Here is a 57,479-nt window from a genome sequence, read left to right as displayed (position 1 = left end):
GCTCCGGACGCGTGACGGCGGTCGCCCGCCCCCTCCACCTGGGGCGCAGCAGCCATGTCTGGGACATCCGCCTGAGCGATGAGGAAGGGCGTTTGACCTGCGTGTCGCGGCTGACGGTAGCCGTGGTCCCCTTGACCCGGGAAGCTTCCACGGCATGAAGCGCGCAATACTGCCGGTGGAGCTGAGGCCATGACTGCCCAGGTGCAGGAGTTGCGCCTGGAATTGCCCCATATCGAGCTGAGCGCCCGGGTCTTCGGCCCGGAAGACGGCTATCCGGTGCTGGCGCTGCATGGCTGGCTGGACAATGCCATGACCTTCGCCCAGCTCGCCCCTCGGCTGCAGGGTTTGCGCATCGTCGCCCTGGACCTGCCTGGGCACGGACTGTCGGCCCATCGTCCGGCCGGGGTTGGCTACGCCATCCAGGACTATGGGCTGGACGTGCTCTCTGCCGCTCGGCAACTGGGCTGGGATCGCTTTGGCCTGCTTGGCCACTCCATGGGCGCCATCGTTGGCGTAATCGCCGCCGCGGCCCTACCGGAGCAGATCGAGCGGCTGGCGCTGATCGACGGCCTGCTGCCCTACACCACGCCGGCGGAGGAGGCTCCGGAAAAACTCGGCAAGGCGCTGCTTGCCGAACTGGAACTGCCCAACCGCCGCAAGCCGGTCTATGCCTCGGTGGAGGATGCTGTGGCGGCACGGCTGAAGGGCGCTCTGACGGTCAGTCGCGAAGCCGCGGAGCTACTCGCCGAGCGTGGTCTGATGGCGGTGCCGGGCGGCTACACCTGGCGTTCCGATCCCTCGCTACGCCTGCCCAGCCGGCTGAGATTCACCCCGGAGCAGGCCCGCGCCTGCGTGCGCGCCGTGCGTTGCCCAACCGCCTTGGTGGTCGCCGCGAACGGGCTGCTGGCGCCCCATGCCGAAGCCATGGCGCTGGCCCGGGAACAGCCTTCGTTCAATCTCTACGAGCTGCCGGGTGGTCATCATCTGCATCTCGATGACGAGGAGGGCGCTGCGGCCGTCGCAGATTGTTTCAATGCCTTCTTTGCCGCCAGGGACGGGCTGCCTGAATAATGCGGCATGCCTAGCCGTCGTTGTGATCCATCTCTCATCCTTGCCCGCCGTCTGCTGCTGGTTGGCCTGCTGTCGTCCCTGGGCGGCGTGCAGGCTGCCGTATTGGCCGAACTCGAACCCTTCGACCACGCGCAGCTCGTCCGCGACAGCGGACCGGCCGTGACGGAGCGCCTCTATCCCCTGGGACCGGCCAGCCGCATCGGCGGGCGGCTGCGGCTGGAGGATTCGCTGCAGGTCGAAGGCGAACTGCAGGCCCAGACCTTCGAGCTGGCCAGCGGTCATCCGCCACTGGCTCGCCTCGACGCCGAGCGTCAGCGCCTGCAGCAGCGCGGCGCGACGCTGCTCTACTGGTGCGAGGGGCGCGATTGCGGCGCCAGCAACGTCATCGCCAACAACATCCTTGGCGAAGCCATGCTCTATGGCCCCGACGATCAGCAAGGGCTGTTGGTGCTGCAGTTGGCCGAACCCCAGACGGTGCTGACGCTCTACGGCATCACCCGCGGCAATCGCCGCGGCTACCTGCATGCCGAGCGCCTGCAGTCCGCGCAGCCGTTGCCCGCCTTGCTGCCCAGCGCCAGTACCCTGCTCAAGGAGTTGCAGCGCGACGGTCAACTGCTGCTGCCGGTACTGAGCGCCGCGCCGGAGCAGCCCTGGGTGGCGCGGCTGGCCGCGGCCCTGGCGCTCAATGGCGACGTGGCCGTGATCCTGGGCGGCGCCCAGGCCGCGGCCTGGCAGGGCGCCCTGAGCCAGGCAGGTATTCGCGCTACGCGGCTACAGAGCGATGCGAGCCGGCCGGCCGGTCTCTATCGACAGCCCTAGACGTCGTTGACGTAGCGAGTGCGCCCGGCGCCCAGGCCGAACAGCGTGGCCAATACGGCGATCAGGGTAAAGAGCACGCCCATGGGCGCCCAGCTGTGGGTGGCGTCGTGAAGGATGCCGACCAGTAGTGGACCGAGCGAGGCCAGGCTGTAGCCGGCACCCTGGGCCATCCCCGAGAGCCGTCCGGCAGTCTCCGCATCCCGCGAGCGCAATACCAGCAGGGCGAGGGCCAGGCTGAAGGTGCCGCCCTGGCCCATTCCCAGCACCACGGCCCAGAGCCAGAGGCTGCCCAAGGGCGCGTAGAGGCAGCCGAGCAGGCCGGCGAGGGTCAGGGTCATGACCAGGACGATGGCCGGGCGCTGGTCTCGTCCACGTGTCGCGAGCCAGGGGGCGGTCAGGGCACTGACCAGTTGGGTCAGTATCGAGCCCGACAGCATCACGCCGGCTTGCACGGTGCCGAGACCGCGGTCGACCAGCAGGGTGGGCAGCCAGCCGAACACGATGTAGGCCAGGGATGATTGCAGCCCCATGTAGAGGGTGATCTGCCAGGCCAGGCGATTGCGCCACAGCGAACCTCCCGCGTGGCGTCGGGCCAGCACGCTGGGCGGCTGGCGCAGTTGCGGCAGCCACGCCAGCAGGGCCACCAGGGCCACCGCCGCCCAGGTCGCCAGGGCGGGTTGCCAGCGGCCGTCGAAGGCCTCGGCCAGCGGAGCGGTCGCGCCGGCGGCCAGGGCGGCGCCGATGCACAGCATCATGGTGTAGAGGCCCATGAGCTGGCCGGCCTGGGCGGGGAAGTCGCGCTTGACCAGGGCCGGCAGCAGGACGCCGAGGATGCCGATGCAGGCGCCGGCGATCAGGCTGCCGAGGAACAGGCCGGCAGGCGGCAGCAGGCTGCGCAGGACGATGCCGCCTGCCAGCAGCGCCAGGATGGCGCCGAGGGTGCGTTCGCTACCCCAGCGGCGGGCCAGGCGCGGCGCCAGGGGCGCGAACAGGCCCAGGCAGAGGACGGGCAGGGTGGTGAGCAGTCCGATGGCGCTGCTGGAAAGACCGGTGCTGCTTTCGATCTGGCGCAACAGGGGCGCCAGGCTCGACAGTGCCGGGCGCAGGTTGAGGGCGATGAGCATGAGGCTGGCGAGCAACAGGCCGCGTTGCCACGGCGAACGGCAGGAAAGGCTGGGAGAGGACATGCGGGAGGTTGCGCTGATGGAAACCGCCAATGCTAGTGTGGTGTTTCAGAAATTACCTGCACAATTTTGGCGGCGCTTTTTCGGCGCAGGCGTTGTTGCCACTCCTCGCCATAGCCCTGCTATGACTCGTCGCGGCGCCTAGCCCCCGCCAAAAAAATCACTCGCCAATTCTTGCGCGAACTTCTGAAACACCACACTAGCCCAGTCTGGCCATAACGCACGGCGCCTTCGACCGCCACCCTGCACGGGAAAAAAATAGTCGGAGAGGCGGCTAAAAAATCGCCAGATCGTTCATCGCCGCATCCCCACTCGCTTGTCCGCGGCCGGTCGAAGGTTTTCCACGAGGTTATCCACAGCAACTGTGGATTACCGCCGAAAAACAGGCCTTTTGCTTTGCCCGACGATCTGCTAGGCCCGAGGCTCGCCGCCGCCGAGCGGGCTTTTGTTACTATGACGCCCCTTCGCGCTGCTCGTCGACCGAGCGCCACGCCGCTCCGGAGTACCCATGTCTCATCCCATTCGCCTCACCCAATACAGCCACGGCGCCGGCTGTGGTTGCAAGATCGCCCCCAAGACCCTGGAGACCATCCTGGCGGGGAGCGGTGCCCAACACCTGGACCCGCGCCTCTGGGTCGGCAACGCCTCGCGTGACGATGCCGCGGTGTACGGCCTGGACGAGGAGCGAGGCGTGGTATCCACCACCGATTTCTTCATGCCCATCGTCGACGATCCCTTCGATTTCGGCCGCATCGCCGCCACCAATGCGATCAGCGACATCTACGCCATGGGCGGCGATCCCTTGCTGGCCATCGCCATCCTCGGCTGGCCGGTCAACGTCCTGCCGCCCGAGGTGGCCCGCGAGGTCATCGCCGGCGGTCGCCGGGTCTGCGACGAGGCCGGCATTCCCCTGGCTGGCGGACATTCCATCGATGCCCCCGAGCCGATCTTCGGCCTGGCGGTCACCGGTATCGTCGAAAAGCGTCATCTCAAGCGCAACGACACCGCGACCCTGGGCAACCGCCTCTACCTGACCAAGCCGCTGGGCATCGGCATCCTCACCACCGCCGAGAAGCGCGCCCTGCTGCGGCCGGCCGACCAGCACCTGGCGCGCGACACCATGTGCCAGCTCAACCGTCCCGGCAGCCGCTTCGGGCGCCTGGCGGGGGTCACGGCGATGACCGACGTCACTGGCTTCGGCCTGCTCGGCCACCTGGTGGAAATGGCCGATGGCAGCGGCCTGACCGCAGAGCTCGACTTCGCCGCCATCCCCCAGTTGCCAGGGGTGGATTTCTATCTCGACCAGGGCTGCGTCCCCGGCGGGACGGAGCGCAACTTCGACAGCTACGGCGCCCGCATCGCCCCGCTCGACGAGCGCCGCCGCCAGCTGCTGTGCGATCCCCAGACCAGCGGCGGGCTGCTCGTCGCCGTCACGCCCGAGGGCGAGGCGGAGTTCCGGGCGGTGGCTGCCGAGCAAGGCTTGGCCTTGCAGCCCATCGGCCAGTTGGTGGCTCGCCGCGCCCATGCGGTCGAGGTGGCCTGATGACCCAGCGTGAGGATGCCCGCGACCTGCGGGCGCTGTTCCTGAGCGAGGTGCCGCTGATCGATGTGCGCGCCCCGGTGGAGTTCGCCAAGGGCGCCTTTCCCATGGCCACCAACCTGCCGCTGATGAACGACCTGGAGCGTCAGCGCGTCGGCACCCGCTACAAGCAGCAGGGCCAGCAGGCGGCGCTGGAGCTGGGACATCAGCTGGTGTCTGGCACGGTGAAAGAGCAGCGTATCCAGGCCTGGGCCGCCTTCGCCCAGGCCCATCCGGACGGCTATCTCTATTGCTTCCGCGGTGGCCTGCGCTCGCAGATCAGCCAGCAGTGGCTGCGCAGCGAGGGCGGCATTGCCTATCCGCGGGTGGTGGGTGGCTACAAGGCCATGCGGACCTTCCTGATCGAGACGCTGCAACAGGCGCTCGCCGAGTGTCGCTTCGTGGTGGTGGGCGGCATGACCGGCACTGGCAAGACCGAGGTGGTGGCCCAGCTCGCCAACGCCGTCGATCTCGAAGGCCATGCCAATCACCGTGGCTCCAGCTTCGGCAAGCGCGCCACGCCGCAACCGGGTCAGATCGACTTCGAGAATCGCCTGGCCATCGACCTGCTGCGCCGCCGTCATGCCGGACAGACGTCTTTCGTACTGGAAGACGAATCACGCCTGGTCGGCCGCTGCTCGCTACCGCTGGAATTGCACCAGAGTATGCAGCAGTTCCCGCTGGTCTGGCTGGAAGACAGTCGGGAGAATCGCGTCGAACGCATCCTGCGCGACTACGTCGTCGACCTGGCGGCGGAATTCATTGCCCTGCACGGACCGGAGCAGGGCTTCGCCTTGTTCGCCGAACAGTTGCGCAAGAGTCTCTCCGGCATCGCCAAGCGCCTCGGCGGCGAGCGCTTCCAGCGGTTGTCGGCCATCCTGGAGACGGCGCTGGTCGAACAGGAAGGCTCGGGCGACGTGGTGGCCCATCGCGGCTGGATCGAGGGGCTGCTGGCGGAATACTACGACCCGATGTACGCCTACCAGCGTGAGAGCAAGGCATCCCGCGTGGTGTTCAGTGGCGACCAGGCCGCGGTGGTCGACTATCTACGCCGCGCCGGCTGAACAGCGCCGCATGAAAGCGGTCTACGCAGCGACTATCCGGTGCTTTCGGCTAGTCGCCCCCGCTCGCAAGGAGAAGAAGATGAAGTCGAAACTGGTCCCAGTGGTGTCTGCCGCCCTGGCACTCGCCGTGCTCGCCGGCTGTTCGGGCAAGGTGGTCAATCGTGACAGCTGCGCCAGCCAGACCCGTTCCGCCTGGCAGGAACTGGACCTGGCCAAGGCCGAGGGATTTTCCGGCACGGTCAGCTATTCCAAGGCACTGGCGCTGCTGTCCACCGCCAAGACGCAGCAGCAGGTCGAGGCCTACGATGGCTGCGTGAAGAACGCGGAAAAGGCCCGTTTCTACATTCGGGAGTCCCGCGCCGGGCGCTGAGTGCGAGTAGTGCCCTAGAGCCACCATGAAAAACGACTCGCGCGTAACCGCCCGCGACAGATACGGGTGACTTGGTCTCCCAGGCCCTCAAGAATCGGCTGTTGCAGACGAAAGTCCGTGTAGAGCCGATTCTCTTGGGAGCACTGTATGGGCAGGATGGCGAGATTTCGGTTGGCCAACTGGCTCACCGCGACGAAGTTGGCGGTTGGCTTTGGGCTCGTCTTGCTGCTCACCCTGGTGGTCGCCATTCAGGGTGGGCTGGCGCTCAAGGATGTCGAGCGCCGCTTCGGCTCGCTCAAGGAGATGGCGGCGGTCAACCGGCAGATGATGCAGATGCGGACGCTGGAACAGGGTTTTCGCCTGACCGGTGACAAGGCCCTGTCCGAGCGACTGCAGAAGAACTTGCCGGTGATACTCGACGGCCTCGCCAAGCTCGGGAGCGAAGTGGGCAATGGCGATGCCGTTGGCGTAGCGGCTGCCACCGATACCCTCAAGGCCTATGGCGCGGCCTTCAACGAATTCGAAAGACTCAACACCTCCCGGCGCTTGGCCATGGAGGGAGCGACCTTCCTGGTGGAGGGCGCTGCCAATAGCCTGGATATCCTCCAGTCCGGCCTATTGGATGACGGAACCTATGCCCTGCGTGATTCCGGCGGCAAGCAGGGGGCCGAGCTGCTGGCGCTCTCCCAGCAAGTGAGTGAACTCTATCGACTGATGCTCAAGAGCCTGGACGAGGCCCAGGCCCGGGCGAGCAAGTCCACCGTGGACGACTCACCGCTGCCCTCGGCTGCTGCCGCGCTGGCGCTATTGGCGAAGGTGGAGCCGCAATTGAGCGATCCGGCCTACTCTTCCGTCATTCAGGACGTCTCGACCAACATCAAGGAATTCACCGCTCGCCTTGGCGACTATGCCGCCGTGCTGGCCAAGGAGCAGACCGCTGGAGCGGGCGTGACCAACCTGGCCGAAACCGCCGTGCAGCGCGTCGACGCGCTCTACGCGCAACAGGAGGCCGAGCTGCAGGCCATGATGACCAAGCGCATGCTGGCGATCGCCAGTATCGCCTTGCTGGCGCTGGTCGTTGGCACCCTGGCGGCGTTGTTCATCACCCTGGCCATCGTGCGGCCGCTCCGCAAGGTAATCGCCGCCGCCGAGCGCATCGCCGAAGGCGAGCTGGATGTCGAGCTGAAAGTCGATCGTACGGACGAGATCGGTCAATTGCAGCGTTCCAGTGCCAGCATGGTGGCTGCCCTGCGCAGCATGGTGCTGCAACTGCAGAACGGTATCGGCCGCTTGGGCCAGGCCGCCGAGGCACTGGCCGACCAGGCGCGCGAAGCCCAGTTGGGTATGACGCGCCAGCGCGAGGAAACCGATCAGGTGGCCGCCGCCATGGCGGAACTGGCCGCGACCGCCCATAGCGTTGCCGAGGATGCCGAGGGCGCCGCGGGTGCGGTGGATCAGGCCGAGCGCCAGGTCAGCGATGGCCAGGCCGTGGTGGGCAGAAGTCTGGCCGGCATCGAGACGCTGGGCGTGGACGTACGCGCGGCGGCCGACAGTCTGCAGGGGGTCTCTCGCGACAGCCAGGCGATCAGCGCCGTGCTCGACGTGATCAAGGCCGTGGCCGAGCAGACCAACCTGCTGGCGCTTAACGCGGCCATCGAGGCGGCGCGAGCTGGCGACCAGGGGCGGGGTTTCGCCGTGGTCGCCGACGAGGTGCGTGCCCTGGCGAAGCGGACGCAACAGTCCAGCGTCGAGATTGAGCAGCTCATCTCCGTGCTTCAGCGGGGTAGCAACGAAGCGGTAGGCCGGATGCACCAGAGTGAACAGCTATTGTCTGGCACGGTAGCCAATGCGACCGATACCCGGCAGGCTTTCGACGAGATCGCCACCGCGGTAGCGAGCATCCAGCAGAAGAATCAGCAGATCGCCGCTGCGGCGGTACAGCAGAGCGCCGTGGCGGAAGAGGTCGCGGTCAACGTGACGCGGATCCGCGACGGGGCCGATCAGACCAGCGAGGTGATGGCGGCGACCGCAGCGGCCAGTCGGGAATTGGCCAACCTGGGCGACGAACTCACCACGCTGGTGCGTCGCTTCCACGTCTAGCTCCGCGGCATCACTGGGCGTTGAGGGCTTGCCCCGTGGTGCCGCGGCCTACGGGGCCGAGCAGGTAGAGATAGACCGGCAGAATGGCTTCCGGCAGGGGCACGCGCGCCGGGTCTTCCTCGGGATAGGCCGCCGCACGCATGGCGGTACGGGTGCCGCCCGGGTTGACGCTGTTGACGCGAATGCCGGCATCCGCCAGCTCTTCGGCCCAGACCTGCATCAGGCCTTCGGTGGCGAACTTGGACACCGAGTAGGCGCCCCAGCCGGCGCGTCCCTTGCGCCCGACACTGCTCGACGTGAAGACCACCGAGGCATCGGCTGACGCCCTGAGCAGTGGCAGCAGTGCCTGGGTGAGGGCGAAACCGGCGTGCACATTGACCTGCATGACCTGCGCCAACGCCGCGGCGGGCGTCTGCTCCAGCAGTACCCGCGGTCCCAGCAGGCCGGCGTTGTGCACCAGCCCATCCAGGCGACCGTGGCGCTGCTGCAAAAGCTCCGCCACGGCGGCATAGGCAGCCGCATCGGCCTGTTCGAGATCCAGCGTCAGGGGCTCGGCCTGGCCACCGTTGGCCCGGATCTCCTGGGAGACCCTATCCAGCGCCGCGGCATCGCGTCCCTGGAGGATCACTCGTGCCCCGAGGGTAGCACAGCCCTTGGCCAGGGCGGCGCCGATACCGCGATTGGCTCCGGTGACGAGGATGATGCGGTCTCTGAGCAGGTCGGCTGGGGCTTGGTAATCGAACATCCAGCCTCCTAGCAGCCGCACAGTGCGCGGTCGAGCAGGGCGCGCAATTCCAGCGGGTGGTCGATGATGGCGTCGGCGCCCCAGTGCTCTGGGCGATCGTCCGGATGGATGTAGCCGTAGCGCGCCGCTACCGTCTTGCTGCCCGCCGCGCGGCCGGATTCGATGTCGCGCAGGTCGTCACCGATGAACAGGGCGGTCTGGGGATCGACGTCCAGTTGCCGGCAGGCCAGCAACACCATCTCTGGATCCGGCTTGCTGCGGGTGACGTGATCCGGGCAGACCAGGCAGGCCGAGCGTTCGGCCAGGCCCAGGCGCTGCATGATCGGCTCGGCGAAGCGCACCGGCTTGTTGGTCACCACGCCCCAGCGCAGCCGGGCGGCCTCGAGATCGCGCAGGATCTCGTCCATGCCGTCGAACAGCCGGGTATGGACCGCGCAATGCTCCTGGTAGCGCTCGAGGAATTCCAGGCGCAGAGGTTCCAGCTCCGTGCCGAATGGGTCGACCTCGAAGCCGGCCAAAATCATGGCCTTGGCGCCACCGGAGATGACGCCGCGCAGGCGGGCTTCATCGGCCGGCGGGAGCCCCTGGTCCTGGCGCATGGCTTGGAGGATGGCGATGAAGTCCGGCGCCGTGTCCAGCAGGGTGCCGTCCATGTCGAAGAGGACCGCTTGCAGACGCATGGATCAATCCTCGCGTTGGGTGCGCACCATGTAGTTAACCGTCACGTCGCCTTCGAGTTTGTATCTCTTGGTCAGTGGGTTATAGGTGAGGCCGATGATGTCGCGCACATTGAGACCGGCGGCGCGCGCCCAGGCACCCAGTTCCGAGGGGCGGATGAATTTGCGGAAGTCATGGGTGCCGCGTGGCAGCAGGCGCAGCACGTACTCGGCGCCGACGATGGCGAACAGATATGCCTTGGGATTGCGGTTGATGGTGGAAAAGAACACCTGGCCGCCCGGCTTGACCAGGTCATGGCAGGCCTTGATCACCGAGGAGGGGTCCGGCACGTGTTCGAGCATCTCCAGGCAGGTCACCACATCATAGGTGCCGGCGTGCTTGCGCGCATGGTCCTCGGTGGTTTCCTGGATGTATTCCACCGGCACGCCGGATTCCAGCTGGTGCAGGCGAGCCACGGCGAGAGGGGCTTCGGCCATGTCGATGCCGGTCACCTGGGCACCACGTTGGGCCATGGCCTCGCTGAGGATGCCGCCGCCGCAACCGACGTCCAGCACCTTCTTGCCGGCCAGGCCCGCGTGCTGGTCGATCCAGTTGACGCGCAGCGGGTTGATGTCGTGCAGCGGCTTGAATTCGCTCTCGCGGTCCCACCAGCGGTAGGCGAGGGCCTCGAACTTGGCGATCTCGGCGTTATCGACGTTGGACATGGTGTTCTCCAGGGGCAAAGAGAGCGGGGCGCGTCAGGCGCCCTGCTGGATACGGGTGGCCCACTGCTGGGCATTGGCTATGAGTTCGGCCTCGTCCAGGCGCACGAGTTCGCTTTGGCGCAGCAGCGGCACGCCACCGACCCAGACGTCGCTGACGCGGTCGCGGCCGGTGGCATAGATAAGTTGCGAAACGGGGTCGTAGAGCGGCTGTTGGGCGAGGCCGCTGAGGTCGACGGCGGTCAGGTCGGCGGCCTTGCCAACTTCCAGCGACCCCAGGCAGCGCTCCAGTCCCAGGGCGCGGGCGCCGTTGAGCGTCGCCATGCGCAGGGCGCGATGGGCATCGAGGGCGGTGGCCGAGCCGGCGACGGCCTTGGCCAGCAGGGCGGCGGTGCGGGTCTCGCCGAGCAGGTCGAGATCATTGTTGCTGGCCGCGCCGTCGGTGCCGATGGCGACGTTGACGCCAGCCTGCCAGAGGCGCTCCACCGGGCAGAAACCACTGGCCAGCTTGAGATTGGATTCGGGGCTGTGGATGACGTGGCTGTTGGTCTCGACCAGGTTTTCCAGATCCTCGTCGTCGACCTGGGTCATGTGCACGGCTTGGAAGCGCGGGCCGAGCAGGCCCAGGCGACGCAGGCGCGACAGCGGCCGCTCGCCGGTCTGTTCAAGGGCCTGCTCCACCTCGAAGGCGGTTTCGTGCACGTGCATCTGGATCGGCGCCTGCAACTGTTCGGCGAGTACCAGGATCTCTTCGAGCTTGGCGTCGGCCACGGTGTAGGGCGCATGGGGGCCGAAGGCCACGCTGATGCGCTCGTGCAGCTTCATGTCGTCGAACAGCTCCAGGCCGCGGCGGATCATATCGTCCGCGGTGCGGGCGCCGGGGATGGGGAAGTCGAGGATGGGCAGGCAGACCTGGGCGCGCACGCCGGTGCGATGGATCGCCTCGCAGGCTACCTGGGGATAGAAGTACATGTCCGAGAAGCAGGTGATGCCGCCACGGATCTGCTCGGCGATGGCCAGGGTGGTGCCGTCGCGGACGAAGTCCTCGTCGACCCAGCGACCCTCGGCGGGCCAGATGTGGTCCTGCAGCCAGGTCTGCAGCGGCAGGTCATCGGCCATGCCGCGGAAGAGCGTCATGGCGGCATGGCCGTGGGCGTTGATCAGGCCGGGAATCAGCACCTTGCCCGGCAGCTCGACAGTTTCCTTCGCTGGGTGGCGCAAGGCCTCGCTGCGCGGGGCGAGCAGCGCGATGCAGCCGTCGCGCACGCCCAGGGCGTAGTCGCGCAAGACCACCCCGGCGGGCTCCACCGGCACTATCCAGCTGGGGAGCAACAAGAGGTCCAGGGGCGCGGGGGTGGGCATCTGCGGCGGTTCCGTGAGGGGCGAGCCGGCAGTATAGCGGTCCTTGCGGCGCTACCGCTAAATCCGCGCGCCGATGCCGGTATACTGGCGGGCTATAGATTCAGGTCGAGGAGAGATCATGCGAGAGCGTCTGCTGGCGGCGGAAAAGGTCAAGGCGATCGACTGGCGGGACGGTGCTCTGCACCTGCTCGATCAGCGCCTGTTGCCACTGCGCGAACACTGGGTCGCCTGTCACAGCGCCGCCGAGGTGGCTCAGGCCATTCGCGACATGCTGGTACGGGGCGCGCCGGCCATCGGTATCAGCGCGGCCTATGGCGTGGTCCTGGGGGCCCGGCAACGCGCCGCCGCCGGTGAGGACTGGGAAGAGACCATCACCGCCGATTTCGAGCTACTGGCGGCGTCACGGCCCACCGCGGTCAATCTGTTCTGGGCGCTCAATCGCATGCGCGAGCGCCTGACGCGGGCATCCGGCGACGGCGCCCTGGCGGCGCTGGAAGCCGAGGCGGTGGCCATCCACCTGAGCGACCGCGAGGCCAACCTGACCATGGCCCAGCTGGGCGTCGAGCTGATCCGCAAGCACGACACCAGCAAGCAGACCTTCCTCACCCACTGCAACACCGGCGCCCTGGCCACCGGTGGCTTCGGCACCGCCCTGGGCGTGCTGCGCGCTGCCCACCTCGACGGCCTGGTGGAATGCGTCCACGCCGACGAGACCCGCCCCTGGCTGCAAGGCTCGCGCCTGACCGCCTGGGAGCTGGCCGGGGAGGGCATCCCGGTCAGCCTCAATGCCGATGCTGCCGCGGCGCACCTGATGAAGACGCGCAACGTCGCCTGGGTGATCGTCGGCGCCGATCGCATCACTGCCAATGGCGACGTGGCCAACAAGATCGGTACCTACAACCTGGCGGTCATCGCCATGCACCACGGCGTGCGCTTCATGGTGGTGGCGCCCAGTTCCACTATCGACATGAATCTCGCCTCGGGTGACGACATCCCCATCGAGGAGCGCGCCGGTCACGAGTTGCTGGAGGTTGGTGGTAAGCGTTTCGCCGCCGAGGTAGAGGCGTTCAATCCGGTGTTCGACGTGACGCCCGCCGATCTCATCGACGCCATCGTCACCGAGCGCGGTGTGGTGGAACGACCGGATGCCAAGAAGATGGCCGAGTTGATGAATCGCCGCCGCCTGCATTGAGGTGATCGCAGGGGCGGATACATCCCTGAATGTGTTAGAATTTCGCTCTTTGCACAGGCTTTGTTCGAAAGCCCTCGGCAGGCGGTGATGCAGTGCCGAACACCGGTTGGAGCGCCCTTTGCGCCGCCGGTGGCAGGCGCCGCCAGACGGGCTTTCGCCTCTCCTATATCAGGCTCGGCCGACGTGCGGACGGGCCCTAGCGCTTTTCAGATCAGAAGGAACCAGGCTTCTCATGGGTGAACTGGCCAAAGAAATCCTCCCGGTCAATATCGAAGACGAATTGCGACAGTCGTATCTCGACTACGCGATGAGCGTCATCGTCGGCCGGGCCCTGCCGGATGTGCGCGACGGTCTCAAGCCGGTGCACCGGCGCGTGCTCTACGCCATGAGCGAACTGGGCAACGACTGGAACAAGCCGTACAAGAAATCCGCCCGTGTGGTGGGTGACGTCATCGGTAAATACCACCCCCACGGCGACACTGCCGTCTACGACACCATCGTGCGGATGGCGCAGCCCTTCTCGCTGCGCTACATGCTGGTGGACGGCCAGGGCAACTTCGGTTCGGTCGACGGCGACAACGCCGCGGCCATGCGTTACACCGAAGTGCGCATGTCCAAGCTCGCCCACGAACTGCTGGCCGACCTGGACAAGGAAACCGTCGACTGGGTGCCCAACTACGACGGCACCGAGCAGATCCCGGCGGTGATGCCCACGCGCATCCCCAACCTGCTGGTCAACGGCTCCAGCGGCATCGCGGTCGGCATGGCCACCAACATCCCGCCGCACAATCTGGGCGAGGTGATCGATGGCTGCCTGGCGCTGATCGAGAACAGCGAGCTGACCGTCGACGACCTGATGCAGTACATCCCCGGTCCGGACTTCCCGACCGCGGGCATCATCAACGGGCGCGCCGGCATCATCGAGGCCTATCGCACCGGTCGTGGCCGCATCTATGTGCGGGCCCGCGCCGAAGTCGAGGACATCGACAAGAGCGCCAACCGCCAGCAGATCGTCATCACCGAGCTGCCCTACCAGCTCAACAAGGCGCGGCTGATCGAGAAGATCGCCGAGCTGGTGAAAGAGAAGAAGATCGAAGGCATCACCGAGCTGCGCGACGAGTCCGACAAGGACGGCATGCGCGTGGTCATCGAGTTGCGCCGCGGCGAGACCCCCGAGGTGGTGCTCAACAACCTCTACGCCCAGACCCAGCTGCAGACGGTGTTCGGCATCAACGTGGTGGCCCTGCTCGACGGCCAACCGCGGACCCTGAACCTCAAGGAACTGCTGGAAGCCTTCATTCGCCATCGTCGCGAAGTCGTCACCCGGCGGACCGTCTACGAATTGCGCAAGGCGCGCGAGCGTGGCCACATCCTCGAAGGCCAGGCGGTCGCCCTGTCCAACATCGACCCGGTCATCGAACTGATCAAGACCTCGCCGACCCCGGCCGAGGCCAAGGAACGTCTGATCGCTACGCCCTGGGAATCCAGCGCGGTGCGCGAGATGGTCGAGCGCGCCGGCGCCGACTCCTGCCGCCCGGATGACCTGCCCGAGCAATACGGTCTGCACGAAGGTAAGTATCACCTCTCGCCGGAACAGGCTCAGGCCATCCTCGACCTGCGTCTGCACCGCCTGACCGGCCTCGAGCACGAGAAGCTCATCGCCGAGTACCAGGAGATTCTGCAGCAGATCGGCGAGCTGATTCGCATCCTCACCAACCCCGAGCGGCTGATGGAAGTCATCCGCGAGGAGCTGGAGAAGGTCAAGGCCGAGTTCGGCGACAAGCGCCGCACCGAGATCGTCGCCTCCCAGGTGGACCTGACCATCGCCGACCTCATCACCGAGGAAGACCGCGTCGTCACCATCTCCCATGGCGGCTACGCCAAGTCCCAGCCGCTGCACGCCTACCAGGCTCAGCGCCGTGGCGGTCGCGGCCGCTCGGCCTCGGCGGTCAAGGACGAGGACTACATCGAACACCTGCTGGTCGCCAACAGCCACACCACCCTGCTGCTGTTCTCCAGCCTGGGCAAGGTCTACTGGAAGCGCACCTACGAGATTCCTGAAGCCTCCCGCGCCGCCCGTGGCCGCCCGCTGGTCAACCTCTTGCCGCTGGCCGAAGGCGAGCGCATCACCGCCATGCTGCCGGTCGACCTGGAAGCCGTGCGCCAGCAGGCGCCCGCCGGTGACGAGGACCTGGGCGAGCAGGACGACAACCTGGACATCGAAGACGCCGTGCTGGTGGAAGACGACGTCGAGGCCGAGGTCGAGGGTGAAGAGGGCGAGCTGCTCGAGGCGGGCCAGGACGAGCCCACCGGCGCCTACATCTTCATGGCCACCCGCAACGGTACCGTGAAGAAGACCCCGCTGGTGCAGTTCAGCCGGCCGCGCAGCAACGGCCTGATCGCGCTGAAACTGGAAGAGGGCGACAGCCTGATCGCCGCCGCCATCACCGATGGCGCCCGCGAAGTCATGCTGTTCTCCGACGGTGGCAAGGTCATCCGTTTCAAGGAGCGCCACGTGCGCACCATGGGCCGTACCGCCCGCGGCGTGCGCGGCATGCGCCTGGCCGAAGGCCAGCGCCTGATCTCCATGCTGATCCCCGAGCCGGGCGCCGAGATCCTCACGGCCAGCCTCAACGGCTTCGGCAAGCGTACCGCCATGGCCGAGTACCCGCAGCGCGGTCGCGGTGGCCAGGGCGTGATCGCCATGGTCATCAACGAGCGTAACGGTCCCCTGATCGGCGCCATCCAGGTGCTGGACGGCGAAGAGATCATGCTGATCTCCGACCAGGGTACCCTGGTGCGGACGCCGGTCGAGGGTATCTCCCGGACCGGTCGTAACACCCAGGGCGTGACCTTGATCAAGCTCGGTAAGGGCGAGAAGCTGGTGGGCCTGGAGCGGGTGCAGGAGCCTTCGGTGGACGAAGAGCTGCTGGACCACGAGGCCGAGCTGGATGGCGAGGTGCTGGACAAGGAATTGCCGGTCGACAGCCACGAACCGGACCAGGACGATGTGCTGCCCGGCGCCAGCGACGTGCCGAGCGATGACCTTCCCGACGAGGATGACGAGCGATGAGCAAGCGTGCCTACAACTTCTGCGCCGGTCCGGCGGCCCTGCCCGAAGCGGTGCTGCGCCAGGCCCAGGCCGATCTGCTGGACTGGCAGGGGCGTGGCCTGTCGGTGATGGAGATGAGTCACCGCGGTGAGGACTTCACCGCCATCTCCAGCCAGGCCGAAGCCGACCTGCGCGAGCTGCTGGTCATCCCCAACAACTACAAGGTGCTGTTCCTCCAGGGCGGCGCCAGCCTGCAATTCGCCCAGTTGGCGATGAACCTGATGCCCGAAGGCGGCAAGGCCGACTACATTGATACCGGCATCTGGTCGCGCAAGGCCATCGAGCAGGCGCAGCATTATGGCGCCGTCAACGTCGCCGCCAGCGCCAAGCAGTACGATTACTTCGCCATCCCCGGGCAGAACGAGTGGCAGCTGTCCAAGGACGCCGCCTACGTCCACTACACGCCCAACGAGACCATCGGCGGCCTGGAATTCGACTGGATTCCCGAGGTAGGTGACGTACCCCTGGTGGCGGATGCCTCTTCTGACATCCTCTCGCGCCCGTTGGACGTCTCGCGTTTCGGCCTGATCTACGCCGGCGCCCAGAAGAACATCGGCCCCAGCGGCCTAGTGGTGGTGATCGTCCGCGAAGACCTGCTGGGTCGCGCCCGCGCCGCCTGCCCGACGCTGCTGGACTACAAGGTCGAGGCCGACAACGGCTCCATGTACAACACCCCGGCGACCTTCTCCTGGTACCTCTCGGGCCTGGTGTTCAAGTGGCTCAAGGAGCAGGGCGGCCTGCCCGCCATGGAGCGGCTGAATCGCCAGAAGAAGGACCTGCTGTACGGCTTTATCGACGCCAGCGACTTCTATAGCAACCCCATCGCCAAGAACGACCGCTCCTGGATGAACGTGCCCTTCCGCCTGGCTGACGAGCGCCTGGACAAGGCTTTCCTCAAGGGTGCCGACGAGCGTGGGCTGCTGTACCTGCAAGGGCATCGTTCGGTGGGCGGCATGCGTGCCTCCATCTATAACGCCGTTACCCTGGAGGCCGTTCAGGCCCTGGTGACCTACCTGGCCGAATTCGAGAAGGAGCACGGCTAACCATGTCGGAACACGAGCTCAAGGCCCTGCGCCTGCGCATCGACAGTCTGGACGAACGCATCCAGGAGCTGATCAGCGAACGCGCCCGCTGCGCCCAGGATGTGGCGCGGGTCAAGATGAAGACGCTGGCGGAGGGTGAGAAGCCCGTGTTCTATCGACCCGAGCGCGAGGCTCAGGTGCTCAAGCGGGTGATGGAGCGTAACGCCGGTCCGGTGGGCAACGAGGACATGGCGCGGCTGTTCCGCGAGATTATGTCCTGCTGCCTGGCCCTGGAAGAGCCGCTGCACGTGGCCTACCTAGGCCCGGAAGGCACCTTCTCCCAGGCCGCCGCGCTCAAGCACTTCGGCAAGGCCGTGGTGACGCGCCCCATGGCCGCCATCGACGAGGTGTTCCGTGAGGTCGCTGCCGGCGCCTCCCAGTTCGGCGTGGTGCCGGTGGAGAACTCCACCGAGGGTGCGGTCAACCACACCCTGGACAGCTTTCTCGAACATAACCTGTCCATCTGTGGCGAAGTCGAGCTGCGCATCCACCACCACCTGCTGATCGGCGAGAACACCAAGGCCGACAGCATCACCCGCATCTATTCCCATGCCCAGTCGCTGGCCCAATGCCGCAAGTGGCTGGACTCCTACTATCCGAGCGTCGAGCGGGTGGCGGTGGCCAGCAACGCCGAGGCGGCGCGGCGGGTGAAAGGGGAGTGGAACAGCGCGGCCATCGCCGGCGACATGGCAGCCTCGCTCTACGGCCTGACCCCGGTACAGCAGAAGATCGAGGACCGCCCGGACAACTCCACGCGCTTCCTCATCATCGGCAATCAGGACGTGCCGCCCAGTGGCGACGACAAGACCTCCATCATAGTCTCCATGCAGAACAAGCCCGGTGCCCTGCATGAGCTGCTGCTGCCGTTCCACGCCAACAACATCGACCTCAGCCGGATCGAGACGCGCCCCTCGCGCAGCGGCAAGTGGACCTATGTCTTCTTCATCGACTTCGTTGGCCACCAGGCCGATCCGCTGATCCGCGACGTGCTGGAGCGACTGTCCAGCAGCGCCGTGGCCCTCAAGGTCCTCGGCTCCTACCCCCGCGCCGTGCTCTGACGCGGTCCCGGCTGGTTGCGTGCGTCAGCGTCGACGCACGCAACCCCGCTCATCGAAGGTTACCAGGCGCGAACGCTCCTTGCGGTTGCGCGCCTCGTAGTGATAGCGCGTCAGGGTGTCCAGTTGGGAGATCCGCCGCGGTTGGCCCAGGGCGTTCTCCACGTCCGCGCGGCTCATGCCGGCCTTCACCTGTCCGCGAATGATCGCCTGACGCCTTTCGCTGGCGGTGAGCAGATCGCCGCAACCATCCGTCTTGGCGGCGACCACCGTCGGCTCCTGTGCCTTGGGTTTGCGCGGTGCGGCTTTCGGTTTCGCCATCAGGGTGGGCTTGGCGCCGCCTGGGCGAGGGTTGTCCGCACGCTGCAGCGTGCCATCGCTGTCCGGAGCGCAACCCGTGGCGGAAAAGGTGACCTGGCCGGTGGCATCTTCACAGCGATACACCGTGGCCGCCGGCGCGCTGGTGCAGCCCAGCAGCAGGCCGAGCACGAGCAGCTTCTTCATGGGACGTCCTCCTTGACGTTAGGGGCTCAAGCTTAGCGGAGCAGGGCGCTCTCGACGAGAGCTCGAGCGCTGTCTGCTCACCGGCTTGGAAGCCGTGCAAATAGCTGTTTTGAAAACCTTTTGCCTTCGCACCCACAACCGGTCCGGTGTATCATCCCCGCCGTCAGCCCCGCCGGGGCAGTGGTCATCCCTTATGGACTTACCCAGTCAACACTCAATCGCCTTTTTCGTCCCGTTGTTGAGATAGGGTTCGTCGGTGCGCTCCGCCGGCGGGCCGGAGTGCGCTATGACCGTAGTGAACGAAGCAGAGATCAGAAAGCCCCACGAGACGCTGCAAGAGCGGCTCGCCCAGGTCGTCGAGTTACTGGAGCGCTACGACCTCGCCGTCGAGGCGCGTGAAGACCAGGGCCGCGGCCCCGTCTCCCCCGCCGATATTCCCGAAGAAGGCCTCGAAGAGCTGCGTGCACGGCTGGACGAGCTGCACCCGGCCGACGTCGCCTTCATCCTGGAAGCCCTGCCGCAGGAAGACCGCCTGACCGTCTGGGGGCTGGTCAAGACCGAGCGCGATGGCGAAATCCTGCTGGAAGTCTCGGATGCCGTGCGCGAAACCCTGATCGCCGACATGGACGATCAGGAGATCCTTGCCGTGGCCGGCCAGCTGGATGCCGACGAGCTCGCCGATCTGGCGCCCGATCTGCCGCGCGATGTGGTCCATGAACTCATGGAAGCCCTGGATGCCCAGCAGCGCGAGCGGGTGCGTTCCGCCCTGTCCTACGAAGAGGACCAGGTCGGTGCCCTGATGGACTTCGAGATGGTGACCATCCGCGACGACGTCGCCCTGGAGGTGGTACTGCGCTATCTGCGGCGGCTCAAGGAGCTGCCGGACCACACCGACAAGCTCTTCGTCATCGATACCGACAGCATCCTCAAGGGCGTGCTGCCGATCAAGCGTCTGCTGGTCAACGACCCGGAAAAGCTGGTGGCCGAGGTGATGGCCAAGGAGGCGGTCGCCTTCCATCCCGATGGGGATGCTTACGACGCCGCCCAGGCCTTCGAGCGCTATGACCTGGTCTCGGCGCCCGTGGTGGACAAGAACGGCAAGCTGATCGGTCGTCTCACCATCGACGAGATGGTCGACCTGATCCGCGAGGAAAGCGAGAGCGAAGTCCTCAACATGGCCGGTCTGCGTGAAGACGAAGACGTCTTCGCCTCGGTGTGGAAATCGGTGGGCAACCGCTGGACCTGGTTGGCTACCAATCTAATCACCGCTTTCATCGCCTCGCGGGTGATCGGTCTGTTTGAAGGCTCGATCGAGAAACTGGTGGCCCTGGCCGCGCTCATGCCCATCGTGGCTGGGATCGGTGGCAATTCGGGCAACCAGGCCATCACCATGATCGTCAGGGCCATGGCTCTGGGGCAGATCAACGTGACCAGCACCGCGCGCCTGCTGCGCAAGGAAATGGGCGTGGCACTGTGCAATGGGGTGATCTGGGGGGGAGTGATCGGCCTGGTGGCCTTCTATCTCTACAGCAGCTGGTCGCTGGGGCTGGTGATGATGGGGGCCATGACCCTGAATCTGCTGCTTGCCGCCTTCATGGGTGTGCTCATTCCCATGACCCTGCAGCGCTTCGGTCGCGATCCGGCAATGGGGTCCAGCGTGCTGATCACCGCGGTGACCGACAGCGGTGGCTTCTTCATCTTCCTGGGGCTCGCCACCCTGTTCCTGATGTAGTCAGGGCAGGCTAAGGCAAGAGGCTGCCCGGGGCAGGGCAGCCTGGGCGACCCTAGGAGGCGGCGTCGATATCGTGGGCGATGAGGGAAATCAGCGCGTTTTGCTGTCGGCCGGACAGCTGGCGAAAGCGCTGCAGCAGCTCCCGCTCGTTGGCATTGATTTCCGGGCTGTCCAGGCGTAAGCCTGGGTCGTCGCCCAGGGCGCCCTCCTGCTGCAGGCTCTGCTCGAGACGCGCGATGATCTCGGAGTTCATGCTGCGGTGATGGTTGCGGGCCACATCCGCGATGCGCTCTCGCATGCCCTCGGGCAGGCGCACGACGAATTTGTCAGCGGTACGGCTTGAGTAGGATCTAATGGCCTGGGTCATTGAGGTACTTCATCTGGAGTCAAAAATCAGTGAAGGCGTGAGCCCTCGTTCGTTCCGCTAGCACGCACGGGCACCTGGGACGCTAAAGAACACCTTTCCCTAGGTAACTGTTTTTATTGACGTCAATTTACCGACGTGCTGCCGAAATTGCAAAACTATAAGAGTGAACGGCAGGGTGGCCCACGTTCTGGCGAGCCTTTCCGGCATCAGCGGAGGCATGACAAACCGTCTGGTGATCGCTACCATGTCGCCCTTTCCTGTCCCAGTAGCTCAATTGGATAGAGCATCCCCCTCCTAAGGGGAAGGTTGGTGGTTCGACCCCACTCTGGGACACCAGATTCCTTGCCATTCTTCTTCTTGGCTTCCTGCCATCCCTATCGCTTTGCCGAACCGTTACAGCAGTTCGGCAGCATAGGATAAAAACAGCGACACTGTCTGACTTCCAGGCTCTCCAGATAACGATTTGTGGCTATGGTCACAGCGTAGCGCAGCAGAATAAAACCTGACGAATTTATCTGTACTCTCCGATGGCTAATCGTCTGCATTGCATGAATCTGGAACGCCTCTGGAGGTTCGCGTCATGGCCTTTTATCCCGTCCTACTTTCAGTCGTGTTCGTCGTTCGTAATCAGGCAACTGAGCTGCAGGGCGCCTTGGAGCGTGCTGCGGCTGTCGTCGGTCCTCTGGTAAGTGACTACGAACTTATCATCGTCGATAACGCGTCCGCTGATGACAGCGTAGCTCGATTAAAGCAACTGACCAGTGTTGATGGACTTCCCAATCTCCAGGTATACGCCCTCACCAAGGAAGTGGACTCCGATACCGCTGCCTGGGTAGGCCTGGAGAATGCTCTGGGTGACTTCGCGGTAGTTATAGATCCCGAAACGGATGACATCGGCTTCCTGCCCGACATGCTGAGTCGGGCCGCCGAGGGGACCGACGTGGTCTTCGCCAACAACCAGCAGAAAGTTCGGCAGACACTCTCCTACAGCCTCTGTGCCAAGGGCTTCAACAGCCTCTACAAGAGATTCAATGGGGTCGATCTCGCCAAGGATGCGCCCCAGTACCGCATGCTCAGCAAGAAGGTCATCAACTACATCCTGCGTCATCCGGCGCCAGCGCTGACCTATCGTCACCTGCCTGCCACCGCGGGCTTCTCCCGTAGCAACCTGGAATACAGCGCGCCGCCGCGCAATGTTCGGCCCAAGCGACTGTCCGGCAGTTTCGACCGGGGCGCGCGGTTGCTGGTGTCGTCCACGCGCAAGCCGATGCGGATGGTCAGCTTTCTGTCCATCGTCGGCGCCTTGTCGAACCTGCTCTATTCCGTGTACGTGATCGCCATTGGCTTGTTCAAGGATGACGTGGCACCGGGTTGGGTGACGATTTCGTTACAGCAGTCGGGTATGTTCTTTCTTATATCGCTGGTATTGCTGGTCTTGGGCGAATATGTCCTGCAATTGACCCACAGAGCCAATGAAGGTCCGCTCTATCACGTGGCCCAGGAGTTCACCAGCGCGGTCATGACGCGTCGGGACAAGCTCAATGTGGAAGTAGTGCAGGGCGGTAGCGCGAGACCTATCACCCAGACCGGCGTGGCCTGAGGACGATCATGAAAGACGCGATCGTCATAGGGGGCGGATTTTATGGGGCCATGACGGCCCTGTATCTGATGCGCGTAAGAGGCTTCGCCAAAGTCACCTTGATCGAACGCGAGCAGGGTTTGTTGAAGCGTGCTTCTTATCACAATCAGGCACGGGTCCATAACGGTTACCACTATCCACGAAGTTTCGTCACGGCCTTTCGCAGCCGGGTCAACTTACCGCGCTTTCTGCAGGACTATCCCGATGTCGTGGTGAAGGACTTCACCAAGTTGTACGCCATCGCTCGCAACAACTCCAAGGTGACTGCCAAGCAGTTCGAACGCTTCTGCCAGGGTATCGAGGCGTCGCTGCAGCCGGCGCCGGAAGAGTTCTCTCGGCTCTTCGACGACCGCCTCATAGAAGCCGTGTATCTGACTGAGGAATATGCCTTCAACTCGGCCATCCTCGCTGCCGAAGTGGGGCGTGAACTCGAGGCCGCCGGTGTCGAGCTGCTGTTCGACAGCCGAGTCACCGCCATCCATGGCGCGGCCGATGGTCTGAGGGTCGAGGTGGTGGGGAAGGGCGGGGCCCAGCAGGAGCGGCACGGTCGCTATCTGTTCAACTGCACCTACAGCGGCCTCAACCAGTACGGCGGTGACTTCCCCGGCACCGCCACTCGCCTAAGACACGAGATCACCGAGATGGCGCTGGTGCAGATGCCGCCGGAGTTGCGCAATCTCGGCGTCACCGTGATGGACGGCCCCTTCTTTTCGATGATGCCCTTTCCTGCGCGAGGCCTGCATACCCTGTCCCACGTGCGCTATACGCCGCACCTGAACTGGGAGGATGTCAACGGCACGGATCCCTACGGGCTGCTCGACGACTACGATCGTGCCTCCCGGGTCGACTGGATGGTGCGTGACGTGTCGCGCTACATGGCGGACGTGGCGCGGGTGGAGTACCGCGATTCGCTCTTCGAGGTGAAGACCATCCTGATGAAGAACGAGGGGGACGATGGTCGTCCCATTCTCTTCGAGCAGCATCCGCAATTGCCCGGCTGTTATTCGATGCTGGGCGGCAAGATCGACAACATTTTCGATGCCTTGGAGCGCCTCGATGCGGAACCCTTCCACTGAAGCGGCGCCCAGGGGGGCGTCCAGCGTTGCCGGTTTCATCACCGTTCTGGTCTTTTCCGTCATCAATTTCTTCCTGTTCGGCAAGGGCATCATTCTCGACCCCTTCCATCAGGGCGAGTACTTCGCCACCTTGCCGACCCTGCTGCACAGCCAGCCGGGCGCCCACGCCTTCACCATCCATGGCGGGCTGGACTTCGTGCCGGTGTGGCTGGCACAGAGCTGGTTCGGGCCCCAGCATACCTTCCTGGTAACGCAGCTTCTCTATGGCCTGTGCAATACCGCGGCGGCCTTGCTGCTCTGGGGGACGGCGCTGTTGCTCTGTCCGCTGCCGAACGGCCGCGGCCGGCTGATCCTGCTGGTCGCCGTCGGGGCGTTGGCCACCCAGGTGGTGGGCTACCGCGATCTCTTCCTGCTGCTGTCGCTGTTCCTGTTCTGCCTGCACCGCAAGGTGGAAACCCCCACGGCGCGACTGGTCTGCGAATTGCTGCTGGGCCTGGCGGCCGGCTTCAACCTGTTCTGGTCCTATGATCGCGGTATCGCTGGTGTATTGGCGATCGGCTCCGCAGTGGTGCTGACCCTGCTGTTGCAGCGGCGCCACCTGCTGTCGATCCTGACCTTCGGCGCGACCGTCGCCTGGCTCGGCTTTGGAACCGATTTCTTCGCCTTGACCGACTATGTGAAGAATCTGACCTTCCTGCTCGAAACCTCGTCGCAGTGGGGCTACGGCCTGAGTGCCCGACCGGTCGCCCTGAGTCTGCTGTTGGCGGTTCCCACGGCCCTCGCGGCCTTCGCCCTGATCCGCTGCCTGCCGTGGCCGTGGCGCTGGAACGAGGACCTACCGCTGATCGGGGCGCTGGCGGTGCTACTGGCGATCTTCTTCAAGATCGGGGTGAATCGCGCGGACTTCCAGCACATCCAGATGGGCTTCTGGGTGCCGTTGCTGAGCCTGCTCTATGCGGCGCGCCGTCAGCGCCTGGCACGCAATGGCGGGTGGGATCTCTCCGCCCATCCACGTGCCGCCTACGCCTTCGTCGCGGCAGCGGTGCTGCTCGGGCTGGTGGGGCTGAATCCGTCACCTTTCTTCGCCGTGCTGCTGGTCGTGGCGCTGCTGGCCTTCACCCGACGTCTGCTGGTGCCGGCGCTGGCGGCCCTGGTACTGCTGCTGGCGGCGTTCAATCTCTACAAGTCGCCGGTCGAGCGGGTCTGGGCGCAGGGGCTCGCCTGGGTCCCCGAACTGGCCGCCATGCCGGACGATGCGGCGCTGGCGACGCCCGGGGTGCAGTGGGCCGCGCAGCGGTTGCTGGACAGCGGCGCCCAGTGTGTGTTCGACCTCGCCAACAATGGCGTGATCAATGGTGTGACGGATTTGCCGGCCTGCACCAAGTACATCTATCCGGTCTACGCCACGCCGCCCTACGAGGCGGATCTGCTCAGTGATCTGCAGCGGGCCGATCCGCCGGCGGTGGTGTATTCCACGACCTTCTGGTCGTTCAACCTGAACAACCTGTCCATGCACGACAAGTTTCCACGACTCAAGGCCTACCTGGACGAGCGTTATCCCGTCGAGGAGTGCCAACCGGACTATTGCCTGAGATTCAAGACCAAGGGGTGAGCAACATGAAGACCGACGCGTTGATAGGGTACAGCGGCTTCGTGGGGTCGACTCTGCTCAAGCAGAAGGCCTTCGGTGCGCTGTTTCGCTCCACCAATATCGATCAGATCGGCGACCAGCCTTATGGCCAGGTCATCTGCGCCGGTGCGCCCGCGCAGAAGTGGATCGCCAACCGTGATCCCGAGGCGGATCGGCAGAAGATCGATGGCTTGATCGCCCACCTCTCGCGCATCCAGTGCGATTCCTTCGTGCTGATCAGTACCGTGGACGTCTTCAAGCGTCCGCTCGGGGTGGACGAAACCACCCCGGTGGATGAAGAGGGCCTGCATGCCTATGGCGCCAACCGCTATCGCCTCGAACAGTTCGTGCGCGAGCACTTCGCCAGCGCTCTGATCGTGCGCCTGCCGGGTCTGGTCGGCCCGGGGCTGCGCAAGAACGTGATCTACGACCTGCTCAACGACAACAACCTGCAGGCAGTGGAAAGCCGCGGCGTGTTCCAGTTCTATCCCATGGTCAACCTCGGCTACGACATCCAGACCGCCCAGGCGGCCGGCCTGGAACTCGTCCACCTGACCGCCGAACCCATCAGCGTGGCGCACATCGCCAGCCAGGGATTCGGTCGGGAATTCGACAACACTCTGGAGGGGACGCCGGCGCGCTACGACTTCCGCAGTGTCCATGCGGAAGTGTTCGGTGGTCGCGATGGCTACCAGTACAGCGCCCGTGACACCCTGCTGGCGGTCCGCGCCTATGCGCAGTCGGAACCGCCGGTGATCAAGGCGGAGGGCCAGTGATGCGCGTCGCCATTTCCAACATCGCCTGGGAGACCGCCGACGACGCCATGGTCGCGGAGATCCTGCAGCAATACCGGGTTGACGCCATCGACATCGCGCCCGGCAAGTATTTCGCCGATCCCAAGACGGCGACCGCCCAGGAGATCCAGCAGGTACGACTGGCGTGGCAGGCCCGGGGCATCGAGATCACCGGCATGCAGGCGCTGCTGTTCGGTACCTCGGGGCTGAACGTGTTCGGCGACGCTGACGTCCAGCAGGCGCTGCTCGCTCACCTGGAGGGTGTCTGCCGGGTCGCCGAAGGCCTTGGCGCCACGCGCCTGGTGTTCGGCTCGCCACGCAACCGGGATCGCTCCGGTCTGAGCGACGAACAGGCGTTGGCGCAGGCCAGCGACTTCTTCCGGCGTCTGGGTGAGGTAGCCGCGGCCCGCGGCGTGCTGATCTGCCTGGAGCCCAATCCGCCGCGCTATGGCGCCAATTTCATGATCGATAGCGACTCCACCGCTGCCGTGGTGCGGGCGGTGGATCACCCGGCGATCCGCATGCAGCTGGATACCGGCGCCCTGACCATCAACGAGGAAGATGCCGCCCGGGTGCTGGAAGAGCACGCCGAACTGATCGGCCATGTCCATGCCAGCGAGCCTGACCTGGTGACCCTGGGGGAGGGCGGAACCAACCACGATGGCATCGCCTTCGCCCTGACCCGGCGCCTGCCGGAGCAGGTCGTCAGTATCGAGATGCTGCCGGCCAAGCAGGGCTCCAATCTGGCGGCGCTGGAGCGTGGGGTACAGGTGGCGATCCGCGCCTACCGCGATCTGCCGGAGACCGCCGCATGAAGTGGCTGATCCTGATTCTCGGCATCGCGTCGAACGCCTCCGCCAGCGTACTGGTGAAGATGGCCATGCTGCCGCCGCGGCGCTTTCCCAGTCTGAGCGATCCCCTGGCCGCGCTGGCCAACTGGCCCTTCTGGCTGGGCCTGTTCATGTATGGCCTGGCCTTCCTGCTCTATGCCGCCGCTCTGGCCAAGCTGCCCCTCAACGTCGCGCACCCGGTTCTCACCGCCGGGGCCATCGCCAGCGTCGCCCTGCTGTCGGTGGTGATCTTCCGCGAAGCCTTTCCCTGGACCACGGCGGCGGGGATCGTGCTGATCATCGCCGGTGTGGCGCTCATCACGGCCCGTGTCGGTTGACCCTGGAGGATTCATGACTACTCAAATTTCCGCCGCCGAGCGTGCCCTCTGGCAGGTACCCAGCTACCAGACGACTTTCTGGAACGGCCGTAGCCGCCCGCATTGCGTGGTGATTCCGGTCATCAACGAAGGCGAACGTATCCTCAATCTCTTGCGGCGCATGGCGGCAATAGACATCGCCGCCATCGCCGATGTCATCATCGTCGATGGTGGCAGCACCGATGGCTCGCTGGAGCCCCAGCGCCTGCAGGAGCTGGGCGTGCGCGGGCTGCTGGTGAAGACGGCACCCGGCAAGCTCAGCGCCCAGTTGCGCTGCGCCTATGCCTTCGTGCTCGACGAGGGCTACACCGGCATCGTCACCATCGATGGCAACGACAAGGACGATCCCGATGCCATCCCACGCTTCATCGAGGCCATCGAACAGGGCTACGATTTCGTCCAGGCCTCACGCTTTCTCGCCGGTGGCGTGGCGGAGAACACCCCCAAGTCCCGCGACTTCGCCATTCGCTTTATCCATGCACCCATGCTCAGCCTGGCCTCGGGTTTCCACTGGACCGATACTACCCAGGGTTTTCGCGCCTACAGTCGGGCCATGCTGCTGGATCCGCGGGTCGCGCCGTTCCGCGACGAATTCACCACCTACGAGCTGCTCGCCTATCTGTCCTATCGCGTGCCGAAATTGGGTTACCGCTGTGTGGAACTCCCCACCGTGCGCCGCTATCCGAAGGGCGAGGTACCGACCAAGATCAGCAGCGTGAGAGGTAATCTCTCGGTGCTACAGGTACTGATGAAGGCCTGTGCGGGCCAGTACAATCCACGCCTGGGCGCGGATGCCCAGATGGCGGCGCAACGACGAAGCTGATCCCGTCGCGCTCGCCTGGTGCGAACGAGACGATGGAGTAGGTGATGGGGCGTGTGCTGTCGGCGTTTCGTGGACTCTATTTCGCGACGCTGTTGATGTTGATCGGGACTGGTCTCTTGAGCACCTACCTGGGGCTGCGCTTGGCCGCGGAGCAGGTGCAAGGAGTCTGGGTCGGTGCCCTGACCGCGGCCTATTACCTGGGGCTGGTGATCGGCGGCAAGCTGGGACACCGACTGATCGCCAAGGTCGGTCATATTCGTGCCTATGTCACCTGCGCCGGGGTCGCGGGGGCCGCGGTGCTCGGCATCGGCCTGCTGCCCTGGTTGCCGGTCTGGGTTGCGCTCAGGATCCTCATCGGCATGGGCATGATGTGCCAGTACATGGTGCTGGAGAGCTGGCTGAACGAGCAGGCCGGCCCCGGTGAGCGGGGCAAGGTGTTCTCCGGCTACATGACCGCCTCCTACCTCGGCCTCGCGCTGGGCCAGCTGGTGCTGGTGGCCTCGCCCGATCTCGGCGTCGACAAGTTGATGCTGGTCGCCATCTGCTACGCCCTGTGCCTGGTGCCGGTGGCCGTGACCGGCAAGATCCACCCGGCGCCGCTCAAACCGGCGCCGTTGGAGCCGGCCTTCTTCATTCGGCGCATTCCCCAGTCCCTGACCACCACCCTGGTCGCCGGGCTGGTGATCGGGGCCTTCTACGGCCTGGCACCGCTCTATGCCAGCGCCCAGGGCCTGCCGACCGAGCGCATCGGTCTGTTCATGGCCTGCTGCATCTTCGCCGGTCTGATCGCCCAGTGGCCGATTGGCTGGCTGTCGGATCGTCATGATCGCAGCTGGCTGATCCGGGTGGTCGCCATTGCCCTCACCGTGGCGGCCCTGCCGCTGGCGGTGCTGCCCCATGTCCCGCCGGTGGTGCTGCTGCCGCTGGGCCTGATCGCCAGCCTGCTGCAATTCGTGCTCTACCCGCTGGCGGTGGCCCTGTCCAACGACCATATCGAGGGCGAGCGGCGGGTATCCCTGAGCGCCATGTTGCTGGTGACCTTTGGCTTGGGTGCCTGTATCGGTCCGCTGGTGGTGGGCGCTTTGATGAATCTGGTCGGCCCGAACATGCTCTATGTCTTCGTCGTACTCTGCGGCGGCATTCTCATCTGGCGCATCCGGCCCGATGCCGTCACTGGCAAGCATCTGGTGGACGAGGCACCGCTGAACCACGTGCCCATGCCCGAGGGCTCCACCAGCTCGCCCCTGGTCGCCGCCCTGGATCCGCGGGTCGACACCCAGGTGGTGCAGGAGCAGATGCAAGGTGAACCGATGGTGACGGAAGCGGCAGTGGAAGAGGCGGCTGTGCCCACCGGGACGGAAGAGGGAAGTGACGAGACGCCACCCAAGCCGGCGAGGTCGTGATCGCGCTGCGCCCGGGTCGACCGGGCGCGCCGCTGTCATTCGAAGCGGCGATTTTCCCGCTGCAGCTGATAGACGAAGCGCTCGATCTGCCGCTGGGCCGCGCCACTGAGATTGTAGAAGCTGACGCCCACGTCGCTATACTCCAGGCGATTAAGGCAAGCGACATGACGGATGTTTACTGCGGCGTCGATGGTCCCGATGGGCAGCTCGGCGGTGAAGCGCTGGACCAATTGGCCAGGTTGTAGCAGGTGGGTGACGTTACCGGGGAAGCGTAGCTTGCAGCCGGTGGCCGACAGGTCGATCAGTTGCCCCTGGAGTTGCAGTTGATCACCGCCCTGGAGCAACTTGGCCTTCGCCGGACGATTGAGCAGTAGCTTGACGCGGTAGGCATTGCGCCGCTGGTGGTAGGTGAGCTCGCTGGGCAGGGCGATCCAATAGCAGCGGGTGGCATTGAGTTCTCCCCGGCGTGCGGGCTGCTCGCTACGCCAGGTCACCTTGATGCCGTCGTGGAAGCTGTCCACCAGGAAGGGCAGGCCTTGCTCCAGCAGTCGCTCGCCATCGTTGGGGACGAATTCGTCCAGGGCGATCAGCCCCTTGGCTTCGTCGAGCTGGACGATGAAGCTCTGGAATTGCGGACCCTGTTGGCCGAAGGTGATACGCAAGGGGAGATGCTGTTCGACGGCCGGGCGCAGGCACATCAGGATCTCTCCCATGGAGCGGTACACCTGGGGCGGCTGGGGCGCGTTGTCGCTGACGGAAGAGCCTTGCACCTGGGAACTCCTGTAAGTGGCGGTACGCAAGGATAATGGCTACCCGCCAGCAATGCAGCTAAAACGCAGTGGCAGACGAACGACGGTCGTCAGGCCGAACTCAGCGGTCGCTGGTAGCCGCCGCCGGTTTGGCTGCCGCGGCTGTTGTACAGCGCGGGTGCCGAGGTGCCCTGCAGGACGTTGAGCAGCTTGCCCACCACGAAGCGGTTGGCCTGGATCACCTGGCCGTTGCGCGCGTTGCGGGTCTTGCACTGTTCCATGAGTTGCGCGAGTTGGCTCGACGCGGCCAGCAGCTCCGGGCCATCGGATTGGGTGGCGGCATAGGCGCGCAGCCCCTGCAGATCGGCCTGGAGACCATGGTGGCGAAGCAGCAGGGTACGGTACTGGGCGTGCTGATCGAGCTGCTTGAGCAGGACCTGCTTGCTGCCCAGCAGGGCTTCCAGGGCATCGAGCTGGCGCTCGGAGAGGGCCTGGAATTCCTGGTCGATCAGGATCAGCAGCTGCTCGCTCAGGTCGATGTCGTGGCGGGTGATCTCGAGCAAGGTGGCATTGGGCATGGCGCGTTTTCCCTTGGAACGTGAGTCGCGATCGTCAGGAAGGCCATGCCGCAACCGGGCGTCAGGACTCGAACGCCAGCAGTTTGTCGGCCACCTTCTGGCTGTCGACCTTGTAGGAGCCATCGGCGATGGCCTGTTTCAGGCGGCTGACCTTGTCACTGTCGACCACCGGCAAATCCTTGAGCCCTGCCGTCAGGGAACTCAGCTGCTGGGCCTGGGCGCTCAAGCTGACCGACTCGCCGGAGGCGGTGCTGGTGGTAGCCTTGACATCGCTGCTCTGAGCCGGAGCCGCTTCCTTGTTGCTTGCAGCCTTGCTGCCGCCCAAACCGGAAGTGGAGGACGGATTCAGGCGGTTGATATCTAGAGCCATGAGTGAAAATCCTCGTGTAGTCTCGTTCGCATACCCGGCTTATCGGCGTGATAGACCGAAACTTTAGCCATAGACCTGTGCGACGGTTCACATCCTTCGACAGGATGTTACGCAGAGGTTCAGGGTGCGGACGCTCCAAGGTACTCCTTTTGGCTCTGTGACTAAAGCGCTACCTCCACCTGACCTTGATCGACGACGCGTCCCCGGATCACCCGGTTCGAGCTAAGGTTGCGCACGCGGATCTCTTCGTCCTTGGCGCCATCAGTCAGGGCCTCGCCCTGCATGCGTATGCTGAAGGAGGCGCTGCGCGCATTGATGACCACCTGTTCACCCTTGCGGATCAGCTCGGGCTGCTCGAGGAAGGCTGGCGCGAGCACCTGATTGTTGACCACCTGGCGCTTGAGCTGGGTGCCTACCACCTGCTCCAGACTGGTGAGATAGCCTTGGGTCAGAATCCCGACATCCCGTTCCATTAGCGCCACATTCTGGTCGTCCAGCACCGCTCCCCGTAACAATGGCTGGACGGCGACCACCACGGGACGGTATAGCTTCACCTGTACCGGCACGAATACCGTCCAGGGGCTGCTGCCTTCGCAGCGAACCTTGATGTTGATTCGCCCCACCGGTGTGGGGGCACCCTGTTGTGACAGCGTCAGGGGTTTGTCACAGGCCGCGAGGCGCAGCCGTGGGTCCAGGGCATTGATCTGATTTTCGTGGCGGGCGTTGAAACCCGCTTCCAGCAAATATTCCTGTACACGTTCCTCAAGAAAACTTTCGACAGCGCCGATAAGTTCGTCAGATGAGGTGTAGTCGTCTTCTGCAAAGGCCTTTCCGCCCAGGCATGCCAGGATCAACAAGAGATTCGCTGCCCAACGGCTGAAGGTTTTCATAGGTCGGAAACACGTCGCTTCGGTCTTCATGATTTAACCTAAGCAAGCCCTGTGCCGAGTTTTCCGACCGGCTCGCGGCAACGAGAGGAGTCGCCAAATGGCTGGTGTATTGGACGCCGTCAACCAACGTACCCAACTGGTGGGCCAGAACCGCCTTGAACTGCTGCTGTTCCGCCTGGATGGCTCGCAGCTCTACGGCATCAACGTCTTCAAGGTGAAGGAGGTGCTGCAGTGCCCCAAACTCACCGTGATGCCGAAATCGAGTCCGGTCGTACGGGGCGTGGCCAGTATCCGCGGCGGCACCTTTCCGATCATCGACCTGGCCATGGCCACCGGTCGTCGTGGACTGGAAGACATCAACAACTGCTTCGTGATCATCACCGAATACAACACCAAGGTGCAGGGTTTCCTGGTGCGTTCGGTGGAACGGATCGTGAACATGAACTGGGAAGGCATCAACCCGCCGCCCAAGGGCACCGGTCGGGACCATTACCTGACCGCGGTGACCCGGGTCGACAACCAACTGGTCGAGATCATCGATGTGGAGAAGATCCTCTCCGAGGTGGCTCCGTCCGTGGAAACCGTCTCGGCTGGCGTGATCAGCGAGGTGGTGCAGGCCAAGGCGGTCACCAAGCGGGTGCTGATCGTCGACGACTCTTCGGTGGCGCGCAAGCAGGTGAGCCGCTGCCTGGAAACCGTCGGCGTGGAGGTCATAGCGCTCAACGATGGCCGGCAGGCGCTGAACTATCTGCAGACAATGGTCGGCGAGGGCAAGCGTCCGGAAGACGAATTGCTGATGATCATTTCCGACATCGAGATGCCGGAAATGGATGGCTACACCCTCACGGCGGAAATCCGTCATGATTCGCGGATGCAGAAAGTGCATATACTGCTGCATACCTCCTTGTCCGGTGTCTTCAACCAGGCGATGGTCAAGAAGGTCGGAGCGGACGACTTCCTGGCCAAGTTCCGCCCCGATGATCTCGCCTCCCGCGTGGTCGAGCGCATCAATGCGGTCGACAGTCACTAGGTGAAGGCGTCTTTATTCCGGTACCCAGAAGGCGGAGCGGCAGTGTCAGCAGTCAACGCGGATTTTGTGCTTTTTCGCGATTTCCTCGAGAAATCCAGCGGGATCCTGCTCGGCGACAACAAGCAGTACCTGGTCTCCAGTCGGCTGAACAAGCTGATGGAGACCGAGGGAATCAAGACGTTGTCTGAGTTGGTCCAGCGCATCCAGATGCAACCCCGCGGTGGTCTGCGGGAGAAGGTCATCGATGCGATGACGACCAACGAAACCCTCTGGTTCCGCGATACCTACCCCTTCGAGGTGCTGAAGAACCGTCTGCTGCCGGAACTGACCAAGAACACCTTCGGCCAGCGCCTGCGCGTCTGGTCGGCGGCCTGTTCCTCCGGGCAGGAGCCCTATTCGCTGTCCATGACCATGGATGAGTTCGAGCGCAGTGCCGCGGGGCAGGGGCGCGGGGGCATGCAGATCGTGGCGACCGATCTGTCGGGCGCCATCCTCACTGCGGCCAAGTCGGGCGAGTACGATTCGCTGGCCATCGGTCGAGGGCTTTCCCAGGAGCGATTGCAGCGTTATTTCGACGTCCTCCAGCCGGGGCGCTGGGCGGTCAAGCCGGCGATCCGCAGCCGCATCGAATTCCGCGCGCTGAACCTGCTCGACAGTTACGCCAGTCTCGGCAAGTTCGATATGGTGTTCTGCCGCAACGTGCTGATCTACTTCTCCGCCGACGTGAAGAAGGACATCCTCACGCGTATCCACGGCACCCTCAAGCCGGGTGGCTATCTGTTTCTCGGCGCGTCCGAAGCGCTCAATGGACTGCCGGATCTCTACCAGATGGTGCAGTGCAATCCGGGCATCATCTATAAGGCCAAGTGAGTCGGTCCAGGGGATGACAAGGCAGACTTCGGTCTGCCTTTCTTTTGCGCCAAAGTTTTGCCGCCCACTTCGTCCGCACCGGCAAAGACGGCGGAAAAACCTTGCCGCTTGCCGTCCTCCTTCCTGCCGCATCGGCGTAAACCCTTGATCTGGAAGGGTTAGAGAGTCTGGCACGGGGCTTGCTAAATCTTAGGCAAGCCACGTCAAAGGTCTCTCGACATGAGCATCAGTTTCGATAAGGCACTCGGGTTGCACGAGCAGGCGCTGAACTTCCGTTCGCAGCGCGCCGAGGTGTTGGGCAACAACATCGCCAACGCCGATACCCCCGGCTACAAGGCACGGGATCTGGATTTCAGTGCGGTGCTGGCGGAGCAGGCCGCCAAGGGGGCGTCTGGCGCCTCCGGCCACTATCAGCTGGAAACCACCAACAGCCGTCATATCGCCGCCGAGGGTTTCGATATGGGCATGGGTGATGCCGCGCTGAAGTACCGCATCCCGACCCAGCCCTCGGTGGACCAGAACACCGTGGATGCCCAGGTGGAGCAGGCCAACTACGCCGAGAACGCCATGAACTTCCAGGCCAGCTTCACCCTGCTCAATAGCAAGTTCAAGGGGCTGATGTCGGCCCTGCGCGGAGAATAGCCATGTCCCTGAGTTCGCTGTTCAACATCGCCGGTAGCGGGATGAGCGCCCAGAACGTTCGCCTCAATACCGTGGCCAGCAACATGGCCAATGCCGATTCCGTCTCCTCCAGCGTCGACCAGACCTACAAGGCGCGGCACCCGGTGTTCGCCACCCAGCTCAACGCCGCCCAGGGTGGCGCCTCGCTGTTCGACGATCAGGGCCAGGCCGGGGTCGGGGTGGAGGTGAAGGGGATCGTCGAGGACCCGAGCGAAGTGCAGAAGCGCTACGAGCCCAATCATCCCATGGCGGACAAGGACGGCTACGTCTACTACCCGAACGTGAACGTGGTGGAGGAGATGGCGGACATGATCTCGGCCAGCCGTGCCTTCCAGACCAATGCGGAAATGATGAATACCGCCAAACAGATGATGCAGAAGGTACTGACCCTCGGTCAGTAAGGAACCGGCGCCATGGCCATCAGCACTACCAATTCAACCGCCCAGTCGGTGCTCGACCAGTACTCGATCAACAAGACGAGTACCACCGGCGACAGCAGTGCCAGTACGACCAAGAAGACCAACCAGCTCGGCAAGGACGAGTTCCTCAAGCTGATGGTCGCCCAGATGAACAACCAGAATCCGCTGGAGCCCCAGGGCAATGGCGAGTTCATCGCGCAGCTGGCGCAATTCAGTACCGTCGAGGGCATCACCAACCTCAACACCAGCGTCAGTTCGATTCTGTCCGGCAGCCAGTCGTCCCAGGCGTTGCAGGCCTCGACCCTGGTCGGCCGCAAGGTGATCGTCGATACCGACAAGGTGAAGGTGGATACCAGTGCGGACTTCAAGGGCGCGATGAATCTGACGGCGTCGAGTTCCAACGTCTGGGTCAACGTCTACGACACCGCGGGTAGCCAGGTGAATCGGATCAACCTCGGCCAGCAGACCAGTGGCCTGGTGAATTTCACCTGGGATGGCACCGATGCCAACGGCAACAAGCTCGGCGCCGGGACCTATCGCTTCGAGGCCCAGGCCAGCATCGACGGCAAGACCGAGGCCATGAAAACCAGCCTGCCCGCCAATGTCGACAGCGTCACGCTTGGACAGAACGGCGGGGAAATGACGCTCAATCTTGCCGGCGTCGGCAGTATCGGCATCTCCAAAGTCCAGGCGGTCGGCCAGTAAGGCGCGGCGCGAGAGAGGAATCCAGCATGTCTTTCAATATCGGTTTGAGCGGCATCAAGGCCGCGTCCAGTGACCTCAACATCACCGGCAACAACATCGCCAACGCCAGTACCGTCGGCTTCAAGCAGTCGCGGGCGGAGTTCCAGGATCTCTACGCCGCCTCGGTGCTGGGGACCGGCAAGAATGCCCAGGGCAGCGGCGTGCTGCTCGGTAACGTCGGCCAACTGTTCAACCAGGGCACCATCGACTACACCCAGAACGCCCTGGACATGGGGGTCAACGGCAACGGCTTCTTCATGACCAGCAACAACGGTGCGATCCAGTACACCCGTGCGGGTTACTTCGGCACCGACAAGAACGGCTATATCGTCGACAACAACGGCTATCGACTGCAGGGCTATACCACCAACGCCCAGGGCCTGCTGCAGCCCGGCGTGCGTAGCGATCTGCGCATCGAGACCGCCAGCCAGGCGCCCAAGTCCACCACCCAGATCTCCCAGGCGTTCAACCTGAATTCGACCAGCACGCCGCCGACGCTGACACCCTTCGATCCCTCGGATCCGAAGACCTACAACTCCTCGACCTCGCTGAACATCTACGACAGTCAGGGCAACTCCCATGTCATGTCGCAGTACTTCATCAAGGCGCCGGCGCCCGCAACTAACCAGTGGTCGATGCAGGTGCTGATCGACGGCCGCAACCCGCTGGATCCCGGTATCGCCACCAAGACCGCCAACACTGCGGCGGCGGCTGCTGGTGCCACGGCGAACAGCGTCGCCACCGCGGTGAACAACATGGCCGGGGCGACGCCCCAGGTGAAGGCCATCGCCAACAACGCCGCGGCTGCGACCGGTGCTACCCCGGCTTCGGTGGCGGCGGCAGTGGCCGCCTATGGCACCCAGCCGCAGAGCTTCGGCGTGACCTTCGATGCGTCCGGCAAGCTGAGCACCGTGACGTCCTCGTCGGCGGGGGTCACCGTCGATCCGGCCACCAATATCATCACCTTCGCCACCGACCCTACCGGCTCCAGCGGCAGCGGCTGGATTCCGGCGGTATCCGACGGCAACAATCCCGCCAATTACAGTTGGAACGGCGCCCTCGGCAATACCGGCGGCTTCACCTTCGATCCGCGCGGCTCGACGCAATTTTCCACCGCCTTCGCGGTGAACAGCGTCAACCAGGACGGCTATACCACCGGCCAGCTGTCGGGTCTGGAGATCGATGACACCGGCCAGATCTTCGCCCGCTATACCAACGGTCAGTCCAAGGTGCAGGGGCAGGTGGTGCTGGCCAACTTCGCCAACGTTCAGGGCCTGACTCCCATGGGCAAGACCTCCTGGACCGAGTCCGCGGAATCCGGCCAGCCAGTGGTGGGGACGCCGCGCGCCGGCACCCTCGGTGCCCTGCAGTCCGGGGCACTGGAAGCGTCCAACGTGGACATCTCCACCGAGCTGGTCGACATGATCGTGGCGCAGCGCAACTATCAGGCGAACGCCAAGACCATCGAGACCGAGAACGCCATCACCCAGACGATCATCAACCTGCGTTGATGTCGTTTCTCTGACGGCGGCGTGACCAGCCGCCGGAAAAAGCCTCCCTCGGGAGGCTTTTTCTTTTTCAAGTGACTGTTTCAGAAGGGTTTTGGTTTTCTGGAACGGCGCTTGCTAAAGAACCTCCGAACGCACGTTTTGGCGGCAATCTGCCGCCGTCGGAGGATCAGATGGACAAGCTGCTGTACGTCGCCATGACCGGCGCCAGCCAGAACGAGATGGCCCAGCGCGCCCACGCCAACAACCTGGCCAACGTCTCGACCTCGGGATTTCGCAAGGACCTTGAGCAGGCGCGCTCGATGCAGGTGTTCGGCGAGACCATGCCGTCGCGCGTCTATTCCATGAGCGAGCGACCGGCGACGGACTTCACCCCTGGTGCGCTGCAGGAAACCGGGCGTGACCTGGACGTGGCCGTCCAGGGACCGGGCTTCGTCGCGGTCCAGGATCCCTCAGGCAAGGAGGCCTATGTGCGTACCTCCAGCCTGCAGATCGATGCCCTCGGCATGCTGCGCACCGGCAATGGTTTGCCGGTGCTCGGCAATGGCGGTCCCATCGCCGTGCCGCCGGCCTCCAAGGTGGAGATCGGCCAGGACGGCAGCATCACCATCCGCGGCTCGGGCCAGGCGGCCAACGCCCTGGCCCAGGTCGACCGGATCAAGCTGGTCAATCCCGATACCAAGCAGATGGAAAAGGGCCTCGATGGCCTGTTGCACATGAAGCAGGGGCAGGCCGCCCCGCCCATGGATGCCAACGTCTCCCTGGTGTCCGGCTTCGTCGAGTCGAGCAACGTCAATGCGGCCGAGGAGATGACCTCGATCCTGTCGCTATCCCGCCAGTTCGAGCTGCAAGTGAAGATGATGCGCAGCGCGGAAGACAACGACGCGGCCATGGCAAAGGTTTTGCAATTCTCCTGATAACGGCTAGCGCCGACGTAAAACCGGCACTTCGAGGAATACCATCATGATGTCGTCACTGTGGGTCGCCAAGACCGGTCTGTCCGCCCAGGACATGAACCTCACCACCATCTCCAACAACCTGGCCAACGTTTCCACCACGGGCTTCAAGCGCGACCGCGCCGAGTTCCAGGATCTGCTGTACCAGATCCGTCGCCAGCCGGGTGCCCAGTCCACCCAGGACAATCAACTGCCTTCCGGCCTGCAACTGGGTACCGGGGTGCGCATCGTCGGTACCCAGAAGAATTTCACCGAAGGTTCGCTGCAGACCACTGACCAGCCGCTGGATATGGCCATCAATGGCGATGGCTTCTTCCAGGTGACCATGCCCGATGGGACCATCAACTACACCCGTGACGGCACCTTCCACCTCAATGCCGATGGCCAGGTCGTCACTGCCAATGGCTTCCCGCTGCAGCCGGCCATCGTGCTGCCGGCCGACACCAAGACCTTCACCGTCGGTGAGGACGGCACCGTGTCCGTCACCACCGCCGGCCAGGCTGCGCCGACGGTCATCGGCAATCTGCAGATCGCCCAGTTCGTCAACCCGGGCGGTCTCCAGGCCGTGGGCCAGAACCTGTTCAGCGAGACCGCTTCCAGCGGCGCGCCCCAAGTGGGTACTCCGGGCTTGAACGGCCTCGGCACCGTACTGCAGAGCACCCTGGAAAACTCCAACGTGAGCACCGTCGAGGAGTTGGTGAACATGATCACCACCCAGCGCGCCTACGAGATGAATTCCAAGGTCATTTCCACCGCCGATCAGATGCTCGGCTTCGTTACCCAGCAGCTCTAAGCCCCTGTGAGGAAGCGCTCCATGAAACCTCTGTTCGCCGTCGCCCCGCTCCTGGGAGCGCTCGTACTCGCAGGATGCGTAGCCCCGGCTGCCAAGCCGGACGATCCCTATTACGCCCCCGTGCTGCCGCGTACCCCGGTACCGGCGGCGCAGAACAACGGTGCCATCTTCCAGTCTGGGTTCGAGCAGAATCTCTATACCGATCGCAAGGCTTTCCGTGTGGGTGACATCATCACCGTCACCCTGCAGGAGAAGACCCAGGCCAGCAAGAACGCCAGCTCCGACGTCGCCAAGAACAGCAAGGCGACCCTCGGGTTGACCTCGCTGTTCGGCGCCAAGCCGAAGATCCCCAACCCCCTGGCCGATGGCGATCTGAGCCTGGATGCCGGCTTCTCCGGTGCCCGCTCCAACACCGGCAAGTCCACGGCGGCCCAGGGCAACAGCCTGTCGGGCTCGTTGACCGTGACCATCGCCGAGGTGCTGCCCAACGGCATCCTGGTGGTGCGCGGCGAGAAGTGGCTGACGCTCAACACCGGCAACGAACTCATGCGCATCCAGGGCATGGTCCGCGCCGACGACATCGCCACCGACAACACCGTTTCCTCGACCCGCGTGGCCGATGCGCGGATCACCTACTCGGGGACCGGCGCCTTCGCCGACGCCAGCCAGCCGGGCTGGTTGAGCCAGTTCTTCGGCAGCCCGCTGATGCCCTTCTAAGGATGAGCGCCATGTTCAAGTCTCTCTTCGCCGCGGCGGCGCTGGTACTGGTGATGCCCCTGGCCCAGGCGGATCGTCTGAAGGACATCGCCAGCATCCAGGGTGTGCGGACCAACCAGTTGATCGGCTACGGCCTGGTGGTGGGCCTGCCGGGTACCGGCGACCAGACCACCCAGACCCCCTTCACCGTGCAGACCTTCAACAACATGCTGGCGCAGTTCGGCATCAAGGTGCCGCCGGGTACCACGGCGCAGTTGAAGAACGTCGCGGCGGTGTCCATCCATGCCGATCTGCCGGCCTTCGCCAAGCCCGGCCAGACCATCGACATCACCGTGTCTTCCATCGGTAACTCCAAGAGCCTGAGGGGCGGCAGCCTGCTGCTGTCGCCGCTGAAGGGGATCGACGGCCAGATCTATGCCGTCGCTCAGGGCAACCTGGTGGTGGGTGGCTTTGACGCCGAAGGTCGCGATGGCTCGAAGATTACCGTCAACGTTCCGTCGTCGGGTCGCATTCCCAATGGCGCCACCGTCGAGCGCCCGGTGCCGAGCGGCTTCGATCAGGGCAACAGCATCACGCTGGACCTCAATCGCAGCGACTTCACCACCGCCAAACGCATCGTCGACAAGATCAACGAAACTCTTGGCGCGGGTGTTGCATCTGCTCTCGATGCCGGGTCGATTCGCGTCACGGCGCCGGTGGATCCCAGCCAGCGCGTCGACTACATCTCGATCCTGGAAAACATGGAAGTGGACCCGGGGCAGGCGGTGGCCAAGGTCATCGTCAACTCCCGGACCGGGACCATCGTCATCGGTCAGAACGTCAAGGTCTCGCCGGCGGCGGTGACCCAGGGCAGCCTGACCGTGACCATCAGCGAAGACCCCCAGGTGAGCCAGCCCAATCCCTTGTCGGGTGGGCAGACGGTGGTGACTCCCCAGTCGACCGTCAAGGCCAAGCAGGAGGCCAAGCCGATGTTCAAGTTCGGTCCGGGGACTACCTTGGACGAGATCGTGAGGGCGGTGAATCAGGTGGGCGCAGCGCCCAGCGACCTGGTCGCCATTCTCGAAGCGTTGAAACAGGCCGGCGCCTTGCAGGCCGATCTGATCGTAATTTAAGGAGAGCGGGCGATGGAATCTCGTCTGGGTGGCAACTACGGCAACGTCAAGGATTCGGGGGCCTTCACCGACCTGAATCGGTTGGCCCAGATGAAGGGTAAGGATCGCGACAGCGCGGAAAACGTCAAGAAGGTCGCGGGCGAATTCGAGTCGCTGTTCCTGAACCAGATGCTCAAGTCCATGCGCAGTGCCAACCAGGCACTGGCGGACAAGGACAGCCCCTTTTCCAGCGAGACCACCAAGCAGTACCAGGACATGTACGACCAGCAGCTGGCCGTCTCCCTGTCGCGGGACGGCGGTGGCATCGGCCTGGCCAATGTCCTGGAGCGCCAGCTGAGCAAGACCGGCCAGCATTCCTCGCGGCCCAACCCCTTCGCCCAGGTCGGCCAGGCCGCGCCCACCGAAGGCCAATTGGCCGCCGGCCGCACCGCCACGCTCAACGAGGTCGGCAGTCGTGGTCTCACCCCGGCTGCCGCGGGCGCCGTCGCGTCCGGACGGGATGATTCCGCCGCCCTCAATACCCGCCGCCTGGCCCTGCCGGGCCGGGTGGCCGAGCGCATGGCCGCCAACATCGCCGGCGCCGCCGAGCAGGGGGCGGCGCTCAAGCAGAGCTTCCAGGACGTCGCGGCGGCGCAGAGTGCCTGGCGCCAGAACGCCAACCAGACGACCACCAAGACCGCCGCCGCCAGCGACGCCGTGGCGGGTGTCGACAGCGCTTCCGCGGCCACCGGCAAGACGCGCTTTCGCACCCGCCAGGAATTCGTCGACACCATGATGCCCATGGCCGAGGCCGCGGCGAAGCGCCTGGGCGTCGATCCCAAGTACCTGGTGGCCCAGGCCGCGCTGGAAACCGGTTGGGGCAAGCACATGGTCAAGCAGGCCGATGGCAGCAACAGCAACAACCTGTTCGGCATCAAGTCCCACGGCTGGGATGGCGGCAGCGCCACGGCCGTGACCCAGGAATTCGTCAACGGCAAGGCGGTGAAGGAGAGCGAGAAATTCCGTACCTACGACTCCTTCGCCGACAGCTTCCACGACTACGTGAATTTCCTGCAGAGCAACGACCGCTACGACAAGGCGCTGTCCACCAATGGCAACTCCGAGCGCTTCATGCAGGGCCTGCAGCAGGCGGGCTATGCCACCGATCCGCAGTACGCACGCAAGGTGATCCAGATCGCCCGCAACATGAACACCTACCAGACCGTCGCCTCCCTGGGCGGTCCGTCGTCGCGGGGCTGAGGAGTGACCCATGGCTGATCTACTTTCCATCGGTCTGTCGGGCCTGAGATCCACGCAGAATGCCCTGACGGTCACCGGTCACAACATCGCCAACGTCAATACCCCGGGGTATTCGCGGCAAGAGGCCATCCAGCAGACCAACATCGCCCAGTTCAGTGGATCGGGCTACATCGGCTCCGGTTCCCAGACGGTGGACGTGCGCCGGCTGGCCAGTGACTTCCTGACCAGCCAGGTGCGTACCGCCAACAGCCAGAACAGCGAGCTGCAGACCTTCAAGTCGCAGATCTCCCAGCTGGACGGATTGCTGTCGGACAGCACTACCGGCATCACGCCGGCCATGCAGAAGTTCTTCGCCACCCTGCAGACCGCCGCCCAGGATCCGTCCTCGGTACCGGCGCGCGAGGCGGTGCTGGCTCAGGCGCAGGGCCTGGCCAAGTCGTTCAACACCCTGTACGACCAGATCGACAAGCAGAACGGTCAGATCAACGACCAGCTCACGGCGCTCACCGGCCAGATCAATTCGCTGGCCAAGAGCGTCGGCAGCCTCAACGACGCCATCGCCAAGTCCAAGGCGGCAGGTGCTGCGCCCAACGACCTGATCGACTCCCGCGAGCAGGCCATCAAGCAGCTGTCCAGCCTGGTTGGCCTGCAGGTGGTCAGCCAGGACGACGGCTCGCTGAATCTCTTCGTCGGCACCGGCCAGCCGCTGGTGGTCGGCAGCAACGTCTCGTCGCTGAACGCCGGGCCGGGCAACGACGATCCGTCGCGCTACCAGATCACCCTCACCGCGGGCAGCACCTCACAGATCATCACCTCGCAGGTCAGCGGCGGCGAGATGGGCGGCCTGCTGTCCTATCGTGATACCGCCTTGGACCATGCCTACAACAGCCTCGGCCAGCTGGCGCTGACCCTGACCGATACCGTGAACAAGCAACTCGGCCAGGGCCTGGATCTGGCGGGCAATGCCGGTTCGCCCTTGTTCAGCGACGTCAACGGCGGTCAGAGTACCGGGCTGCGGGTCATGGGCCGCTCCACCAACTTCGGTTCGGCGGTCGCGACGCTGAGCATCACCGATACCTCCAAGCTCAATCCCAGCGACTATCGCCTGGACTTCGATGGCACCAATTTCAAGGCACTTCGCGTCAGCGACAGTACCAACATCACCGTCACCCGCAGTGGTACCGACCCGGTCACCCTGACCTTCGCCGATGCCAGTGGCACCGATCAGGGCTTCAAGGTGCAATTCACGGCGGCGGAGCTGGCCAAGGCCCAGGCGGGCGACGTCTTCAGTCTGCAACCCACTCGCCGTGGCGCAGCGCAGATGAGCGTCGACCTGGACCAGTCCAGCCAGCTCGGCTTCGCCGGCACGGCCAAGGCGTCCAGCACCACCAACAACCGTGGCACCGGCGCCATTACCCAGCCCGATCTCAAGAGCGCCCCCTCGCCGGTGAACACCGCTGACTTCGGCCGGCTGTTCGGTAGCTCGGGGTTGAAGCTGACCTTCGGTTCCGCTACCGGGACCCTGACCGGGACGCTGCCCACCGGCGCGACCCTGAGCTACGTGTCGCCGTCGACGACTGGCCTGACGTCGGGGCAGACCAACACGCTCCGCCTGCAGTACACCGATCCGACCACCAACAACAGCTACAGCTACGACTTCAACATCAGCGGTGTGCCGCAGGACGGTGACAGCTTCACCCTCGGCACCAACGACGGCGCCGTCTCCGACAACCGCAACGCCCTGAACCTGGTGGCGCTGCAGACCAAGAACACCATGGGTGGCTTCGGCACCACCGGCACCACCTACAACAACGCCTACGGCGGCCTGGTGGAGCGGGTCGGCACCCTGACCGCCCAGGTCCGCGTGGACTCCGCCGCCAGCGAGACCGTGCTCAAGCAGTCCGAAGACAACCGCGACTCCCTGTCCGCCGTGAACCTGGACGAAGAGGCGGCCAAGCTCGTCCAGTTCCAGCAGTACTACGGCGCCTCGGCGCAGGTCATCAAGATCGCCCAGTCGTTGTTCGACACCCTGATCGGCGCCTTCAGATAAGGAACCCGCCCATGCGTATTTCCACCGTCCAGGCTTTCAACAACGGCATCACCGGCCTGCAGAGCAACTATGGCGATGTCAGCCGTACCCAGGAGCAGATCAGCACCGGCAAGAAGATCCTCACCCCGGCGGACGACCCGGTGGCCTCGATCAAGCTGCTGCAGCTGAGTCAGGAGGGGGCGCTCAACGACCAGTACAACACCGGCATGACCGCGGCCAAGAACGGCCTCAACACCGAGGAAGCCATGCTGACCTCGGTGGAGACGGTGCTGACGCGCATCCGCGAGATCGCCGTCCAGGCCGGCAACGGCGCCCTCGACCCGACCGACCGGGCCTCCCTGGCCAAGGAAGTCGGACAGCGCGAGGACGAGCTGATGAACCTGCTCAACAGCAAGGATGCCAGCGGCAAGTACCTGTTCTCCGGTTCCATGGGCGATACCCAGCCCTATGTGCGCAACGCCGACGGCACCTACAGCTACAACGGCGACGAAGGCCAGCGCAGCGTGCAGATCGCCAGCTCCACCTTCGTGCCGATCAGCGACAGCGGCAAGGACGCCTTCGAGAACAACTTCAACGCCAATCGCGTGGACACCGCCAAGTCGGCGACCAATACCGGCACCGGGCGAATCTCCCTGGGGCTGGTGGAAGACAAGGGCGCCTACGATTCCACCTTCCCGGCCAGCTCCCCGCCGGTGGCCACCGATGGTGTCGGCATCCACTTCCTGGATGACCAGAAGTACGTCATCTACGATCTCAAGAACCCGCCGACCGCCGCGCAATGGGCCGCCTACGATCCGGCCAACCCGCCCGCTGGCCAGCTCAAGGCCGACAGCCTGAGCAGCACCCAGGAATCCAGTCGGTTCGTCACCTATGGTGGGGTCAAGGTACAAATGGATGGCGCTCCAGCCGCCGGCGATGAATTCAAGATCACCCGCGACACCGCCAACGAGAAGCGCAGCCTGCTCAATGTCGTCTCCGACCTGCGCAAGGCGCTGGAGAATGGCGATGGCAGCACCGAAGGCGTCTACCAGATTCGCGACAGCGCCGCCGTGGCCCTGAGCAACCTGGACACCGCCTACACCCAGGTCGATGGCATCCGTGGCAAGGTCGGCGCGCGCCTCAACGTCATCGACTCCACCAGCGACTTCATCGCCAACGTCACCCTGGTCAACAAGTCGGTGCAGTCCGATCTCGAGGATCTCGACTATCCTGAGGCCCTGTCGCGCTACGCCCTGCAGAACACCGTACTGCAGGCGTCGCAGCAGAGCTTCGTGAAGATCGCCCAGCTGAGCCTGTTCAAGTACCTCTAAGGACTTCTCGCTTCCCCTGAATTGGCCGGCTTCTTGCTGCTACTCTTCCGTTAGGCTCGCTGCGACGGTTTTCCGCCGGTTGGCCGCTCGACTCATCGCGAAGGGATAGCAGAATGTTTGATGGCATGTCGATTTTCATCTCGGGCGGCACTGGCTCCTTCGGTCGGGCCTTCGTCAAGCGCCTGCTGAGCGACTACCGGCCCAAGCGGGTGGTGGTCTTCTCCCGCGACGAACTCAAGCAGTACGAGATGAGCCAGGAATTCGACGCGCCCTGCATGCGCTACTTCCTGGGTGACGTGCGTGACGAGCAGCGCCTGCAGCAGGCCATGCGCGGCATCGACCTGGTGGTGCATGCCGCGGCGTTGAAGCAGGTGCCGGCGGCCGAGTACAACCCCACCGAATGCATTCGTACCAACGTCAACGGCGCGGAAAACATCATCGCCGCCGCGCTGCAGAACGGGGTGAAGAAGGTCATCGCCCTGTCCACCGACAAGGCGGCCAGCCCAATCAATCTTTATGGTGCCACCAAGCTGCTGTCGGACAAGCTGTTCGTCGCCGCCAACAACATCGCCGGCAGCCGGGATACCTCCTTCGCGGTGGTGCGCTACGGCAACGTGGTCGGCTCCCGCGGTTCGGTACTGCCGCTGTTCCGCAAGTTGATCGCCAATGGCGTCACGGAGCTGCCCATCACCGATGCGCGCATGACGCGCTTCTGGATCACCCTCGACGAAGGTGTCGATTTCGTGATGCGCAGCTTCGAGCGGATGCAGGGGGGCGAGTTGTTCGTGCCCAAGATTCCCTCGGCTCGCATCGTCGATCTGGCCACGGCGCTGGCGCCTGAATTGGCACAGCGCCAGGTCGGTATCCGGCCCGGTGAGAAACTGCACGAGATGATGATCTCCCGCGATGACAGTCCCCATACCCTGGAATTCTCACGGCACTACGTCATCACGCCAGCCATGAGTTTCAATCAGCCGTGCGACTATTCTCGCGATGGGCTCGGCGAGCAGGGCCGGCCAGTCGAGCCCGGCTTCGAGTACCTGTCCGACAGCAATCCGCATTACCTGGACATCACGGCCCTGCGGCAGCTGGTCGAGCGCTGCCCATGAGCTTCATTCCCTATGGCCGGCAGTCCATCAGCGAAGAGGATATCGCCGCGGTCAATGCCGTGCTGCGTTCCGACTGGCTGACCCAGGGCCCGATGATCGAGCGCTTCGAGCAGGCGGTGGCGCAACGTTGCGAGGCGGCTCATGGGGTGGCCGTGTGCAACGCCACGGCCGCGCTGCATATCGCCTGCCTGGCGCTGGATCTGGGGCCTGGTGATCTGCTGTGGACCTCGCCCAATACTTTCGTCGCCAGTGCCAACTGCGCACGTTACTGTGGCGCCGAGGTCGATTTCGTCGACATCGATCCGCTCACCCTGAACCTCAGCGTGACGGCACTGGCCACCAAGCTCGAAAACGCCGAGCGGGCAGGGCGCCTCCCTAAGATCCTGGTACCCGTGGCCTTCGCCGGCCAGAGCTGCGACATGGCGGCGATTCAGCGCCTGGCGCATCGCTATGGCTTCAAAGTGATCGAGGATGCCTCCCACGCCATCGGTGCGCGCTATGCCGGCCGACCGGTTGGCTGCGGCGCCCAGGCCGACATCACGGTGTTCAGCTTCCATCCGGTGAAGATCGTCACGACTGGCGAAGGCGGCCTGCTCACCACCAAGGATGCGGCGGTGGCCGAGCGCCTGCGGCGTCTGCGCAGCCATGGCATCACCCGGGATCCGGCGCTGATGCACGCGCCGGGGCAGGGCGCCTGGTACTACGAGCAGTTGGAGTTGGGCTTCAACTACCGGATCACCGATATCCAGGCGGCCCTTGGGCTGTCGCAACTCGACCGCCTGGAAGCCTTCATCGCCCGCCGGCGCGCCCTGGTCGCGCGCTACCGTGATCGGCTGGCGGAACTGCCGGTGGGGCTCATCGGCGATCAGGCCTTGGCCGAGTCCGCCTGGCACCTCTTTCCCATTCGGGTCGACGAAGCCCGGCGCGATCGCGTCTTCGCCGGGATGAGAGCCGCGGGTATCGGCGTCAACCTGCACTACATTCCGGTACACCTGCAGCCCTATTACCAGGCGCTGGGTTTCCAGCCTGGCGACTTTCCCGAGGCCGAGCGCTACTACGCCCAGGCCCTGAGCCTGCCGCTGTACGCCGACCTCAGCGAGGAGCAGCAGGACAGGGTGGTGAAGTGTTTGGTTGGCCTGCTCGATAGCGGGGTGGTTCAATGCGGATCGTGAAGCTGCGAGAGGTTCTGCTATGCCCCTGCCGGTGCCGTCTGTGCAGCGGGGGACAGCTATGAGAGCCGTAGCGATTATTCCTGCTCGCGGCGGTAGCAAGCGCATTCCGCGTAAGAACATTCGCTTGTTCCACGGTCGTCCCATGCTCGCCTACTCGATCGAAGCGGCTCTGCAAAGTGGCTTGTTCGGGCGTGTGATGGTCAGTACCGATGATGCGGAGATTGCCGATGTCGCTCTGCGTTATGGTGCCGAAGTTCCCTTTGTGAGGCCTGCCGAGCTGGCCAATGACTACGCAGGTACGCTTGCGGTCATCCAGCATGCGCTGAGTGAGCTGCAGAAGGCAGGCTGCCATCCCGATTACACCTGCTGCCTCTACGCCACGGCCCCCTTTGTCCAGGTCAGCGATCTGGCTGCCGGGCTGGCGTTGCTCGAGGCGCGAGCCGACAAAGCCTATGCCTTCACTGTCGCGGACTTTCCGGCACCGGTGCAGCGTGCGTTACGCCTGACAACGGACGGCAGTCTCGAAGCCCTCTATCCACAATATCGCGAGACCCGTTCGCAGGATCTGGAACCCACCTTCCACGATGCTGGCCAGTTCTACTGGGGAAGAGCTTCGGCCTGGTTGCAGGGTGAGCCTTTGCATGGCGCGAAGTCGCTACCTCTGCGTCTACCGCGCTACCAGGTCCAGGATATCGATACCCTGGATGACTGGTACCGAGCAGAGCTGATCTATGCCGCTTGGCAATCCAGGGATTCTGAATGCGTATCCTGATCAGGGCCGATGCTTCGCTGCGAATCGGTACCGGCCATGTCATGCGTTGTCTTACGCTGGCGGACGCGCTCGCGACGATGGGCTGCGCGGTACATTTCGCCTGTCGCCTGGAGCCTGGCCATGCACTCGCGGAGATCGAGTCGCGTGGCTATCCGGTACATGGGCTCTCGGTTCTGGATCAACGTGACGATCCCGAATCACCATTGCCCTGGGCAGAGGACATGGACTGTCTGCTACGGGTCTTGCCCGACGAACTCGATTTCGATTGGTGTGTGGTGGATCACTACGGCCTGGGGGAGGACTGGGAACGTGCGATCAGGAATCGCGCGAGGCGCGTCCTGGCGATAGACGACTTGCCACAACGTCGGCACGCGGTGGATCTGCTGCTGGATCAGAATTTCACTGCCTTCACGCGACCGGAAATGGCTTCGATCGAAACCGGGCGGACATTGTTCGGACCGCGATTCGCATTGCTGCGGCCGGCATTCATGGGAAGGGAAACACCCCTGAGATCGACGGTCGAGCGGGTACTGGTGAACTTCGGTGGCGTGGATGCCAAGGGTGAGACGTTTAAGGTCCTGGAGGCATTGGCCGACTTTCCAACGTTGCAGGTCGATATCGTCGCTGGCTCGGCCAACCCGGCGTTCGACAGACTTCAACAGCTCACGGCGAAGCATTCGCACTGGCATTTACAGCGACATGTAGAGGATTTCGCGGCGCTCATGGCCGCTGCCGATCTCTGTATTGGGGCAGGAGGCAGTAGTACCTGGGAGCGTGCCGCCCTGGGGCGACCGACTCTCTGTGTGGCTCTCGCGCCGAACCAGCAGGGCAATGCCGCGGCGCTGGCGGAGCGCGGCGCTCATCTGTATCTCGGCGAGGCCGAAACGCTCGAGGTTGCCGATTATCGTGCGGCCGTACGTACGCTTCTGCTGAGCACTGAGCTGCGGCGCAGTCTCGCCGCGCAATCAAAGGCGCTGGTGGACGGGCGGGGAACCATCCGCGTGACCACGGCCATGCTCGGCCAGGATCTTCGACTGCGTCCGGCCACTGCAGATGATGCCCGGCTGCTCTACGATGGACGTAATGCCGAGGTGGTTCGTCGAGCCTCCTTGAACACGAACCCGCTCTCCTGGGATGACCATCTTGGCTGGCTGACCCGAACCCTGGCCGACACCGTAGGACACTTGCTATTGATAGCGTCCGTTCTCGACGCCCCTGTTGGGGTTATCCGTTTCCAGCGACGCTCCGCAAAGATCGCGGAGGTCTCGCTCTATCTCCTGGAGGAGCGGCTGGGTGCAGGATGGGGAATGCTGCTATTGCAGACCGGAGAAGACTATCTCGCCAACCATGGGTGGGAAATCGAAGAGATCGAGGCGCGAGTGCGTAACGACAATCCTGCCTCGCTACGACTCTTTCAACAGGCCGGCTATCAGCCGCGCCTTCATCAACTCTACCGTCCTTTGCGGGGAGACTGTCGATGAGTGAATTTCGTATCGGCGAGCGGCTAATCGGTCGTGAAGCTCCCCCCTTCATAATTGCCGAAATGAGCGGCAACCATAACCAATCTCTGGAGCGTGCGTTCGCCATCGTCGAGGCAGCCGCTGCCGCGGGTGCTCATGCCATCAAGCTGCAGACCTACACGGCCGACACCATGACGCTGGATCTGGACGAAGGGGAGTTCCACGTCTCCGATCCGAATAGTCTTTGGCAGGGCACTTCTCTGTATCGCCTGTACGAGCAGGCCTACACGCCCTGGGAGTGGCATGAACCCTTGTTCGCACGCGCGGCGGAACTCGGGTTGCTGGCGTTTTCCACGCCCTTCGATGCCAGCGCCGTCGATTTTCTCGAGCGTCTTTCGGTACCGGCCTACAAGATTGCCAGCTTCGAAAATACCGATCTCCCGCTGATCGCTCGGGTAGCCGCTACGGGCAAGCCGATGATCATTTCCACCGGTATGGCGTCAATCGCGGAATTGGATGCCGCCGTCACCACGGCCCGTCAGGCTGGATGCCAAGACCTGGTGTTACTCAAGTGCACCAGCACCTACCCGGCCTCTGCCGCTGATAGCCATTTGCGTACCCTGCCGCATCTGCAAGAGCTGTTCGGCTGCGAGGTAGGGCTTTCCGATCATACCGGCGGTATCGGTGCGGCCGTCGCCGCGGTTGCGCTCGGGGCGACGGTCATCGAGAAGCACTTCACCCTGGATCGTGCTGACGGTGGTGTCGATGCGGCCTTCTCCCTGGAGCCCGATGAACTTCGTAGCTTGGTTACCGAGACCGAACGGGCCTGGCAGGCATTGGGCGGAATCCGTTATGGCGTTCAGGCGGCCGAGCGACCATCGCTGCAGTTTCGTCGTTCGCTATACGTGGTGAAGGATCTCGGGGCAGGCGAGATCCTTACGCCCGGGCACGTCAGGTCGATACGTCCAGGACTCGGGCTCGCCCCCGCTCATCTAGACGAGGTGATAGGCCGGCGAGCGCGGCAGGCCATTCCTCGTGGTACCCCTCTTGCTTGGAGCTTGCTGCAATGAGTGCTAACACTACCCAGGCTGCCGGCCATACCCCGCACGCTGCCCTGATCAACTGGAAAACCCACGCGTGGACTGACCCAGGGATGGTTTCCTGGTACTCGCAGCGAATGGTCGAAAATAGCGGCACCAATCAACTCAAGCATTTGCTGGAGATCGACCTGATTCGGCGAAACGCCAGCGGAAAGCAGGTCGTCGATGTGGGAACGGGTACGGGCCGGGCGGCCATCGCTCTGGCGCGCGACGGTTACCAGGTGACCGGGGTGGATAGCTCCCAGGCGATGCTGGACGAAACGCGTCGTCTGGCCGAGGAACTGCCCCTCGATCTTCGGCAGGGCGACCTATTGGCGCTACCCTGCACTGACGGCAGTGCCGACACCGTGGTCGCTCTAAACGTCCTGGTGCATTTTCCCAATTGGCGTGAAGCCCTGATGGATTGGCTGAGGGTCGTGCGGCCGGGGGGGCGAATCCTGTTCGATATACACTCCTTGGCCAACGCTCATTATGCATTCGGTCAGGATCGGGCTTCGTGGCCGGAGCCCCTGACGCGAAGCTCAGACCCTAACGACTTCATGCATTTCAATATGCGGGTCACTGCCGACGAGATAGTCGAGCTCGCAACGGATCAGCAGCTGTGTGTCCGTGGTATTCATCCGTATGGGGCGTTTTTGTCAGCAGGAAATGTCAACTGGAAATTATGGCGTTCACTTGAGCTGAACCGCAGATGGCAACGGTTGCAAAGTTGGATCGCCAAGGATTCTGCGCTTTTTCAGCTCAATCTGTTTATCGAGCAGGCGCTGATCGAACACCTGGCACCCTCGATGGCTGGACGACTCTTTGTCGTGCTGGAGAAACGTAATGATCCGGCAGCCAACGAAGCTTTCCTTGAAGACTTCAATGAAATCGAGCGAGGCTTGCAGGGGCAAGCCGATACCTCGCTAGTGGCAAAGCTGCCATTGAGCATTGCTGATTATCATGCGGCCTGGACTGTGCTACTGCCCACGTTACGGTGCCAACATTATCTGTTTCAGGTATTCAAGAGCTTTGCCGAGCACTGGCCTGGATTGGACTGGTTTTCCCTGCTTCCGACCGATATCAGAGCGCTTTTCACCAAGTGGCAGTCCGCTTTGGACATGGATCAGCAGGCGCTTTCCATCGCTCGCCATTGGGCCGATGGGCTTAGCGTTCCTTCCGGGCTTCAACGGGAAATAGCCGCCGGTGCTCAATACAACCTGGTTGAGCAGTTGCTCAGGCAGCACTATGGCTGCTTCAGCGGAGTGAGAACATGATGCGCCAGGCAATCGTCAGTTTGCTGTGGGGAGCCCAGCGCGAGGCCCTGCTTCGTTTCGTCAGAACGCAAGGGCCAATGACCGTTTTCACCCTTTCATCCTTGATCGACGCAGATCTCGAGCGAGCGCTGGCAGAAACCGGTTCTGCAGTGGTCGACCTAGTGGGGCTGCTGGATGCGGAGCAGCAACGGCATGTCCTGCAGAACGCTGAACTGGATTGGAGCAGTCTGGAAAGCGGCCTCACTCACGAGCACCTGCAGCAGGCGTTGGGGGATTTGGCGCATCCGGGCTTGACGAAGATCATCCTGGAAACACTTCAGGCTGATTTGCCGACGGTACTCCTGCTGACAGCCGCCCTGAATCGTGCAGCAGAGCAGCATGCCATCGGGCTGGTAGTGGTCAACGAGGATATGCAGGCTTCCGCCAAAACGGTAGTCAATTGGGCCGTACAAAAAAATATTCCTAGTCTCCATCTCGCCCACGCACTGGCCCTGTCCGAGCCCTATACCGTCCACGCCCATCTAAAGGCTGATGTTTTGGCGGTGTACGGAGAGCGAGGCTGTGAAGGATATCTCGACATAGGTATACCTTCGGAGCGCATCAGAGTAACCGGTAATCCGGCATGGGACGGTTACCTGCAATGGCGCGGTCAGCGGCCTCAGGCCCGCGAGATGTTGTGTCAGCGCTATGGCTATCCCGTCAATCGTCCGATCGTCGTCTTCGGTAGCACCTGGGCCGCCAATCTGACTGCGCTCGGTGACGAGCACCTGTATGGCAACACGCTACGGGTCTTTATCGATGCCTGCGAACAACTGCGTCGAGCAGGTTGGGACTTTGCGGCAGTCATCAAGGATCGTCCTGCCAATGCCCACTTTGGGACACAGCGTGTTGAGGAGCTTCTCGCCGAGTCGGGGGCGAACGCCGCGCACTATTTGCATACGAGTGAGAATGGCCGCGAGTGGCTCCTGGCGGCTGACGTACTGATCGCCATGGACTCCAACTACAGCGTAGAGGCCATGTTGGCGGGTACACCGGCCATCAATCTCGTCAACCAGCCTGGGGTATTGCTTGGGCCGAGTTTTGATGCGGCATCCGGGGTTCTGGAGGTCGAGCCGTCGGAGTTGGCCGCAGCGTTGGCCTCCTTGCTTGGCGACAACGAGCGACGTCGCGCCATGGTTGCCGAAATGCAGGCCCGCGCGGGCTACTACAACCTGGGTGTCGATGGGTTGGCGACTGATCGAGTCGCGGCACTCATGCAGGAGATGATGGCTGGAGCGGCGGCTGTCGAATCCTATGTGTGGCAGACCCATCTGGATGTGAGCGTCAGCGATGTCGAGGCTGCCTACCATCAAGCGCCCCGTGAAGAGCTGATCGGCGCGTTCGCCACGCCGCCCCGTTTCCTGCTTGACGTGGGTTGCGCAGCAGGGGCGACCAGTGGGCTATTCAAGCAGCGCCATCCTCACTCGCGGGTTTGGGGCATCGAAGTCAACGAGTCCGCCGCGCAGATCGCGGGGCAACGGCTCGACAGGGTACTGGTCGGCAAGTTCGAAGACTTCGATCTCCAGGCTGAAGGTATAGAAGCCGGAACACTGGATGGGGTGATCCTGGGGGATGTCCTGGAGCATCTCTACAATCCATGGGCGGTGATGAAGGCCTTGCAGCCCCTGTTGTCGCCTGATGCGCAACTGGTGATCTCGATTCCCAACGTCCGTAACCTTTGGCTGATGTCGGAACTGGCACAAGGCTATTGGAAATATGAAGGGGCGGGTCTGCTTGATGTCACCCACATCCGCTTTTTCACCCTGGCTGAATTTCGGCGCTTTCTCTATGAAACGGGTTATCACACTGAAACGCTAAATTATCTCCTTGATGGTCGTGTCGCTCAGGCTTATTACGAAAACAAGGATAAGCACGATGTAACCTTGCAGGTCGGCAACATGACGTTGCAACACTTGCAGCCAGAGGATGTGGGCGAACTGTGCAGTCTGCAGTTTCTCATTCGCGCTCGACCCGGTAGGGATTCCGGCGACTTGTCCAGACGTTACGTCAAGGGGACACCCGTCGCCACGGACGCTTCCTCGCAGGTGGCGCCCTTTGTCGCCCAGCCTTTCGCTGCTGCGGCTCAGGAGGCTCCGGTCATTCAATACACCGACTGGCTCGCAGCCAGACGCTCGAGCCCCACCCGTCTTGATGTTTACCACCAGGCGATAATTCAGGATGCGCAACTGCATTTTCTCGTGCTGATCGTGGGCGAGGCAGCGCTGGCGGAGGTGACGCTGTCTTCGTTGAAAGAGCAGCATTACCCGATTTTTACGACGGTCCGGTTGGAACAGTCTGTTGCCGACTTGGCGAGCTGGCAGGCGGCATTGGCGAACAGCGAAGCGGCTTGGTCCTTGAAAATCACCGCGGGTGATCGCCTCGAACCTGAAGCTCTGTTGCGGCTAGCCGAGCGCATTCTGGTATCCGGGAATGTGCATGCGTGCTATGTCGATGAAGATCACCTCGCCGACAGTGGTCCTGAATGTCCGATCTTCAAAGCGGCCTTTAATCTGGATCTGCTGCGTAGCTATCCCTATACCGGTCCGCTGCTGGCCATCAGTCGCGAAGCGTTGCTGGCATCCACCGCCAGCGTCCCTGCGCCTGGCGTGGCACTGGTCCAGGACCTGCTGCTGCAGGTTGTCGAGCGTCATGGCGTCACGGCCATTGCCCATCTGCCGGACGTGTTGCATCACTCGTCGCAGACCTTTCCCGACTGGCTGCAGCAATGCGAACCGGCAGCGACCCATGGCATCGTCCGCGCGCACCTGGCGCGCCTGGGCGTGCCGGCAGAGGTCGGTGCGGGCGCCCTGCCATGCGTGAGCCGTATTCAGTACCTGAGTGGTCACCAGCCGCTGGTGTCCATTCTGATCGAGGCCCAGGGACCGCTGGAAGAACTGGGCCGCTGCCTGGAATCCATCCTGGGCGGCACCGCCTATCCGCATTACGAGATCCTCGTGGGCCGGCCGGCGAACGTCGCGCCCGATATAGGTCTCTGGCTCGATGAACTGGTGACACTGGGCCTGGAGCAACTGAGGGTCATCCCTGCCGATGGGCCCCAGCCGCTGGCCCAGGCGGCCAAGGGCGAGTACCTGCTGTGGCTCAGTGCCGGTTGTCTGAGCATCAAGGCGTCCTGGTTGGACGAGCTGGTCAACCAGGCGCGGCGTCCGGAGGTCGGCGTGGTCGGCGCCAAGTTGCTGGATCGCGAAGGCAAGGTGGCCATTGCCGGACTGGTCCTCGGGCTACGCGGGCCGGCCAGCAGCCTCTTCCAGGGCGAACCCGACGATCGCGCGGGTTATCTCTACCGGCAGCAGGTGGTGCAGAACTTCAGTGCCGTCAGCGGCCGTTGCCTGCTGGTGCGGGCGGAGGTATTCCGCGCCATCCCCGATTGCGGTTCCTTCGCCACTCAGCCATTCGCCGATGTTGAGTTCTGTCTGCAAGTCGGCCAGGCCGGCTACCTGGTGGTCTGGACACCCTATGCGCGGCTCGGCTGGGAGTCACAGCAGGGCTTCGACGATGCGGAGCTGAAGAGTGCGGAAACACGGCTTTATCAGCGCTGGTCGCCAGTGCTCGGGAGCGATCCGGCGTATAACTCCAACCTGGCACTTGATCAGGCCGATTTCACCATGGAGCTTGATGCCGACAATTTGTGGCGTCCGCTGTCCTGGCGACCATTGCCCGTTATCCAGGTGCTACCTGGCGACCGTTGGGGATGTGGCCACTACCGGATGATCCAGCCGTTTCAGGCGATGCGATCTGCCTTGTTGGTCGATGGTATCCATCAGGAGCGCTATCTTGAGCCCGTCAATCAGGCTCGCATCCAGGCGGACAGCATCGTCGTTCAGCGCCAGATCACCGATTCCCAGCTGGAGGCCTTGCAGTCGCTCAAGCGCAATACCTCGTCTTTTCTCGTCTATGACTTGGACGACCTGCTGGGGAATATCCCGCTCAAGAGCATCCATCGCGAATCCTTCCAGCCACCGCAGGTCGCCCGGGCGATACGCCAGGCGCTGTCGAGCGTGGATCGTCTGACGGTATCCACTGAGCCCTTGGCAGAGGAAATGCGCGGACTCCATCCGGACATCCGTGTCGTACCCAATCGCTTGCCTGTGCCGTGGTGGGGGGACCTGCAGAGTGGAAGACGAGAGGGGCGCCCCCGGGTCGGTTGGGCGGGAGGTTCAAGTCATGCAGGCGATCTCGGGATCGTGGTCGATGTGATGAAAGAGCTGGCGGGGGAGGTGGACTGGGTGTTTCTCGGCATGAGTCCGCCCGGTGCGCCGCCGCATGAATTCCATCAGGGCGTCGAAATCGAAGCCTTCCCGGCCAAGCTCGCGAGCTTGGACCTGGATCTGGCCATCGCACCCTTGGAAATCAATTCCTTCAATCGGTGCAAGAGCAACCTCCGGCTACTGGAACTGGGTGCCTGCGGTTATCCCGTCGTGGCCACCAATATCGAGCCGTACCGCTGTGGTCTGCCAGTGACCCTGGTCCGCAACAAGTACAAGGATTGGCTGGATGCCATTCGCGAGCACCTGGCGGATCGAGAAGGCGCACGGACGTTGGGAGCCGAATTGCGCGCTGCTATTCATCGCGACTGGATGCTGGAGGGGGACAACCTGCTGGCGTGGCGAGCTGCCTGGTTACCCGACTGATCGCGTTGCAGCACGGCGCGCTGTCACCCGTGCCTGCCTGCCACCTGCCAAGCGCCCGTCTTTCGGGCGCTTTTCATTTCACCAGCCGCTCAAGGCTGTGCGCCCTAGGCCGTGGCGTCGGGAAGCCCCATAAATTGGCTCGTGCGGGCTAAATAAATCGCCACTCCGGTCGATAACCCTTTTGCACGAATCGGAAGATCGCTTGCTGTCAAGCTTCTGGCGAAAAAAGTCGCTAAAAATTCTAAAGGTTTGACGATAAGCACCGATAACTAACTTGAATGCGAATTACCGGGGCGCCTGAGCAAGCAGGTCCCACTCGCATGCTCAGGCACACAAGGTTCTACTGGAGGACGCCACCATGGCCCTTACCGTCAATACCAACATCCCGTCTCTGAACACCCAGCGTAACCTGCAGAACGCGTCCAGCTCCCTGGCCACTTCCATGCAGCGCCTGTCCACCGGTAGCCGTATCAACAGCGCCAAGGACGATGCCGCCGGCCTGCAGATTTCCAACCGTCTGACCAACCAGATCAACGGTCTGAACCAGGCGACCCGCAACGCCAACGACGGTATCTCCCTGTCGCAGACCGCTGAAGGCGCCATGCAGCAGTCCACCA

At 63.8% G+C, this 57,479-nt stretch carries 51 protein-coding genes, 1 tRNA gene and 1 pseudogene (1 of these 53 running past the window's edge); 42 read left to right on the top strand and 11 right to left on the bottom strand.

The genetic code is table 11. The annotated features are described in order from the left end of the window. The 3 genes in view from QZ471_RS05405 to QZ471_RS05395 are tightly spaced (at most 31 nt apart) and all read left to right on the top strand, a layout consistent with a single transcriptional unit that may run on beyond the window. Positions 1–158, top strand: the 3' portion of a protein-coding gene (locus QZ471_RS05405; protein ID WP_295461538.1) for a hotdog fold thioesterase. It extends 286 nt beyond the left edge of the window; 158 of the gene's 444 nt are visible here — the last part of the coding sequence; the start codon falls outside the window, past its left edge; it ends in the stop codon at positions 156–158. Positions 159–189: 31 nt separating this feature from the next. Continuing rightward, positions 190–1,071 carry an alpha/beta hydrolase gene (locus tag QZ471_RS05400; protein WP_295461537.1) on the top strand — a complete coding sequence of 294 codons (882 nt, stop codon included), beginning with the start codon at positions 190–192 and terminating at the stop codon, positions 1,069–1,071. Between the two features lie 6 nt (positions 1,072–1,077). Then, the gene (locus QZ471_RS05395; RefSeq protein WP_295461536.1) at positions 1,078–1,890 is read left to right on the top strand and encodes a DUF4892 domain-containing protein; all 813 of its coding nucleotides are present in this window, start codon (positions 1,078–1,080) and stop codon (positions 1,888–1,890) included. Here the strand turns inward: QZ471_RS05395 and QZ471_RS05390 are convergent. Then, on the bottom strand, positions 1,887–3,077 hold the full coding sequence (locus QZ471_RS05390) for a CynX/NimT family MFS transporter (RefSeq protein ID WP_295461535.1): 1,191 nt from the start codon (positions 3,075–3,077) through the stop codon (positions 1,887–1,889). The genes QZ471_RS05395 and QZ471_RS05390 overlap by 4 nt on opposite strands. Positions 3,078–3,582: 505 nt before the next feature. Between QZ471_RS05390 and selD the strand changes: the two genes are divergently transcribed. From selD to QZ471_RS05370, 4 genes are all read left to right on the top strand, one after another. Further along, a complete protein-coding gene (selD, locus tag QZ471_RS05385) occupies positions 3,583–4,617 on the top strand; it encodes a selenide, water dikinase SelD (RefSeq protein ID WP_295461534.1) in 1,035 nt (344 codons plus the stop codon). Then, positions 4,617–5,717: a tRNA 2-selenouridine(34) synthase MnmH gene (gene mnmH / locus QZ471_RS05380; RefSeq protein WP_295461533.1), complete on the top strand. Its 1,101-nt coding sequence runs from the start codon at positions 4,617–4,619 to the stop codon at positions 5,715–5,717. The genes selD and mnmH overlap by 1 nt, the downstream gene beginning before the upstream one ends. Before the next feature lie 79 nt (positions 5,718–5,796). Further along, on the top strand, positions 5,797–6,087 hold the full coding sequence (locus tag QZ471_RS05375) for a hypothetical protein (protein WP_059226769.1): 291 nt from the start codon (positions 5,797–5,799) through the stop codon (positions 6,085–6,087). Between the two features lie 222 nt (positions 6,088–6,309). After that, entirely contained in the window at positions 6,310–8,187 is a 1,878-nt protein-coding gene (locus QZ471_RS05370) for a methyl-accepting chemotaxis protein (protein WP_295461532.1), read from the top strand. 10 nt (positions 8,188–8,197) lie between these two features. Here QZ471_RS05370 and QZ471_RS05365 read toward each other — a convergent pair whose 3' ends face one another. The 4 genes from QZ471_RS05365 to QZ471_RS05350 are packed head-to-tail and all read right to left on the bottom strand — an operon-like array spanning position 8,198 to position 11,673. Further along, positions 8,198–8,932, bottom strand: coding sequence for a YciK family oxidoreductase (locus QZ471_RS05365; RefSeq protein ID WP_295461531.1), 735 nt, complete (start codon positions 8,930–8,932; stop codon positions 8,198–8,200). A gap of 8 nt (positions 8,933–8,940) precedes the next feature. Next, on the bottom strand, positions 8,941–9,612 hold the full coding sequence (mupP, locus tag QZ471_RS05360) for an N-acetylmuramic acid 6-phosphate phosphatase MupP (protein ID WP_295461530.1): 672 nt from the start codon (positions 9,610–9,612) through the stop codon (positions 8,941–8,943). Positions 9,613–9,615: 3 nt separating this feature from the next. Beyond that, positions 9,616–10,314: a bifunctional 2-polyprenyl-6-hydroxyphenol methylase/3-demethylubiquinol 3-O-methyltransferase UbiG gene (ubiG, locus tag QZ471_RS05355; RefSeq protein ID WP_058772738.1), complete on the bottom strand. Its 699-nt coding sequence runs from the start codon at positions 10,312–10,314 to the stop codon at positions 9,616–9,618. A gap of 33 nt (positions 10,315–10,347) precedes the next feature. After that, entirely contained in the window at positions 10,348–11,673 is a 1,326-nt protein-coding gene (locus QZ471_RS05350; RefSeq protein WP_295461529.1) for a TRZ/ATZ family hydrolase, read from the bottom strand. A 118-nt stretch (positions 11,674–11,791) separates the two neighbouring features. Between QZ471_RS05350 and mtnA the strand changes: the two genes are divergently transcribed. The 4 genes from mtnA (at position 11,792) to pheA (ending at position 18,117) form a co-directional block, all read left to right on the top strand. After that, positions 11,792–12,865, top strand: coding sequence for an S-methyl-5-thioribose-1-phosphate isomerase (mtnA, locus tag QZ471_RS05345; protein WP_295461528.1), 1,074 nt, complete (start codon positions 11,792–11,794; stop codon positions 12,863–12,865). A gap of 232 nt (positions 12,866–13,097) precedes the next feature. Continuing rightward, positions 13,098–15,938, top strand: a complete 2,841-nt coding sequence (gene gyrA / locus QZ471_RS05340) for a DNA gyrase subunit A (protein ID WP_295461527.1) — start codon at positions 13,098–13,100, stop codon at positions 15,936–15,938. Next, positions 15,935–17,020 carry a 3-phosphoserine/phosphohydroxythreonine transaminase gene (gene serC / locus QZ471_RS05335; protein WP_295461526.1) on the top strand — a complete coding sequence of 362 codons (1,086 nt, stop codon included), beginning with the start codon at positions 15,935–15,937 and terminating at the stop codon, positions 17,018–17,020. Before gyrA ends, serC begins: the two co-directional genes overlap by 4 nt. Before the next feature lie 2 nt (positions 17,021–17,022). Beyond that, the gene (gene pheA / locus QZ471_RS05330) at positions 17,023–18,117 is read left to right on the top strand and encodes a prephenate dehydratase (protein ID WP_140217399.1); all 1,095 of its coding nucleotides are present in this window, start codon (positions 17,023–17,025) and stop codon (positions 18,115–18,117) included. 24 nt (positions 18,118–18,141) lie between these two features. Here the strand turns inward: pheA and QZ471_RS05325 are convergent, their stop codons facing one another. Beyond that, a complete protein-coding gene (locus QZ471_RS05325; protein WP_295461525.1) occupies positions 18,142–18,618 on the bottom strand; it encodes a DUF4124 domain-containing protein in 477 nt (158 codons plus the stop codon). Between the two features lie 295 nt (positions 18,619–18,913). Between QZ471_RS05325 and mgtE the strand changes: the two genes are divergently transcribed. Further along, the gene (gene mgtE / locus QZ471_RS05320) at positions 18,914–20,350 is read left to right on the top strand and encodes a magnesium transporter (protein WP_295462173.1); all 1,437 of its coding nucleotides are present in this window, start codon (positions 18,914–18,916) and stop codon (positions 20,348–20,350) included. Positions 20,351–20,402: 52 nt separating this feature from the next. Here the strand turns inward: mgtE and QZ471_RS05315 are convergent, their stop codons facing one another. Further along, positions 20,403–20,717, bottom strand: a complete 315-nt coding sequence (locus QZ471_RS05315; protein WP_295461524.1) for an Arc family DNA-binding protein — start codon at positions 20,715–20,717, stop codon at positions 20,403–20,405. A gap of 259 nt (positions 20,718–20,976) precedes the next feature. Between QZ471_RS05315 and QZ471_RS05310 the strand changes: the two genes are divergently transcribed. The 9 genes from QZ471_RS05310 (at position 20,977) to QZ471_RS05270 (ending at position 29,289) form a co-directional block, all read left to right on the top strand. Further along, positions 20,977–21,053: transfer RNA gene (locus QZ471_RS05310), tRNA-Arg, on the top strand. A gap of 244 nt (positions 21,054–21,297) precedes the next feature. Further along, positions 21,298–22,317 carry a glycosyltransferase gene (locus QZ471_RS05305; protein WP_295461523.1) on the top strand — a complete coding sequence of 340 codons (1,020 nt, stop codon included), beginning with the start codon at positions 21,298–21,300 and terminating at the stop codon, positions 22,315–22,317. 8 nt (positions 22,318–22,325) lie between these two features. Then, on the top strand, positions 22,326–23,432 hold the full coding sequence (locus QZ471_RS05300) for an FAD-dependent oxidoreductase (RefSeq protein ID WP_295461522.1): 1,107 nt from the start codon (positions 22,326–22,328) through the stop codon (positions 23,430–23,432). After that, entirely contained in the window at positions 23,413–25,044 is a 1,632-nt protein-coding gene (locus tag QZ471_RS05295; protein ID WP_295461521.1) for a hypothetical protein, read from the top strand. Before QZ471_RS05300 ends, QZ471_RS05295 begins: the two co-directional genes overlap by 20 nt. A gap of 5 nt (positions 25,045–25,049) precedes the next feature. Beyond that, a complete protein-coding gene (locus QZ471_RS05290) occupies positions 25,050–25,838 on the top strand; it encodes a pyridine nucleotide transhydrogenase (RefSeq protein ID WP_295461519.1) in 789 nt (262 codons plus the stop codon). Continuing rightward, positions 25,838–26,671, top strand: a complete 834-nt coding sequence (locus tag QZ471_RS05285) for a sugar phosphate isomerase/epimerase family protein (protein ID WP_295461517.1) — start codon at positions 25,838–25,840, stop codon at positions 26,669–26,671. The genes QZ471_RS05290 and QZ471_RS05285 overlap by 1 nt, the downstream gene beginning before the upstream one ends. Further along, a complete protein-coding gene (locus tag QZ471_RS05280) occupies positions 26,668–27,024 on the top strand; it encodes an SMR family transporter (protein WP_295461515.1) in 357 nt (118 codons plus the stop codon). Before QZ471_RS05285 ends, QZ471_RS05280 begins: the two co-directional genes overlap by 4 nt. Before the next feature lie 13 nt (positions 27,025–27,037). After that, the gene (locus QZ471_RS05275) at positions 27,038–27,886 is read left to right on the top strand and encodes a glycosyltransferase family 2 protein (protein ID WP_295461513.1); all 849 of its coding nucleotides are present in this window, start codon (positions 27,038–27,040) and stop codon (positions 27,884–27,886) included. A gap of 44 nt (positions 27,887–27,930) precedes the next feature. Then, the gene (locus tag QZ471_RS05270; protein WP_295461512.1) at positions 27,931–29,289 is read left to right on the top strand and encodes an MFS transporter; all 1,359 of its coding nucleotides are present in this window, start codon (positions 27,931–27,933) and stop codon (positions 29,287–29,289) included. Positions 29,290–29,324: 35 nt separating this feature from the next. Here QZ471_RS05270 and QZ471_RS05265 read toward each other — a convergent pair whose 3' ends face one another. From QZ471_RS05265 to flgA, 4 genes are all read right to left on the bottom strand, one after another. Continuing rightward, positions 29,325–30,059, bottom strand: coding sequence for a flagellar brake protein (locus QZ471_RS05265; RefSeq protein WP_295461511.1), 735 nt, complete (start codon positions 30,057–30,059; stop codon positions 29,325–29,327). A gap of 89 nt (positions 30,060–30,148) precedes the next feature. Continuing rightward, complete coding sequence (gene flgN, locus QZ471_RS05260) at positions 30,149–30,616, bottom strand: flagellar export chaperone FlgN (RefSeq protein ID WP_295461509.1); 468 nt, start codon at positions 30,614–30,616, stop codon at positions 30,149–30,151. A gap of 61 nt (positions 30,617–30,677) precedes the next feature. Beyond that, positions 30,678–30,986 carry a flagellar biosynthesis anti-sigma factor FlgM gene (flgM, locus tag QZ471_RS05255; protein ID WP_295461508.1) on the bottom strand — a complete coding sequence of 103 codons (309 nt, stop codon included), beginning with the start codon at positions 30,984–30,986 and terminating at the stop codon, positions 30,678–30,680. Positions 30,987–31,147: 161 nt separating this feature from the next. Next, on the bottom strand, positions 31,148–31,906 hold the full coding sequence (flgA, locus tag QZ471_RS05250; protein ID WP_295461506.1) for a flagellar basal body P-ring formation chaperone FlgA: 759 nt from the start codon (positions 31,904–31,906) through the stop codon (positions 31,148–31,150). A 67-nt stretch (positions 31,907–31,973) separates the two neighbouring features. Between flgA and QZ471_RS05245 the strand changes: the two genes are divergently transcribed. From QZ471_RS05245 to QZ471_RS05145, 21 genes and pseudogenes are all read left to right on the top strand, one after another. Further along, positions 31,974–32,906 (top strand): chemotaxis protein CheV, encoded by a 933-nt coding sequence (locus QZ471_RS05245; RefSeq protein WP_295461504.1) that lies wholly within the window; start codon positions 31,974–31,976, stop codon positions 32,904–32,906. Between the two features lie 42 nt (positions 32,907–32,948). Continuing rightward, positions 32,949–33,776, top strand: coding sequence for a protein-glutamate O-methyltransferase CheR (gene cheR / locus QZ471_RS05240; protein WP_295461502.1), 828 nt, complete (start codon positions 32,949–32,951; stop codon positions 33,774–33,776). Between the two features lie 219 nt (positions 33,777–33,995). Next, a complete protein-coding gene (flgB, locus tag QZ471_RS05235; protein WP_295461501.1) occupies positions 33,996–34,418 on the top strand; it encodes a flagellar basal body rod protein FlgB in 423 nt (140 codons plus the stop codon). A 2-nt stretch (positions 34,419–34,420) separates the two neighbouring features. After that, positions 34,421–34,858: a flagellar basal body rod protein FlgC gene (gene flgC, locus QZ471_RS05230; protein WP_295461499.1), complete on the top strand. Its 438-nt coding sequence runs from the start codon at positions 34,421–34,423 to the stop codon at positions 34,856–34,858. A gap of 12 nt (positions 34,859–34,870) precedes the next feature. Next, positions 34,871–35,581, top strand: coding sequence for a flagellar hook assembly protein FlgD (gene flgD / locus QZ471_RS05225; protein WP_295461497.1), 711 nt, complete (start codon positions 34,871–34,873; stop codon positions 35,579–35,581). A gap of 26 nt (positions 35,582–35,607) precedes the next feature. Continuing rightward, entirely contained in the window at positions 35,608–37,131 is a 1,524-nt protein-coding gene (locus QZ471_RS05220) for a flagellar hook protein FlgE (RefSeq protein WP_295461495.1), read from the top strand. A gap of 170 nt (positions 37,132–37,301) precedes the next feature. After that, positions 37,302–38,045, top strand: coding sequence for a flagellar basal body rod protein FlgF (locus QZ471_RS05215; protein WP_295461494.1), 744 nt, complete (start codon positions 37,302–37,304; stop codon positions 38,043–38,045). A gap of 46 nt (positions 38,046–38,091) precedes the next feature. After that, positions 38,092–38,877, top strand: coding sequence for a flagellar basal-body rod protein FlgG (gene flgG, locus QZ471_RS05210; protein WP_295461492.1), 786 nt, complete (start codon positions 38,092–38,094; stop codon positions 38,875–38,877). A 21-nt stretch (positions 38,878–38,898) separates the two neighbouring features. Next, a complete protein-coding gene (gene flgH / locus QZ471_RS05205) occupies positions 38,899–39,594 on the top strand; it encodes a flagellar basal body L-ring protein FlgH (protein ID WP_295461490.1) in 696 nt (231 codons plus the stop codon). Between the two features lie 11 nt (positions 39,595–39,605). Beyond that, on the top strand, positions 39,606–40,706 hold the full coding sequence (locus QZ471_RS05200) for a flagellar basal body P-ring protein FlgI (protein ID WP_295461489.1): 1,101 nt from the start codon (positions 39,606–39,608) through the stop codon (positions 40,704–40,706). A gap of 12 nt (positions 40,707–40,718) precedes the next feature. Beyond that, positions 40,719–41,945: a flagellar assembly peptidoglycan hydrolase FlgJ gene (gene flgJ / locus QZ471_RS05195; protein ID WP_295461488.1), complete on the top strand. Its 1,227-nt coding sequence runs from the start codon at positions 40,719–40,721 to the stop codon at positions 41,943–41,945. A gap of 10 nt (positions 41,946–41,955) precedes the next feature. Beyond that, positions 41,956–43,995 (top strand): flagellar hook-associated protein FlgK, encoded by a 2,040-nt coding sequence (flgK, locus tag QZ471_RS05190; RefSeq protein WP_295461486.1) that lies wholly within the window; start codon positions 41,956–41,958, stop codon positions 43,993–43,995. 11 nt (positions 43,996–44,006) lie between these two features. Beyond that, entirely contained in the window at positions 44,007–45,305 is a 1,299-nt protein-coding gene (gene flgL / locus QZ471_RS05185) for a flagellar hook-associated protein FlgL (RefSeq protein WP_295461484.1), read from the top strand. 113 nt (positions 45,306–45,418) lie between these two features. Next, a complete protein-coding gene (gene pseB, locus QZ471_RS05180) occupies positions 45,419–46,414 on the top strand; it encodes a UDP-N-acetylglucosamine 4,6-dehydratase (inverting) (protein WP_295461482.1) in 996 nt (331 codons plus the stop codon). After that, positions 46,411–47,586 carry a UDP-4-amino-4,6-dideoxy-N-acetyl-beta-L-altrosamine transaminase gene (pseC, locus tag QZ471_RS05175; protein ID WP_295461481.1) on the top strand — a complete coding sequence of 392 codons (1,176 nt, stop codon included), beginning with the start codon at positions 46,411–46,413 and terminating at the stop codon, positions 47,584–47,586. The genes pseB and pseC overlap by 4 nt, the downstream gene beginning before the upstream one ends. A 58-nt stretch (positions 47,587–47,644) precedes the next feature. Further along, positions 47,645–48,358, top strand: a complete 714-nt coding sequence (gene pseF, locus QZ471_RS05170; RefSeq protein ID WP_295461479.1) for a pseudaminic acid cytidylyltransferase — start codon at positions 47,645–47,647, stop codon at positions 48,356–48,358. Beyond that, entirely contained in the window at positions 48,346–49,839 is a 1,494-nt protein-coding gene (pseG, locus tag QZ471_RS05165; protein WP_295461478.1) for a UDP-2,4-diacetamido-2,4,6-trideoxy-beta-L-altropyranose hydrolase, read from the top strand. The genes pseF and pseG overlap by 13 nt, the downstream gene beginning before the upstream one ends. Then, entirely contained in the window at positions 49,836–50,888 is a 1,053-nt protein-coding gene (gene pseI / locus QZ471_RS05160) for a pseudaminic acid synthase (RefSeq protein ID WP_295461476.1), read from the top strand. Before pseG ends, pseI begins: the two co-directional genes overlap by 4 nt. Continuing rightward, the gene (locus QZ471_RS05155) at positions 50,885–52,174 is read left to right on the top strand and encodes a class I SAM-dependent methyltransferase (protein WP_295461474.1); all 1,290 of its coding nucleotides are present in this window, start codon (positions 50,885–50,887) and stop codon (positions 52,172–52,174) included. The genes pseI and QZ471_RS05155 overlap by 4 nt, the downstream gene beginning before the upstream one ends. Further along, entirely contained in the window at positions 52,171–56,862 is a 4,692-nt protein-coding gene (locus tag QZ471_RS05150) for a methyltransferase domain-containing protein (protein ID WP_295461472.1), read from the top strand. The genes QZ471_RS05155 and QZ471_RS05150 overlap by 4 nt, the downstream gene beginning before the upstream one ends. Before the next feature lie 358 nt (positions 56,863–57,220). Further along, positions 57,221–57,479 (top strand): annotated as a pseudogene (locus tag QZ471_RS05145) (flagellin); the annotation flags it as partial.

The organism is uncultured Pseudomonas sp. (assembly GCF_913774235.1).
In the GTDB taxonomy this organism is placed as follows: Bacteria; Pseudomonadota; Gammaproteobacteria; order Pseudomonadales; family Pseudomonadaceae; genus Chryseomonas.
This window is presented reverse-complemented; position numbering and strand designations above follow the sequence as displayed.

Coding starts and splice junctions, on each gene's coding strand:
- QZ471_RS05400 (WP_295461537.1), top strand. CDS start 190: ATGACTGCCCAGGTGCAGGAGTTGCGCCTGGAATTGCCCCATATCGAG.
- QZ471_RS05395 (WP_295461536.1), top strand. CDS start 1,078: ATGCCTAGCCGTCGTTGTGATCCATCTCTCATCCTTGCCCGCCGTCTG.
- QZ471_RS05390 (WP_295461535.1), bottom strand. CDS start 3,077: ATGTCCTCTCCCAGCCTTTCCTGCCGTTCGCCGTGGCAACGCGGCCTG.
- selD (WP_295461534.1), top strand. CDS start 3,583: ATGTCTCATCCCATTCGCCTCACCCAATACAGCCACGGCGCCGGCTGT.
- mnmH (WP_295461533.1), top strand. CDS start 4,617: ATGACCCAGCGTGAGGATGCCCGCGACCTGCGGGCGCTGTTCCTGAGC.
- QZ471_RS05375 (WP_059226769.1), top strand. CDS start 5,797: ATGAAGTCGAAACTGGTCCCAGTGGTGTCTGCCGCCCTGGCACTCGCC.
- QZ471_RS05365 (WP_295461531.1), bottom strand. CDS start 8,932: ATGTTCGATTACCAAGCCCCAGCCGACCTGCTCAGAGACCGCATCATC.
- mupP (WP_295461530.1), bottom strand. CDS start 9,612: ATGCGTCTGCAAGCGGTCCTCTTCGACATGGACGGCACCCTGCTGGAC.
- ubiG (WP_058772738.1), bottom strand. CDS start 10,314: ATGTCCAACGTCGATAACGCCGAGATCGCCAAGTTCGAGGCCCTCGCC.
- QZ471_RS05350 (WP_295461529.1), bottom strand. CDS start 11,673: ATGCCCACCCCCGCGCCCCTGGACCTCTTGTTGCTCCCCAGCTGGATA.
- mtnA (WP_295461528.1), top strand. CDS start 11,792: ATGCGAGAGCGTCTGCTGGCGGCGGAAAAGGTCAAGGCGATCGACTGG.
- gyrA (WP_295461527.1), top strand. CDS start 13,098: ATGGGTGAACTGGCCAAAGAAATCCTCCCGGTCAATATCGAAGACGAA.
- serC (WP_295461526.1), top strand. CDS start 15,935: ATGAGCAAGCGTGCCTACAACTTCTGCGCCGGTCCGGCGGCCCTGCCC.
- pheA (WP_140217399.1), top strand. CDS start 17,023: ATGTCGGAACACGAGCTCAAGGCCCTGCGCCTGCGCATCGACAGTCTG.
- QZ471_RS05325 (WP_295461525.1), bottom strand. CDS start 18,618: ATGAAGAAGCTGCTCGTGCTCGGCCTGCTGCTGGGCTGCACCAGCGCG.
- QZ471_RS05315 (WP_295461524.1), bottom strand. CDS start 20,717: ATGACCCAGGCCATTAGATCCTACTCAAGCCGTACCGCTGACAAATTC.
- QZ471_RS05305 (WP_295461523.1), top strand. CDS start 21,298: ATGGCCTTTTATCCCGTCCTACTTTCAGTCGTGTTCGTCGTTCGTAAT.
- QZ471_RS05300 (WP_295461522.1), top strand. CDS start 22,326: ATGAAAGACGCGATCGTCATAGGGGGCGGATTTTATGGGGCCATGACG.
- QZ471_RS05295 (WP_295461521.1), top strand. CDS start 23,413: ATGCGGAACCCTTCCACTGAAGCGGCGCCCAGGGGGGCGTCCAGCGTT.
- QZ471_RS05290 (WP_295461519.1), top strand. CDS start 25,050: ATGAAGACCGACGCGTTGATAGGGTACAGCGGCTTCGTGGGGTCGACT.
- QZ471_RS05285 (WP_295461517.1), top strand. CDS start 25,838: ATGCGCGTCGCCATTTCCAACATCGCCTGGGAGACCGCCGACGACGCC.
- QZ471_RS05280 (WP_295461515.1), top strand. CDS start 26,668: ATGAAGTGGCTGATCCTGATTCTCGGCATCGCGTCGAACGCCTCCGCC.
- QZ471_RS05275 (WP_295461513.1), top strand. CDS start 27,038: ATGACTACTCAAATTTCCGCCGCCGAGCGTGCCCTCTGGCAGGTACCC.
- QZ471_RS05270 (WP_295461512.1), top strand. CDS start 27,931: ATGGGGCGTGTGCTGTCGGCGTTTCGTGGACTCTATTTCGCGACGCTG.
- flgN (WP_295461509.1), bottom strand. CDS start 30,616: ATGCCCAATGCCACCTTGCTCGAGATCACCCGCCACGACATCGACCTG.
- flgM (WP_295461508.1), bottom strand. CDS start 30,986: ATGGCTCTAGATATCAACCGCCTGAATCCGTCCTCCACTTCCGGTTTG.
- flgA (WP_295461506.1), bottom strand. CDS start 31,906: ATGAAGACCGAAGCGACGTGTTTCCGACCTATGAAAACCTTCAGCCGT.
- QZ471_RS05245 (WP_295461504.1), top strand. CDS start 31,974: ATGGCTGGTGTATTGGACGCCGTCAACCAACGTACCCAACTGGTGGGC.
- flgB (WP_295461501.1), top strand. CDS start 33,996: ATGAGCATCAGTTTCGATAAGGCACTCGGGTTGCACGAGCAGGCGCTG.
- flgC (WP_295461499.1), top strand. CDS start 34,421: ATGTCCCTGAGTTCGCTGTTCAACATCGCCGGTAGCGGGATGAGCGCC.
- flgD (WP_295461497.1), top strand. CDS start 34,871: ATGGCCATCAGCACTACCAATTCAACCGCCCAGTCGGTGCTCGACCAG.
- QZ471_RS05220 (WP_295461495.1), top strand. CDS start 35,608: ATGTCTTTCAATATCGGTTTGAGCGGCATCAAGGCCGCGTCCAGTGAC.
- QZ471_RS05215 (WP_295461494.1), top strand. CDS start 37,302: ATGGACAAGCTGCTGTACGTCGCCATGACCGGCGCCAGCCAGAACGAG.
- flgG (WP_295461492.1), top strand. CDS start 38,092: ATGATGTCGTCACTGTGGGTCGCCAAGACCGGTCTGTCCGCCCAGGAC.
- flgH (WP_295461490.1), top strand. CDS start 38,899: ATGAAACCTCTGTTCGCCGTCGCCCCGCTCCTGGGAGCGCTCGTACTC.
- QZ471_RS05200 (WP_295461489.1), top strand. CDS start 39,606: ATGTTCAAGTCTCTCTTCGCCGCGGCGGCGCTGGTACTGGTGATGCCC.
- flgJ (WP_295461488.1), top strand. CDS start 40,719: ATGGAATCTCGTCTGGGTGGCAACTACGGCAACGTCAAGGATTCGGGG.
- flgK (WP_295461486.1), top strand. CDS start 41,956: ATGGCTGATCTACTTTCCATCGGTCTGTCGGGCCTGAGATCCACGCAG.
- flgL (WP_295461484.1), top strand. CDS start 44,007: ATGCGTATTTCCACCGTCCAGGCTTTCAACAACGGCATCACCGGCCTG.
- pseB (WP_295461482.1), top strand. CDS start 45,419: ATGTTTGATGGCATGTCGATTTTCATCTCGGGCGGCACTGGCTCCTTC.
- pseC (WP_295461481.1), top strand. CDS start 46,411: ATGAGCTTCATTCCCTATGGCCGGCAGTCCATCAGCGAAGAGGATATC.
- pseF (WP_295461479.1), top strand. CDS start 47,645: ATGAGAGCCGTAGCGATTATTCCTGCTCGCGGCGGTAGCAAGCGCATT.
- pseG (WP_295461478.1), top strand. CDS start 48,346: ATGCGTATCCTGATCAGGGCCGATGCTTCGCTGCGAATCGGTACCGGC.
- pseI (WP_295461476.1), top strand. CDS start 49,836: ATGAGTGAATTTCGTATCGGCGAGCGGCTAATCGGTCGTGAAGCTCCC.
- QZ471_RS05155 (WP_295461474.1), top strand. CDS start 50,885: ATGAGTGCTAACACTACCCAGGCTGCCGGCCATACCCCGCACGCTGCC.
- QZ471_RS05150 (WP_295461472.1), top strand. CDS start 52,171: ATGATGCGCCAGGCAATCGTCAGTTTGCTGTGGGGAGCCCAGCGCGAG.